This window comes from Sulfurimonas sp., assembly GCF_026991475.1.
Classification (GTDB): Bacteria; Campylobacterota; Campylobacteria; order Campylobacterales; family Sulfurimonadaceae; genus Sulfurimonas.
In genome coordinates, this window is record NZ_JALXBK010000077.1 from 1 (window position 1) to 55,609 (window position 55,609).

55 protein-coding genes and 2 pseudogenes are annotated in these 55,609 nt (G+C 34.0%); 38 read left to right on the plus strand and 19 right to left on the minus strand.

The window, feature by feature from the left end; translation table 11 throughout:
* Nucleotides 1–154: 154 nt before the first annotated feature.
* The 7 genes from MV589_RS06340 (at nucleotide 155) to MV589_RS06370 (ending at nucleotide 7,792) form a co-directional block, all read left to right on the plus strand.
* Nucleotides 155–1,114: an A/G-specific adenine glycosylase gene (locus tag MV589_RS06340; RefSeq protein WP_297433136.1), complete on the plus strand. Its 960-nt coding sequence runs from the start codon at nucleotides 155–157 to the stop codon at nucleotides 1,112–1,114.
* A complete protein-coding gene (locus MV589_RS06345; RefSeq protein WP_297433139.1) occupies nucleotides 1,104–3,224 on the plus strand; it encodes a methyl-accepting chemotaxis protein in 2,121 nt (706 codons plus the stop codon). Before MV589_RS06340 ends, MV589_RS06345 begins: the two co-directional genes overlap by 11 nt.
* A gap of 86 nt (nucleotides 3,225–3,310) precedes the next feature.
* The gene (gene gap, locus MV589_RS06350; RefSeq protein WP_297433141.1) at nucleotides 3,311–4,306 is read left to right on the plus strand and encodes a type I glyceraldehyde-3-phosphate dehydrogenase; all 996 of its coding nucleotides are present in this window, start codon (nucleotides 3,311–3,313) and stop codon (nucleotides 4,304–4,306) included.
* Nucleotides 4,307–4,333: 27 nt separating this feature from the next.
* Entirely contained in the window at nucleotides 4,334–5,284 is a 951-nt protein-coding gene (locus MV589_RS06355; protein ID WP_297433143.1) for a 6-phosphofructokinase, read from the plus strand.
* Nucleotides 5,285–5,578: 294 nt separating this feature from the next.
* On the plus strand, nucleotides 5,579–6,211 hold the full coding sequence (locus tag MV589_RS06360) for an NAD(P)H-dependent oxidoreductase (protein WP_297433145.1): 633 nt from the start codon (nucleotides 5,579–5,581) through the stop codon (nucleotides 6,209–6,211).
* A gap of 67 nt (nucleotides 6,212–6,278) precedes the next feature.
* On the plus strand, nucleotides 6,279–6,659 hold the full coding sequence (locus MV589_RS06365; protein WP_297433147.1) for a YbgC/FadM family acyl-CoA thioesterase: 381 nt from the start codon (nucleotides 6,279–6,281) through the stop codon (nucleotides 6,657–6,659).
* 2 nt (nucleotides 6,660–6,661) lie between these two features.
* Nucleotides 6,662–7,792, plus strand: coding sequence for an MFS transporter (locus MV589_RS06370; protein WP_297433149.1), 1,131 nt, complete (start codon nucleotides 6,662–6,664; stop codon nucleotides 7,790–7,792).
* On the opposite strand, the gene MV589_RS06375 is transcribed toward MV589_RS06370, so the two are convergent.
* On the minus strand, nucleotides 7,789–9,093 hold the full coding sequence (locus MV589_RS06375; protein ID WP_297433151.1) for a type 1 periplasmic-binding domain-containing protein: 1,305 nt from the start codon (nucleotides 9,091–9,093) through the stop codon (nucleotides 7,789–7,791). The two genes, MV589_RS06370 and MV589_RS06375, sit on opposite strands and share 4 nt — an antisense overlap.
* Before the next feature lie 111 nt (nucleotides 9,094–9,204).
* Between MV589_RS06375 and MV589_RS06380 the strand changes: the two genes are divergently transcribed.
* Nucleotides 9,205–10,392 carry an exonuclease SbcCD subunit D C-terminal domain-containing protein gene (locus MV589_RS06380; RefSeq protein ID WP_297433153.1) on the plus strand — a complete coding sequence of 396 codons (1,188 nt, stop codon included), beginning with the start codon at nucleotides 9,205–9,207 and terminating at the stop codon, nucleotides 10,390–10,392.
* On the plus strand, nucleotides 10,389–13,430 hold the full coding sequence (locus MV589_RS06385) for an AAA family ATPase (protein WP_297433155.1): 3,042 nt from the start codon (nucleotides 10,389–10,391) through the stop codon (nucleotides 13,428–13,430). Before MV589_RS06380 ends, MV589_RS06385 begins: the two co-directional genes overlap by 4 nt.
* Here MV589_RS06385 and MV589_RS06390 read toward each other — a convergent pair.
* Complete coding sequence (locus tag MV589_RS06390; protein ID WP_297433157.1) at nucleotides 13,427–14,095, minus strand: uracil-DNA glycosylase; 669 nt, start codon at nucleotides 14,093–14,095, stop codon at nucleotides 13,427–13,429. The two genes, MV589_RS06385 and MV589_RS06390, sit on opposite strands and share 4 nt — an antisense overlap.
* Before the next feature lie 101 nt (nucleotides 14,096–14,196).
* Between MV589_RS06390 and MV589_RS06395 the strand changes: the two genes are divergently transcribed.
* From MV589_RS06395 to MV589_RS06410, 4 genes are read left to right on the plus strand one after another with little or no spacing between them, the layout of a single operon-like run.
* On the plus strand, nucleotides 14,197–15,756 hold the full coding sequence (locus tag MV589_RS06395; protein WP_297433160.1) for an EAL domain-containing protein: 1,560 nt from the start codon (nucleotides 14,197–14,199) through the stop codon (nucleotides 15,754–15,756).
* 16 nt (nucleotides 15,757–15,772) lie between these two features.
* Nucleotides 15,773–15,922 carry a hypothetical protein gene (locus MV589_RS06400; RefSeq protein WP_297433162.1) on the plus strand — a complete coding sequence of 50 codons (150 nt, stop codon included), beginning with the start codon at nucleotides 15,773–15,775 and terminating at the stop codon, nucleotides 15,920–15,922.
* Between the two features lie 2 nt (nucleotides 15,923–15,924).
* Entirely contained in the window at nucleotides 15,925–16,965 is a 1,041-nt protein-coding gene (locus tag MV589_RS06405; RefSeq protein WP_297433164.1) for a hypothetical protein, read from the plus strand.
* The gene (locus MV589_RS06410; RefSeq protein WP_297433166.1) at nucleotides 16,965–17,471 is read left to right on the plus strand and encodes a hypothetical protein; all 507 of its coding nucleotides are present in this window, start codon (nucleotides 16,965–16,967) and stop codon (nucleotides 17,469–17,471) included. Before MV589_RS06405 ends, MV589_RS06410 begins: the two co-directional genes overlap by 1 nt.
* 351 nt (nucleotides 17,472–17,822) lie before the next feature.
* Here MV589_RS06410 and MV589_RS06415 read toward each other — a convergent pair whose 3' ends face one another.
* Together MV589_RS06415 and MV589_RS06420 are read right to left on the minus strand one after the other, a co-directional pair.
* Nucleotides 17,823–18,209: a class II SORL domain-containing protein gene (locus MV589_RS06415; RefSeq protein ID WP_297433168.1), complete on the minus strand. Its 387-nt coding sequence runs from the start codon at nucleotides 18,207–18,209 to the stop codon at nucleotides 17,823–17,825.
* A gap of 104 nt (nucleotides 18,210–18,313) precedes the next feature.
* Complete coding sequence (locus MV589_RS06420) at nucleotides 18,314–18,946, minus strand: OB-fold nucleic acid binding domain-containing protein (protein WP_297433170.1); 633 nt, start codon at nucleotides 18,944–18,946, stop codon at nucleotides 18,314–18,316.
* Between the two features lie 91 nt (nucleotides 18,947–19,037).
* Between MV589_RS06420 and glyS the strand changes: the two genes are divergently transcribed.
* Complete coding sequence (glyS, locus tag MV589_RS06425) at nucleotides 19,038–21,056, plus strand: glycine--tRNA ligase subunit beta (RefSeq protein WP_297433172.1); 2,019 nt, start codon at nucleotides 19,038–19,040, stop codon at nucleotides 21,054–21,056.
* A 9-nt stretch (nucleotides 21,057–21,065) separates the two neighbouring features.
* Nucleotides 21,066–22,199, plus strand: coding sequence for an NAD(P)/FAD-dependent oxidoreductase (locus MV589_RS06430; RefSeq protein ID WP_297433174.1), 1,134 nt, complete (start codon nucleotides 21,066–21,068; stop codon nucleotides 22,197–22,199).
* Here MV589_RS06430 and MV589_RS06435 read toward each other — a convergent pair whose 3' ends face one another.
* A complete protein-coding gene (locus MV589_RS06435; RefSeq protein ID WP_297433176.1) occupies nucleotides 22,200–22,934 on the minus strand; it encodes a hypothetical protein in 735 nt (244 codons plus the stop codon).
* A 233-nt stretch (nucleotides 22,935–23,167) separates the two neighbouring features.
* Between MV589_RS06435 and MV589_RS06440 the strand changes: the two genes are divergently transcribed.
* The 3 genes from MV589_RS06440 to MV589_RS06450 are packed head-to-tail and all read left to right on the plus strand — an operon-like array spanning nucleotide 23,168 to nucleotide 25,511.
* Nucleotides 23,168–24,160 carry a class I SAM-dependent methyltransferase gene (locus tag MV589_RS06440; RefSeq protein WP_297433178.1) on the plus strand — a complete coding sequence of 331 codons (993 nt, stop codon included), beginning with the start codon at nucleotides 23,168–23,170 and terminating at the stop codon, nucleotides 24,158–24,160.
* On the plus strand, nucleotides 24,157–24,855 hold the full coding sequence (locus MV589_RS06445) for a hypothetical protein (RefSeq protein WP_297433180.1): 699 nt from the start codon (nucleotides 24,157–24,159) through the stop codon (nucleotides 24,853–24,855). The genes MV589_RS06440 and MV589_RS06445 overlap by 4 nt, the downstream gene beginning before the upstream one ends.
* Nucleotides 24,855–25,511 (plus strand): hypothetical protein, encoded by a 657-nt coding sequence (locus MV589_RS06450; protein ID WP_297433182.1) that lies wholly within the window; start codon nucleotides 24,855–24,857, stop codon nucleotides 25,509–25,511. Before MV589_RS06445 ends, MV589_RS06450 begins: the two co-directional genes overlap by 1 nt.
* A gap of 34 nt (nucleotides 25,512–25,545) precedes the next feature.
* On the opposite strand, the pseudogene MV589_RS06455 reads toward MV589_RS06450, so the two are convergent.
* Nucleotides 25,546–26,763, minus strand: a pseudogene (locus MV589_RS06455) (IS256 family transposase).
* A 172-nt stretch (nucleotides 26,764–26,935) separates the two neighbouring features.
* On the opposite strand from MV589_RS06455, the gene MV589_RS06460 reads away from it, so the two are divergent.
* The 8 genes from MV589_RS06460 (at nucleotide 26,936) to MV589_RS06500 (ending at nucleotide 31,519) form a co-directional block, all read left to right on the plus strand.
* A complete protein-coding gene (locus MV589_RS06460) occupies nucleotides 26,936–27,400 on the plus strand; it encodes a fatty acid desaturase (RefSeq protein WP_297431138.1) in 465 nt (154 codons plus the stop codon).
* 274 nt (nucleotides 27,401–27,674) lie between these two features.
* Nucleotides 27,675–28,121, plus strand: coding sequence for a GNAT family N-acetyltransferase (locus tag MV589_RS06465; protein ID WP_297431077.1), 447 nt, complete (start codon nucleotides 27,675–27,677; stop codon nucleotides 28,119–28,121).
* Between the two features lie 365 nt (nucleotides 28,122–28,486).
* Nucleotides 28,487–28,675 carry a hypothetical protein gene (locus MV589_RS06470; RefSeq protein WP_297431079.1) on the plus strand — a complete coding sequence of 63 codons (189 nt, stop codon included), beginning with the start codon at nucleotides 28,487–28,489 and terminating at the stop codon, nucleotides 28,673–28,675.
* A 223-nt stretch (nucleotides 28,676–28,898) separates the two neighbouring features.
* Entirely contained in the window at nucleotides 28,899–29,141 is a 243-nt protein-coding gene (locus MV589_RS06480) for an AbrB/MazE/SpoVT family DNA-binding domain-containing protein (protein ID WP_297431083.1), read from the plus strand.
* Nucleotides 29,138–29,470, plus strand: coding sequence for a type II toxin-antitoxin system PemK/MazF family toxin (locus MV589_RS06485; RefSeq protein ID WP_297431086.1), 333 nt, complete (start codon nucleotides 29,138–29,140; stop codon nucleotides 29,468–29,470). The genes MV589_RS06480 and MV589_RS06485 overlap by 4 nt, the downstream gene beginning before the upstream one ends.
* A 12-nt stretch (nucleotides 29,471–29,482) precedes the next feature.
* Nucleotides 29,483–30,397 carry a 5'-nucleotidase gene (locus MV589_RS06490; RefSeq protein WP_297431088.1) on the plus strand — a complete coding sequence of 305 codons (915 nt, stop codon included), beginning with the start codon at nucleotides 29,483–29,485 and terminating at the stop codon, nucleotides 30,395–30,397.
* Nucleotides 30,397–31,170, plus strand: a complete 774-nt coding sequence (locus tag MV589_RS06495) for an alpha/beta hydrolase (RefSeq protein ID WP_297431089.1) — start codon at nucleotides 30,397–30,399, stop codon at nucleotides 31,168–31,170. Before MV589_RS06490 ends, MV589_RS06495 begins: the two co-directional genes overlap by 1 nt.
* Nucleotides 31,163–31,519 carry a VanZ family protein gene (locus MV589_RS06500; RefSeq protein WP_297431090.1) on the plus strand — a complete coding sequence of 119 codons (357 nt, stop codon included), beginning with the start codon at nucleotides 31,163–31,165 and terminating at the stop codon, nucleotides 31,517–31,519. Before MV589_RS06495 ends, MV589_RS06500 begins: the two co-directional genes overlap by 8 nt.
* Here the strand turns inward: MV589_RS06500 and MV589_RS06505 are convergent.
* The 7 genes from MV589_RS06505 to coaBC form a co-directional block, all read right to left on the minus strand.
* Nucleotides 31,500–32,309: an iron-binding protein gene (locus MV589_RS06505; protein WP_297431093.1), complete on the minus strand. Its 810-nt coding sequence runs from the start codon at nucleotides 32,307–32,309 to the stop codon at nucleotides 31,500–31,502. The genes MV589_RS06500 and MV589_RS06505 overlap by 20 nt on opposite strands.
* On the minus strand, nucleotides 32,302–32,769 hold the full coding sequence (locus MV589_RS06510) for an iron-sulfur cluster assembly scaffold protein (RefSeq protein WP_297431095.1): 468 nt from the start codon (nucleotides 32,767–32,769) through the stop codon (nucleotides 32,302–32,304). The genes MV589_RS06505 and MV589_RS06510 overlap by 8 nt, the downstream gene beginning before the upstream one ends.
* Nucleotides 32,770–32,840: 71 nt before the next feature.
* Nucleotides 32,841–33,551, minus strand: coding sequence for a tRNA pseudouridine(38-40) synthase TruA (gene truA / locus MV589_RS06515; RefSeq protein WP_297431097.1), 711 nt, complete (start codon nucleotides 33,549–33,551; stop codon nucleotides 32,841–32,843).
* Nucleotides 33,551–34,570: an LptF/LptG family permease gene (locus MV589_RS06520; protein ID WP_297431099.1), complete on the minus strand. Its 1,020-nt coding sequence runs from the start codon at nucleotides 34,568–34,570 to the stop codon at nucleotides 33,551–33,553. The genes truA and MV589_RS06520 overlap by 1 nt, the downstream gene beginning before the upstream one ends.
* A gap of 14 nt (nucleotides 34,571–34,584) precedes the next feature.
* Nucleotides 34,585–35,400, minus strand: coding sequence for a prepilin peptidase (locus MV589_RS06525; protein ID WP_297431100.1), 816 nt, complete (start codon nucleotides 35,398–35,400; stop codon nucleotides 34,585–34,587).
* Nucleotides 35,400–36,077, minus strand: a complete 678-nt coding sequence (locus MV589_RS06530; RefSeq protein ID WP_297431102.1) for a di-trans,poly-cis-decaprenylcistransferase — start codon at nucleotides 36,075–36,077, stop codon at nucleotides 35,400–35,402. The genes MV589_RS06525 and MV589_RS06530 overlap by 1 nt, the downstream gene beginning before the upstream one ends.
* A gap of 3 nt (nucleotides 36,078–36,080) precedes the next feature.
* On the minus strand, nucleotides 36,081–37,355 hold the full coding sequence (gene coaBC / locus MV589_RS06535) for a bifunctional phosphopantothenoylcysteine decarboxylase/phosphopantothenate--cysteine ligase CoaBC (protein ID WP_297431104.1): 1,275 nt from the start codon (nucleotides 37,353–37,355) through the stop codon (nucleotides 36,081–36,083).
* A 170-nt stretch (nucleotides 37,356–37,525) separates the two neighbouring features.
* Between coaBC and MV589_RS06540 the strand changes: the two genes are divergently transcribed.
* Both MV589_RS06540 and MV589_RS06545 read left to right on the plus strand, forming a co-directional pair.
* Nucleotides 37,526–38,329 carry an HDOD domain-containing protein gene (locus tag MV589_RS06540; RefSeq protein ID WP_297431107.1) on the plus strand — a complete coding sequence of 268 codons (804 nt, stop codon included), beginning with the start codon at nucleotides 37,526–37,528 and terminating at the stop codon, nucleotides 38,327–38,329.
* A gap of 3 nt (nucleotides 38,330–38,332) precedes the next feature.
* Nucleotides 38,333–38,521: a hypothetical protein gene (locus MV589_RS06545; protein ID WP_297431109.1), complete on the plus strand. Its 189-nt coding sequence runs from the start codon at nucleotides 38,333–38,335 to the stop codon at nucleotides 38,519–38,521.
* A gap of 3 nt (nucleotides 38,522–38,524) precedes the next feature.
* On the opposite strand, the gene glmU is transcribed toward MV589_RS06545, so the two are convergent.
* The 6 genes from glmU to MV589_RS06575 form a co-directional block, all read right to left on the minus strand.
* On the minus strand, nucleotides 38,525–39,829 hold the full coding sequence (gene glmU, locus MV589_RS06550) for a bifunctional UDP-N-acetylglucosamine diphosphorylase/glucosamine-1-phosphate N-acetyltransferase GlmU (RefSeq protein ID WP_297431110.1): 1,305 nt from the start codon (nucleotides 39,827–39,829) through the stop codon (nucleotides 38,525–38,527).
* A gap of 50 nt (nucleotides 39,830–39,879) precedes the next feature.
* Nucleotides 39,880–40,548, minus strand: a complete 669-nt coding sequence (locus MV589_RS06555; RefSeq protein ID WP_297431112.1) for a phosphatase PAP2 family protein — start codon at nucleotides 40,546–40,548, stop codon at nucleotides 39,880–39,882.
* The gene (locus MV589_RS06560; protein ID WP_297431114.1) at nucleotides 40,545–41,975 is read right to left on the minus strand and encodes a glycosyltransferase family 39 protein; all 1,431 of its coding nucleotides are present in this window, start codon (nucleotides 41,973–41,975) and stop codon (nucleotides 40,545–40,547) included. Before MV589_RS06560 ends, MV589_RS06555 begins: the two co-directional genes overlap by 4 nt.
* Nucleotides 41,959–43,182 carry a glycosyltransferase family 9 protein gene (locus MV589_RS06565; protein WP_297431116.1) on the minus strand — a complete coding sequence of 408 codons (1,224 nt, stop codon included), beginning with the start codon at nucleotides 43,180–43,182 and terminating at the stop codon, nucleotides 41,959–41,961. The genes MV589_RS06560 and MV589_RS06565 overlap by 17 nt, the downstream gene beginning before the upstream one ends.
* Nucleotides 43,179–44,099, minus strand: a complete 921-nt coding sequence (locus MV589_RS06570; protein ID WP_297431118.1) for a lysylphosphatidylglycerol synthase transmembrane domain-containing protein — start codon at nucleotides 44,097–44,099, stop codon at nucleotides 43,179–43,181. The genes MV589_RS06565 and MV589_RS06570 overlap by 4 nt, the downstream gene beginning before the upstream one ends.
* Nucleotides 44,100–44,372: 273 nt before the next feature.
* The gene (locus MV589_RS06575) at nucleotides 44,373–44,537 is read right to left on the minus strand and encodes a hypothetical protein (protein WP_297431120.1); all 165 of its coding nucleotides are present in this window, start codon (nucleotides 44,535–44,537) and stop codon (nucleotides 44,373–44,375) included.
* A 287-nt stretch (nucleotides 44,538–44,824) separates the two neighbouring features.
* Between MV589_RS06575 and MV589_RS06580 the strand changes: the two genes are divergently transcribed.
* The 10 genes and pseudogenes from MV589_RS06580 to MV589_RS06625 form a co-directional block, all read left to right on the plus strand.
* Nucleotides 44,825–45,589, plus strand: coding sequence for a motility protein A (locus tag MV589_RS06580; protein WP_297431122.1), 765 nt, complete (start codon nucleotides 44,825–44,827; stop codon nucleotides 45,587–45,589).
* 12 nt (nucleotides 45,590–45,601) lie between these two features.
* Nucleotides 45,602–46,381 (plus strand): flagellar motor protein MotB, encoded by a 780-nt coding sequence (locus MV589_RS06585; RefSeq protein WP_297431124.1) that lies wholly within the window; start codon nucleotides 45,602–45,604, stop codon nucleotides 46,379–46,381.
* Nucleotides 46,381–47,112 carry a flagellar type III secretion system pore protein FliP gene (gene fliP / locus MV589_RS06590; protein WP_521966158.1) on the plus strand — a complete coding sequence of 244 codons (732 nt, stop codon included), beginning with the start codon at nucleotides 46,381–46,383 and terminating at the stop codon, nucleotides 47,110–47,112. Before MV589_RS06585 ends, fliP begins: the two co-directional genes overlap by 1 nt.
* 15 nt (nucleotides 47,113–47,127) lie before the next feature.
* Nucleotides 47,128–48,237: a tRNA (uridine(54)-C5)-methyltransferase TrmA gene (gene trmA, locus MV589_RS06595; RefSeq protein WP_297431127.1), complete on the plus strand. Its 1,110-nt coding sequence runs from the start codon at nucleotides 47,128–47,130 to the stop codon at nucleotides 48,235–48,237.
* A 2-nt stretch (nucleotides 48,238–48,239) separates the two neighbouring features.
* Nucleotides 48,240–49,646 (plus strand): COG3400 family protein, encoded by a 1,407-nt coding sequence (locus MV589_RS06600; protein WP_297431129.1) that lies wholly within the window; start codon nucleotides 48,240–48,242, stop codon nucleotides 49,644–49,646.
* A gap of 59 nt (nucleotides 49,647–49,705) precedes the next feature.
* Complete coding sequence (aroB, locus tag MV589_RS06605) at nucleotides 49,706–50,755, plus strand: 3-dehydroquinate synthase (protein ID WP_297431131.1); 1,050 nt, start codon at nucleotides 49,706–49,708, stop codon at nucleotides 50,753–50,755.
* Nucleotides 50,755–52,407: a mechanosensitive ion channel family protein gene (locus MV589_RS06610; RefSeq protein ID WP_297431133.1), complete on the plus strand. Its 1,653-nt coding sequence runs from the start codon at nucleotides 50,755–50,757 to the stop codon at nucleotides 52,405–52,407. Before aroB ends, MV589_RS06610 begins: the two co-directional genes overlap by 1 nt.
* Nucleotide 52,408: 1 nt before the next feature.
* On the plus strand, nucleotides 52,409–53,659 hold the full coding sequence (gene mtaB, locus MV589_RS06615; RefSeq protein ID WP_297433186.1) for a tRNA (N(6)-L-threonylcarbamoyladenosine(37)-C(2))-methylthiotransferase MtaB: 1,251 nt from the start codon (nucleotides 52,409–52,411) through the stop codon (nucleotides 53,657–53,659).
* Nucleotides 53,646–55,301, plus strand: a complete 1,656-nt coding sequence (locus MV589_RS06620; RefSeq protein ID WP_297433187.1) for an AAA family ATPase — start codon at nucleotides 53,646–53,648, stop codon at nucleotides 55,299–55,301. Before mtaB ends, MV589_RS06620 begins: the two co-directional genes overlap by 14 nt.
* Nucleotides 55,288–55,609: pseudogene (locus MV589_RS06625) on the plus strand (pimelyl-ACP methyl ester esterase BioV); the annotation flags it as partial. The gene MV589_RS06620 and the pseudogene MV589_RS06625, both read left to right, overlap by 14 nt.

Here is a 55,609-nt window from a genome sequence, read left to right on the forward strand (position 1 = left end):
TAGCACTCTCTTTTTTCTTCTCTGATGCAAATTTGGCAATTTTAAGAGTGATAGAAAACTACAGTAGTTCTTGCCAGATTGGTAACATTATAGGTGTTACTGCAATTTCAGCTTTTAAGCTTCTTGTTCTTTTCGCTCTAAATTACTTTTTTATATGGTAAATAAATCTGCACACAATGCTCTTTTAGATTGGTACACAACAGATGGACGCCACGAACTTCCGTGGCGTAAAACAAACGACATTTATCATATTTATATCAGTGAAATTATGCTGCAACAAACTCAGGTTAATCGTGTAAGAGATGAGTATTATCCAAAATTTTTAGCGAGATTTCCTAGCATAAAAACTTTGGCAGAGGCAGAGCTTGATGAAGTTTTTGTACTCTGGAGTGGATTGGGGTACTACTCTAGGGCTAGAAATTTACATAAAACTGCGCAACTTGCACTGAATGGACTCCCTTGTGAGAAAAAAGAGCTCCTAAAACTGCCAGGAATAGGCGAATATACGGCAAGTGCAATTTGCAGCTTCGGATATAGACAAAATATTCCTGTAGTCGATACAAACATTGCAAGAGTGCTAAAACGCTACTTTGGACTCTTAGAGGTTCAAGATAAAACTCTCTGGGAATATGCTGCTAGCTTTGTAAACGCAGCTGATGCTAGAGCGCATAATCTTGCTTTAATGGATTTGGGTTCATTAGTTTGTTTGCCTAAAAACCCGCAATGTGAAATGTGTCCGTTGCGTTTAGAGTGTAAAGGGAAGGGTGAACCTGAACTCTATACACAAAAAAAGAAAAAAGAGTATGAGAGACTTGAACTTTTTTACGCACTATACATAAAAGATGGTAAAATAGCATTAAGAACGTCACAAGAGAAGCTCTATAAAGGGATGTTGGTACTTCCAAATACAGAACCTATTGAAGAGAATTTCATCGCTGCGTTTAAGCACTCTTATACGAAGTACAGACTCACTGTTAATCTTTATCATGTTGATAAGATTACAGATGAATTTGTCTGGGTAGAATTAAAAGAACTGGAAAATGCACCGATTTCATCATTAACGAAAAAAGCGGCTGTTTTTATCGAAAAAAAAGGGGAAATATATGGATTTTAAATCTATGTCAATCAGTAAAAAGGTACATATACCATTAGTGGTGTCTATTTTAATAGGCTTTTTAATAGTTTTAGTGAACTACTTATACTCTATTAAAGATTTGACCAATAATGTTTACAATAAAGAGCAAAAATCTTTGGTATTGACATATAGGGGCTTGATGCATGCCAAAGAAGATATAGGGCTTACTAATGCCATTAATATATCGGAAAATTATAGTGTTGTGCGTGCACTTCTTGAAAATAACAGAACAGTAGCGATTGAAGGGCTCAAAGACCTCTCAAAAGAGTTTAAAGAGTACACAAACTACAAAAATATTAAGGTGCATATTCATGATGCAAATATTCATAGCTTTTTAAGAGCATGGAAGCCAAATAAATATGGTGATGATTTAAGCGGTTTTAGATACACTATTGTTGCAGTTAAAAAAGAGAAGAAGCCTATAGTTGCCATTGAACTTGGACGTGCTGGTTTAGTTTTAAGAGGTATTGCTCCTGTTATTGAAAGTGGTAAATATCTTGGTTCTGTAGAGTTTATGCAGGGTCTTAATTCTATTGTTAAATCTGCAAGAAAAAACCATGATTATGATATTGTCATAGTGATGAAAAATGATTTACTCTCCATTGCTACAAAACTGAAAAATGCTCCAAAACTTCAAGACTATACTTTGGCAGTTAAACAAAAGGTTGTTAATCCTGATTTTTTTGAAGATTTAAAACATATTCAAATTAATAAAACTGAGCACTTTCAAATGACGAATAAATATTTTGTTGTCTCAGAACCTATTAAAGATTTTTCTGGAAAAGTTGTGGGATTTGCATTGGTTGGTAATAAAATAGCAAATGTAAATAGTGTCATATCACAATCTAAAGATTCTCTTTTACGACAAGTTTACATTATGTCATTTATTGATCTGTTAATTTTACTATTTTTGCTTATTATTATTAAAAAGTCAGTTACAGACCCTATACTTAATCTTGATACAGTAGCAAGTGAATTGGCTCAGGGTGATGCTGATTTGAGTAAAAGAATGCCGATCAACAGTGATGATGAATTAGGGCGAGCTAGTAAAAGTTTTAATACTTTCTTGGATAAGGTAGAACAAATTGCCCTTGATGCGCAAGAAAATGCAATAGAAGCTGAAAAAGCAGCAAAAATTGCCGAGTCTGTTGCTCAAAATAATAGACTAACACTTGCACTATCTTCTGAAATGATTGGTGGCGCGGTAAAGAATGCTGATAATTTGCGAAAAAGTATGAATGAGAGTGTTCAAAGTGTTAATCAGGCAAATGAACTTAATGAACAGACATCTAAAGTTATTCAAGAGGTTACTGAATCAACAGGTAATATTAAAAATGCCATTCATAACATTACAGAGATGGTGAGTGAATCAAGAAATTCTGCTGAGGAATTAAATACGAATGTTGAAGAGATTTACAATGTTATTTCTCTTATTAAAGATATATCTGACCAGACGAATCTCTTGGCACTAAACGCAGCAATAGAAGCTGCCCGTGCAGGTGAACATGGACGTGGATTTGCCGTAGTGGCTGATGAGGTAAGAAAACTTGCAGAGCGTACACAAAAAGCGACAAGTGAAGTGGAAGCAAATATTAGTGTATTAAAACAAAACTCTATAAGTATGAGTGAAAATAGTGAAAAAATTGAGTTGCACTCGGTAGAGTCGCAAAGTACACTTGATGAATTTGTCGATACCCTTACGCAGTTAATTGAAAATAGTAAAATCATTACAAGAGATAATGAAATGATTGGTCATGAACTTTTCGCGAATATGGCTAAACTTGACCATATGGTATATAAAAATCATGCCTATTCTTCTATGCTCGAAGGGAAATTAAATTTTGAGCTTACAGATCAAGAGAGTTGTATGTTTGGAAAATGGTATGCAAAAGAGGGAAAAACCCATTTTGGATTAAGTAGTAGCTTTAAAGCAATTCAAGCACCTCATAAAAGGGTTCATGATGATATTGCAAAGGCTATGAGCAAACTTCAAAGTAAAGAGATAGATGAAATTATTGCTCTCTTTAAAGATGCAGAAAAAGCCTCACTTGAACTCTTTATGCAGTTAGATTCAATGATGAAAGAGTGATAAATATTACAAATTAAATGATGTTTTAATATGAAAAAAAATACAATGTCATTAATAAAATAGAGTAAATTAAAAAGGATTGGAATATGGCTGTAAAAGTGGCAATAAATGGAACTGGTAGAATAGGAATGATTGTAGCAAAGATTGTTACAAGTAGAGATGACATTGAACTTGTAGCGATTAATACTACTGCAAAACCAGATATGCTTGAGTACCTTTTTAAATATGACAGTGTACATAGCGGTGTCGATGCAAAAGTTCTTGATGAAAAGACGATTATGATTAATGGTAAAACTGTTGCTATGAGTTCTACGCGTAATCCTGAAGAGCTTGAGTTTGGTAAGGCTGGTGCGGAAGTTGTAATAGAGTGTACGGGTGTGTTCTTAACGACTCAAAAGGCAAAAGCTTACCTAAAAGATGGTGTTAAAAAAGTAGTGATGAGTGCTCCTGCAAAAGATGATACTCCTACTTATGTTATAAATATCAATACTGATGATTATAAGGGTGAAGCGATTATTTCAAATGCAAGTTGTACAACAAATGGACTTGCTCCTCTTTGTAAAATTTTAGATGATGAGTTTGGAATTGAAAATGGTTTGATGACGACTATTCACTCATATACAAATGATCAAAATATTTTAGATGTAAAACATAACAAAGATATGCGTCGTGCGCGTGCAGCTGCTGTTAACCTTATTCCTACTACAACGGGAGCTGCAAAGGCTATGGCTCTTGTTATGCCTCAACTAAAAGGGAAGCTTAACGGCTACGCTATGCGTGTTCCTACTCCTGATGTCTCTGTAGTTGACTTAACTGTAAACTTGAAAAAAGATGTAACACTTGAAGATATTAACGCTGCGTTTGAGAAGGCTTCAAAAACAAATTTTGCGGGTCTTTTAGAGATTGATTATGACAAAAGAGTCTCTAGTGACTTTATTGGGTCTACATATAGTGCAACATATGTACCAGATATGACAAGTGTTGTTGATGGTAAAACAGTAAAAGTTTTAGCATGGTATGACAATGAGTGGGGATATAGCTCAAGACTTGTAGATATGTGTGTTTTTGTAGGAAATAACTAAAAACTTTATATAAAGAGGAAAGGATTTATGTCATTAGCTATTATTTGTTCAGGAGGTGATGCTCCAGGCATGAATCCTGCCATTAAAAAATTTGTTGATTATGTTTACGACAAAGATGAAAAAAGCTACTTTATTTATGATGGTCTTGAAGGTCTTATAGATAACAATATAAAAGAAGCCTCTTACAAGGATGTTGCAGGTATTGTGCATCTTGGTGGTACTATTATTCGCTCTTCGCGCTCCAAAAGATTTTATGAACACAAATATAGAAAACAGGCCTATGAAAACTTAAAAGCACTCGATATAGACGGTATAGTAGTTCTTGGTGGTGATGGTTCTTTCCGAGCGATGGAAGTTTTTAGCTCTGAGTTTGCAATAAACTTCGTAGGTATTCCCTCCACGATTGATAATGATATTTATGGCAGTGAGTATTGTCTAGGTGTCGATACCTCTTTAAATGTTATTCGTGATGCCATAGATAAAATCCGTGATACAGCATCTTCTTTTAATCGTGCGTTTATTGTTGAGGTAATGGGACGAGAATGTGGTTACCTTGCTGCTGTCTCAGGCATAGTTAGTGGTGCAGAAATTTGTGTCATTCCCGAAGTGGAATTTGATAAAGAGAGTGTGCAAAAACGACTGAAAGCTGAGATAGACAATGGTAGAAGATATGTCCTTGCAATTGTCGCAGAAGGAACAGGTAAGAGTTCAGAAATTCACGACTGGATTGAAAAAGAGCTTGGGCTTGAGACAAGAGTCAGCATACTCGGTCATATTCAAAGAGGAGGCAACCCCACTGTATATGACCGTCTTATGGCATTTGACTTTACCATAGCTGCTGTAGATTATTTGCTTGCACATAAAGATTCAAACAAAGTTGTTGTATATAACAAGGGTGAGCTTTCATTTATAGAGATAGAAGAGGTTTGTTCAAAAAAATATGTTTTATCTCAAAAGCTTATAGATTCTATTAAATAGACTTCTTTCATAACCTAGATATATTTCAGAGGGAAGAAAAAAAGATGAAATTGTGCAAAATCTTTTTTAAGGCGTAGCCGTAGCTACGGTGAGGAAAAGTTTTGTGCAAGTTCGCTTTTTTTATCCCTCCCTTTGGGCAATTTATAGAGAGCTTTACTCTGCGTTAGATAACCTCCACCGTAGCTACGGCTACGCTGAAGAACATCTGCCTTGATTAAAACTTTCTATAAACTGCTGAGATATATCTAGGTTATGAAAGAAGTCTAATATTTAGGTTAAAAGATGGAGCATAAGATGTTAGAGAATGAATGCATGAAAACGATGGACTTTAGGCATGCTTGTAAGATGTTTGATGAGAGTAAAAAGATTTCTGATGAAGATATGCTTTATATCTTAGAAGTTGCAAGAAAATCACCATCCTCTTTTGGTATGGAAGCGTGGAAGTTTTTGGTAATTACAAATGAAGAGCTAAAAGTAAAGTTACGACCCTCTTGCTGGAATCAACCGCAGATTACAAGTTGTTCTCACCTTGTAATAGTTCTAGCTGGTATTGAAAGTGTGAAAGTGGCATCTGGTGAAGTAGAAAAACGATTTGCAAGACGTCAAATGCCACAAGAGAGTCTGGATATGTATATGAATCTTTATGCAGGGCACTTAAAAGATACACTTAGCAGTGATAATAAAATTTATGCATGGACTTCAAAACAGACTTACCTTGCAGTAGCAAATATGATGAATGCTGCTGCGTTTATAGGCATAGATTCTTGTCCCATTGAGGGATTTGATAAGAAGCAGGTAGAAGAGCTTTTAGAGCTAGATACAACGAAATTTCAACTCTCTTTGGTACTTCCTTTTGGCTACCGTTTAAATGAGCAACCAGCGCAGATAAGACGTCCTTTTGAAGAAGTTGTTACGTTTATAAAATAATATTTCAATTTAATGAGTATTTTTTGTATATATTAAACTGTTAATGCAAGAAATAAGGAGCAATAGAGTGCAGATACGAGTCTATTACGAAGATACCGATGTAGGTGGTGTTGTTTACCACTCAAACTATCTCAATTTTTGCGAAAGGGCGCGCTCTGAAGCCTTTTTTAAACGCAGTAAAAATCCCATTTTAGAAAGTGGGCATTTTGTGGCTCGTAAGATCAATGCTGATTTTTTTAAGAGTGCAAAACTTGGAGATATGTTAGATATTCAAACGCAGCTCATAGAGATGAAAGCTGCTTCTTTTATGCTTAAGCAGACTATTTTTAGAGATGATGAGAAGATATTTGAGTTAGAAATATTGCTTGTGCATATTGACTTTTCGGCAAAGATACAGAGAATGAATCAAGAGACTAAAGGTATAATTTTATCTCTTTTTGAAGAGTAAATATGATGAAAAATATTGATAAAAATGTCATCTATTTAGGCTGGGTGAGTTTTTTTACAGATATGGCATCAAATATGATTACAACACTGTTGCCTATATTCATCATCTATGTTTTACATGAGGGCGTGGATAAGCTTGGTATTATCATTGCTATCTCTACCTTTATTTCCTACGCTTTTCGTATACTTTTTGGTTATTTGAGTGATAAGTATCAAATAGTAAAACCATTTGTTGTGAGTGGGTATTTTATTTCTGCTGTTTCAAAGCCACTGCTGGCATTTTCAACTACATTTACCAGTGTTGCTCTTTTGCGTGGTGTTGAGAGAATGGGAAAAGCGGTGAGAAGTGCTTCAAAAGATTCTCTTATTAGCAGTTATGTAAAGAACAACTCGCATGGCAAGACTTTTGGTTTTCATAAGATGATGGATATTTCTGGAGAGCTCAGTGGAGCACTTATTATTTTTCTTATTTTTATGTTTGTATCAAAAGATGAGCACTCTATACGCACTATATTTGAGCTGACAATTATTCCAGGGCTTATTGCCACTTTCATTGCACTCTTTTTTGTAAAAGATGCACCTAAAAAAGAGAAGAAAGATAGTAGTGTTCTAAACGCAGCCGATTATAAACTTTTACCAATCTTGATTATCTACTTTATATTTGTCTTTTTTATTATGAGTGATCAGTTCTTTATTTTAAAGGCAAAAACGGATGGCTATGCACTGAGCACTATTCCTCTATTTGTAATGTTGCTTACTGCAATTCAGAGTTTGTCAAGTTATTACAGTGGTTATTTGAGTGATAAAATAGGTGTTATTCGTACTTTGCAACTTGCATTTGTTTTTGGATTATTATCGGTTTCTTTGATGGATGTAGAGTTATGGGCTGCGTTTACATCGCTTGGACTCTTTACTATTTTTAGTCTAAACGCAGTGAGAAGTTACATATCTGCTTACGCCTCTTCAAAAGGTTTTGTGTTTGGTGTTTTTTATGGTGGTGTTGCTATCTCAACTGCTTTAGGTGCTTTAGCCATAGGCTATATTTGGCAACTATATGGTTTTGATCGTGCAATGCTTTTTAGTGAAGTAGGTATGAGTTTGATGTTTCTTATACTACTTCTAAAAAAAGCTTAATATTTAGAAAACTTGGAGAGACCTGGTCTAATAAGTTCTATATTATACTGAACTTGATTCTCTTGCATTGGAGTTTTATACTCTCTAGGCTCACCTGTGATTAATTTGTAAAAGTAGTCTATTCCGATGGTAGTAGAGTAATTTATCCAGTCATAAACAATGTCGTTATGTAGGAGTAAATTTGCTTCTATAAGGACATTGTTCTCTTGCGTAATTGAGTTTGCTATTATCATCTTTTTTCTATCTCTATATTGTGTCATCGACAAAATAAGAGGATCATAATTTATTTGTGTTGAGAGAATATTTGTTGTATTTGTGTCATAAAGTGTTAGCTGTGACATAATCATTCCTGTTTTAATGACAGGTGTATTTATAAAAAATGAGGCATCGTTTATCTTTTCATTATCTTTGAGATAGCGTTGTAAATTTGTCGTTCTTCTTGAAATTGTGTAGTTGATGACGTGTTTCCCGTCACTAAGATTTTCATCTTCTGGTAAAGCATTTTCACTTGTATCTGTTTGCATATCATAGACACTTACTTCATCTGCATAAGACATACTTTCATTTACATCTATGGTCGGATGTAAAAATTCCTCTTTTTGGTATGTAGCCAGCTCTTTTCCAGTATGTGATTTATCGGAAAAAATAACGAGAGGAGAAACAGCCTTTTTTAGAAGAAGTTTACTTTGCTGTTTGTAGTTGATACCACCAAAATAGAGATATGGTGAAGTAGAATTGACATCATTTTTGTTAATAGTTGGAAAGTAAATATTTAGATTTGGATCTATAGCAATGACATTATCAACGCCTTTCTTTGTTAGAGGTGCTATGACATAATCATAACCATCTGCTTTAATTTTTCTAAACGCAGCCTCAATATCACCAATATTTTCGCTCTCTATTTTATAGCTTTTAAGTGAAAAAGAGTTACTTTTTGTCATTAGATAGGCAAAGACTGCATTTGTGGTAGATGAAGCATACTTTCCTATTTTTTTGTATGGTAGTAGCATAGCTATATTTAAGCCGCCACGACTGTTAAAAGCTCCTAAATTAAGGACAGAAACATTCATTTTTCTAATGTCATCAAGTGCTTTATTGTCAAGTTTATGATCAGCATGTGCCATAAAAGAAAATATCATTCCTTTGTCAAGGAAATCTTGAAGACAGATGTCGTTACACTCATAAGGATCAAGATTTTCAATATAAGTTTTTGGTAGTGGTATTGGTGAAATCATAAAGCTTTGTGCAAACATAATAGAAGGAGTAAAAAAAAGTAGTAATAATTTTATAGATAATTTCATAAGTGGCATTATATCGGATTGAATTTAATAAGAGTATAAAAATTTTAACTATTGCAAGGTATTTTAAAATATAATGTTAGTATAAAGCTAAATATTTAAAAAAGGTAGTGCTTGAAAATATTACACACATCAGATTGGCATTTAGGTCAAAGTTTTATGGGAAAAAGTAGAGAAGAGGAGCATCAGGCATTTCTAACGTGGCTTCTTGAACTTATAGAGAAAGAGGACATCAGTGTGCTTATTGTCGCTGGAGATATTTTCGACACAGGTACGCCATCAAACTATGCCTTAGAACTCTACTACAATTTTCTTACAAAACTCTCTCACTCCTCATGTGAAAACATCATTATAACAGCAGGAAATCATGACTCCATAGCTACACTAAAAGCTCCAAAACAGCTTCTAAAAGCGCTTAATATTCATCTTATTACGAGTGGTGATGAAGATGAAGAGGAGATAGTCCCTATTTATAAGCAAGAGACATTAGAGGGTATTGTTTGCGCTGTTCCCTTTTTACGAGATTATGTGGTGCGTAAGTCACTTGATGCTCAAAGTATGAGTGACAAAGAGAACGCTTTAACTCAGGGAATTAAAGAGCATTATAACTGCGTTTACAAAGAGGCGTTGAGCGTAGCAGGGGCAAATGATGTGCCACTAATTGCCACAGGGCATCTTACAACGGTTGGTGCAAAAACAAGTGAATCTGAGCGTGAAATATACATAGGCGGAACGCTTGATATGGGCAGTGACTTTTTAAGTGAGAAGTTTGACTATGTGGCTTTAGGGCATCTGCATAGTAATCAAAAAGTCAGCTTTGATCATGTACGCTACTCCGGTTCACCTATTCCTCTGAGTTTTAGTGAAGCATCATCTGAAAAAAAGGTAAACATTATCACATTTAGTGGGAAAACTCCGAGTGTGCGTGAAGTGAGCATACCGCTCTATCGATCTCTTTTAGTACTTCGTGGTGATACTAAGAGTATTTTGGAAGCATTAAACGCAGTTACAGATAAAGAGAGTTGGATAGAGGTACATGTTAATGATGAAAACCCTTTTTATGCTAATCAAGTCATACGAGAAAAAGCTGAAGAGTTAGAGTTGACACTTTTAGCGGTGAAAATAGACAAAAGTGAACAGGCTCTATGTAGTGAAGATTTTCAAGTCGTGAGTTTAGATGAGCTTACGCCTCTTGATTTGTTTGAAAAGCGTCTGGAAAAAGAGGAGTTGCAAGATGAAGCATTACGCGATGAGCTTATCAAAAATTTTAAAAATATTGTTGCAGAGGTGCAAAACTCATGAAAATTCTCTCTTTGAAATCGCTAAATATTAACTCTTTAAAAGGAAAAACGGAGATTGATTTTGCACAACTTACACAAGAGAGTGCACTCTTTGCCATTACAGGTCCTACGGGTTCTGGAAAGAGTACGCTGCTTGATATTATCTCATGTGCTTTGTATGGGCGAACAGCAAGACTCAAAAATCCAAATGATTTGATGTCAAAAAACTGTGGTGAAGCCTACTGTGAAGTGGAATTTGAGATAAGGGGGAGGGTGTATCGCTCTTCATGGAAGCAAAGACGAGCGAGAAAAAAGCATGATGGGGCATTCCAAAGTGCTACTATGGAGCTTGTAGATTTAGAAGAAAATAAGATTTTGCCACTAAAAACAAGAGAAGTTCCCAAAAAGATAGAGGAGCTTTCAGGGCTTGATTTTTCTCGTTTTACGCAGTCTATGTTACTTGCACAAGGGAGTTTTGATGCTTTTTTAAAAGCAGATGAAAAAGAGAGATCTCTTTTACTTGAGAAGATAACGGGAACACAAATATATGCAGAGATCTCAAAAGCTGTTTTTGATAAGCACCGCTTTTTACAACAGGAAATGGATAGCGAGCAGAGGGTTTTGGACTCTATTGAGCTGCTAGATAAAGAGGTCATTGTACAAAAGCAAAAAGAGCTTTATGAAAATATTACTAAAAAAAGAGAGAATGACAAAGAACTTCAAAAACTAAACAAGGCACTTCATTGGTCGCATAGGCTTATGGAACTTCAAAGTGATATTAAGAAATATGAAAGTATGCTACGTGAAGTCACAAAGAAAAAAGAGGAAAATAGAGACTCTTTTGAGAGAGTGTTTTTAGCACAGAGGGCATTGAATGTTTTTGGAACTTTTTCATCTTACAAGCAACTTTATGAGAATTTGGAGACCAATAAACGTAAGAGTGTAACACTGACAGATGAACTTACTCTTTTAGAAGAAGAGTTAAAAAAGAGTAATGCAAAATATGTAACTATAAAAGAGGCGTTTGAGAAAGAAGAGCATGAGTACAGTGCCACAGTAGAGAAGATAAAAGCTGCTCGTGAGATAAGGACGAAAGAGGAGCAGAGTCATATAAGGCTTGCCAAAGAAGAGAAGTTACTTCAAAGTAAAGAAGAAGCGCTGCAAGCAGCAAAAAAGAGTTTGGAGTTACATATACAAAAGCAAGAAGATATTCAAACGCAGATAGCAATTAAAAATGAGTATTTGCAAAAACATATAAAGGATGAGAAACTATTTACCACACTTGGCATAATAGAGCAGAATATTAAAATATATAGAAAACTTCTTGGTAAAAGAGAGAGTGATATTCAAGAGAATGATAAGAGTAGGGTGCTTATAAAATCACTCAGGGAGACGCAAAAGATTTCTATAGATCATATAGAAGAGATAAAACGACACATAGAGACATTGCGTGAAAAAGTAGAGAGAGAACAACTACTGAAAAAGTATGAAGCAGATCGTGAACTGCTTGTAGATGGTGAAGCTTGTTTTCTTTGTGGTGCAACAGAACATCCATATGCTGAGGGTATGCAGAGTGTTTGTGTGAATGAAACAAAAGAGATGTTACAAAAAGAGCTCAAAGTGTTGCAAATAAAAGAGAAGGATTTGCAAGATTTAGAGCTTCTTTTGGCTCTAAAGAGCTCAGAAGTTGAAAATACAGAGTTGGAGATTGAAAATCTTGATAAAGAGATACGAGAGCAAAGAGAACTTTTTGAAAAATACTCTTTTAAAGTTAGTGATAAAGAGATAGATGAAAAGTATCAAGAACTGCTAGAGGCTAAAAATAGATATGTAGAAAATGTAGAGGCTTTGAAAAAGTTAGAAAAAGAGCTAAATGTATGTAATGTGCAAAAAGGGGAGAGTCAAACGCAGCTAAGGTTACTTACTCAAGAGATAGAGGCACTACAAAATAGTATACAAGCATTGCAGGAGAATATAAAAGCTTTTGTTTTAAAACGTGTAGCAGTTCTTAATGTGGCTGATTTGGATGCGTATGAACAAGAAGTGTCTAGACAGTATAAAGCAGCACAAAAAGAGGAACAGGAAGCTAAAGCTGCGTTCAATGTACTTAAAATTAAAAGCCAAGAGCGTCAGAGTGCCAAAAAAAGTTTAGAGTTGCAAATAGAAGAGGAGAGTGCAAAGCTTGAAGTGCTAAAAAAATCACTTGAGGAACTCTATGAGCAGAATGATTTTTTAGATGAAGAAGAGTTAAAAAGTGCAATGCTTAATACTAAAGAGAGAGAAGAACTTACAAAGTTTTGTAATGATATAGAAGATAGTTATAAAAAGGTGCATACGCTTTATAAAGAGACAACTTATCAACTTCAAGAGCATACAAAAGAAGCTTGTATACAAAGAACAGTAGAAGAGCTTGAAATATTGCTAGCACTTTTAACTCAAAAATCGGATGCTTTACAAGAGAGTATAGGAAGCAGTAAAAAAGAGTTAGAGTTAAACCAAGAAAATAGCAATAAATTTCAAAAACGCATAGCAGCATTGCAAGAGAAAAAAGAGGCTTTTGGAGTCTGGGTAAAACTCAATGAACTTGTAGGCTCTGCTGATGGAACAAAGTTCAAAAAATTTGCACAGGGTATAACGCTTGACCAGCTTATAAGTTTGGCAAATCAACATTTGGCGCTATTAAGCCCTCGCTACACTCTAGCAAGAAACCAAGAGAAACTTTTAGAACTTGAGATAGTAGATAGTTACCAAGGAAATGTAGAACGTCCCGTAAGTACACTCTCTGGTGGTGAGAGTTTTATAGTAAGTTTAGCTCTTGCACTGGGTCTCTCAGAACTGGCAAGTCAAAAAATAGCCATAGATTCTCTCTTCTTAGATGAGGGCTTTGGAACGCTTGATACTGAGAGTTTAGAGACTGCACTCAATGCACTCAACCTTTTACAAACAAGTGGTAAAATGGTGGGCGTTATCTCTCATGTAGAGGCGTTAAAAGAACGAATACCTTTGCAGATAAAAGTCATTCCTAACGGAGATGGGACAAGTAGCGTTGAGGTGGATTAAGAAAGACAACTTTTAATGGTTTTTAAATCATTCATAGTTATCTTTTTTAACTCCGGATTTCGTAGTAGATATTGCGGATGATAAATTGGTATGAGTTTGTAATTTTTGTAGTCTATGACATGTCCGCGCACATTTTCAAAATTTTCATTATCTCCTGTGAGATGGCTGTAAGCTTCTGGACCTAAAGTAACGATGACCTTTGGCTTTATAAACTCAATTTGTGAAAAAAGATAGTTTTTACATGAGTTCCATTCTGAGGGGGATGGTCTATTGGATTGGAGTGGTTTACATTTGATTGCGTGGGTAAGATAGGCATCTTTTACATCGATTTTTACCACATTTTCTATCATTTTTTTAAGTGTTTCTCCAGATCTTGCATCGTAGTAAGAATTTGTAGAATCTTGCGCTTTTGAAACAATATAATCAACAATAAATAACTCTGCATTTTCACTTCCAAAACCGCTCATACTTTGAGATCTGGACTTACTCAAATCACATAGGTGACACGATATTATGTTCTGTGATAATTGTGATAAACTACTAGGAGATTCATCATTTTGCCTTATATTCAAATCAAAATGGTCGATGTATTCAAAGCCTGTAGCTTTGAGTCTGTAGAGATTTTGCAATAAAACAAGATTTTGATAAGATTTCAAGAAAACCACCACGTTTTAAAATATATTGAGAGTATAATTAAAATGTGGTTAAAGTACACTTTATGAGAAAAATATGTTATTATACAGGTACCTAAAGGATTAGGAATTATATGCAAAAAAATATTTTAGAAATTAAAAACTTTGTTTTAAAATCTTCAGCAGAAGTCCCATCGACTGTTCGGGAAATTCAAAAGGGAAAATATGAAAAACTTTTAATCCATATTGTCTCTTATTTGCACAATACAGTTCTTGTACAAATTCTCTACAAAGATTTGATACATATTTATCCTGAAGCAAAAATAGCTTTTTTAAAACATGATGATAAAATTACGACATCAGTGAATCTTTTTTCTATAAAAATCGAAGATATTGATGATATTAGTGATGAAGTATTAAAAGAATTATATCTTGATAATTCAGAAAAAATTGACTGTATTGATGATTATCGCTCTGAATTATTTAAAAAATATTTCACTGATCATTTAACACAGCTTCCAAATTTGTATCAATTACGAAAAGATTTGGAACAACTTGAAAGTCCAGGATTGATTTTACTTAAAATTGATAATTTTCAAAAAATAAATACTTTTTATGGATTTGTAGTAGGTGATTATGTCTTAGAAGCTGTAGCAAAACACTTAAAAGAGGTATTAGTAGATAATAAAGTATATAGACTCTCGGGTGCTGAATATGCTATTACATTGAATCATAATTTAGGGTTTTATGCTCTGAAAAAATATATTGAAGAAGTGTATGAAAAAATTTCTAAAATAGATGTTATATATAGAGAAGCACGAATATATATAGATTTTACGCTAGGCTCAACATCTATGAGGAATAACTGCAATATTTTTTCAAAAGTTTCAATGGCATTGATGTATGCAAGACAAAAGGGAGTGCGTTACTGGATATATGAAGACAGAATGCATTTTGAAGATGAATATAGTCGTAATTTAAATTTTTCTCACATTATAAGAGAAGCTGTTCAAAACAATAGAATTGTGCCATATTATCAAGCTATTTTGGACAATAAAAGTGGCAAAGTCGTCAAGTATGAATGTTTGGCAAGGATGATAGATTCAAATGAAAAAATTATATCACCTGCTGTTTTTATACCTATTGCAAAAAATATCAAGGTCTACAATGAAGTAACAAAATGTATCATCAGAAAATCTTTTGATTTTTTTGAAAACAGTCACTATGAATTTAGTATTAATCTCTCAATTGAAGATATTATGAGTAGTGAGATGTTTCATTTTATTATGCAAACACTGCACGATTCAAAAGCATCTTCTCGTGTTACATTTGAGATACTTGAGAGTGAAGCAATACAAGACTTTAAAAGAGTAGATAGATTTATTTCTGAAGTGAGACGCTATGGTGCGCAGATTGCCATAGATGATTTTGGAAGTGGATATTCAAATTTTTCATATCTTGTGAAAATTGAAGCAGATTATATTAAATTAGATGGTTCACTTATTGAAAATATTGATGTTAATGAATCGTCTACAATTGTAGTAGAAACCATTGTGAATTTTGCCAAAAAACTTGGAATGAAAACTATTGCAGAGTATGTACATTCAAGCGTAGTTATGGATAAAGTTATCTCTTTAGGCATAGATTATTCACAAGGCTTTTATATTGATGAGCCTTCATTAGATATTAAATAATTTTTAGGAGTCTGTTATGAAAAGAATCGAAGAAGTTATTGATGAACTTTTTAAAAACTTCATTGAAGAAGCGATACAAAATATTGGAATTGGTCCATTTATTACATCAAGAGAAGCTATAGAAAGCGTTTTAGATACTCAACTGCAAAAAAATAAAAAAGGCTAGACATGGAAAAAGTTAAATTAAAATTTTACACGATAGATAGATGTGCATATCGTAAATATGGTGAAGATGCTGAATACCTTACTAATATTTCGGATACACTAGATGATTTAAAAGAGTGGATTGAAGATTTAACTTTGCAACAAACACGCACAACAAATATACTCTCAGCAATATCTGAACAATCACACACCTACTGTATTGATGTACGAAAAAGTACGAATAACAACTACTTGCTTGTAACCTGGAACAGAAGCGAATCAACAAACGGTGCTATATCTAGCATACACAAAGATGAACCAGTAAGCAGTGCTTCAACAAATGTTGAAAGTACAGACCTACCTGATGATCACATTCCTGGATATGCTACATATTTTTGGTTTATCCCAGAAGATAACATCTTAGCTACTATTAAATTCAATCATTTAAGTAACGGTCATGTTGGAATGAACAACTACTTAAAAGGTTTTTTGACTCGTTATTCTAAATATACTATCGTGGCAGAAGATGAAGAAAATAGAGGAAATTATGAAATTGTTGGGTATGGCGAATCTAATGAAGATTATGATGAGGACTTACATCCATATTTTAGCTCTAGCTTAAAACGACTGGCAGGTAAAATAGACTATATCCGAAATAGACGAAGAGATATTAAAAAAGTCATAAGAAAAACAGTTATCACTCAAGAGGTCACTAATGATGCAAATCTCTTTGAAAAACTAATGTATCGTATGGGCTCAACAGAACCTCATGCTTTAAATGATAATATAGAATTAAAGTATGAAATGAAAACTAATTTAAATGAGAGAGAATTAAATGATATAATTACATCATGGAGACAAGACCATGGACAGGCATGGGATGATGTTGGTTTTATGATTCCTGGAAATCCTAATCCACTGTGGCTTAGCTCAGAGGTTCCGTCAAAAGAAGTAGATATAAATGTTATTAGAAATAATGATGAGTTTGTAAACTTTGATAGTTTATTAACAGAGTTAGATAATAAAATTGAAGATTTTAGAAGAGTCTATAATGGAGAAGATTAGTGCGAAATACAATACTTAGTATATTTGTTATTGCTTTAGCTATAGTATGGTCTTTACCTGAAGTTGCTTTTTCAAAGCAATCCATCTTATTAGATTCATTAAAACAAATTTCTTCTATTGTCTTAGCAATAACTGGTGCATGGGCTGCTATTGTGTATCCAGAATCATTAAAAAATATCATAAGTAAAAAAGGCACATATGATGTAGATATGGATTCGATTGAAAATTTGTTTCGTCCTATGATTAGTTCTATTATAATATTAGGATGTATCATTACCATAGAGCTTATGGCTTTTATTTTAAAGTTAATTGACCTACCATCATATGCAATTCCATATTTACGAGATGTTTCATTTTTTACTATTGTTTATTTGTACATATTACAATTATGGACATTAGTAATAACAATTATTCCACTCAATAACTCTTATAGAGAAGCTAAACTCGAACATAAGAAAAATAAACATTTTGATAGTGCTACAAAAAATGTGAAAAAAATAAGATAAGTAAATTATTTGCTTTTAAAATGTTAGTAATTTCCGTATAGTTAGGTTTATTTGCAAAAGTTTATTTTCTTTACTTGCACAATTTTACAACAACTTCCTAACGCAAATAAAGCACGATAACACCACATTTCTCCACATATCTTACAATTTGACTTATTGTAAAAACTGCTGCGAGTCTTTCTAAAACATTAAATGTAAAAACAATTATTGAGTATATTGAAAATAAAGAGATCGAGTTAAAATTACAAGAAGAGGTAGATGATTTTTATGGACAGGGATACCTTTATGCAGTAGCAATGCCTCTAGAAAAAGTTAAAAAAACTTTTTCTTAAAGAGTGTAGAAGAAATTAACTATTCAGTAACTTCTACAAGTTCTGGAGTTGATTCCCAAATACCGTGTTTAGTACAGTAAGCGTGTGCTACGAGGTTAAGTTTTTTCTTCATTGGACGAATATTGAATGTTACTTCAGCATGAGATTTCTCATTTCCTAAAGTTCCTGCTACAAATGAAGCCATTGCTAATTTAGTTTCACCATCAAAAAGAGTGATGCTTTCAATGTAGTGATCAAAATCATCTGGATGAGTATATTCATTACCTAAAGTTACTTTTACTGCAAGCATTTCGCCTTTTTTTGCTACACCATCAACTGTGATAAATGGTGAGTGACGATCTATTAAATCTTTTTTTGCTTCTCTTTCTACTGTGTCAATGTCAACATATTTGTTAATCTTTGGCATATTAAATCCTTGTGTTATATTTATTTGGTGTTATTGTAGTATAAAAACTTTTAGTATAATCATAAACAAGAGTATATTTCTCTTATTTAAGATTACTTTAAAATTTACTTACGAAAAGTAGCCTCTTGAATAATAAGTGGGTAAAAATATCCATATCCAAAATCTTTGTCTTTTACTACTTTTCCTGTTGCATAAACTACATCTCCAACTTTTGGCGGTGTTTGTGTCGATGTAAAAACAAGATCGTCCATATTCATAAATCTGCTGCCATCTTCAAGGTGTACCCAGTTAAGTTTCATAATCTGTGTTAAGGCTTTTGTAACTTTTGCGTGAACGGTAACCGTTTTTCCTATATATTTGTCACGATTTTTAAAAAGTTCTGCAATAGTGAGTGTGTCTTTTGTTTTGTACTTTGATGTCATGATATTTGGCTTTATGCTCTGAACTTTTTGTGCCTGCGTTTTGGAGTTGACCTCGCCTGCAAAAAGAATCTTCTCAAACGTACGGTTAAGTGTTTTTGAGTGGAAGTTTTTCATCCATCCCTGCTCATTAAATTTAATGGTGTCTCCTACTTTTACATTGTGTTGTGTCATAGCAATCCAGTAAACATTGCTACCATCTTTGACTTTCATATATGTATAGCCACCACTGTTAAGAGCTTTTTCTACCTTTGCCTGATGGATACCAGCAGCATAGAGACTAGCGCCTAGTATAACTGCGAGTGCGATTTTTTTCATCTGTGTTCCTTTTTTGATTTAATAATTTTAACAAGATTTTAACCAACAAATAGATACAATCGCGACAATTTATAAAATAAAGAGTCCAAATATGTTAAAACCATTACTAATTGAAATCGGTGTTGAAGAGCTTCCTGCAGTTCCTCTCTTAAAAGAGATGAAAAATATTGAGAAAAAATATGCTGCTGTATTAGAAAAATATTCACTTCTTGGAGAGTTTGAATTTTATTACACTCCTCGTCGTTTGGTTATGTGGCATAGAGAGTTTAAACTTAAACAAGATGACAGTGTAGAGGAGTTCTTTGGAGCACCTTTGGCTGTGGCATACAAAGATGGCAAGCCAACTCCTGCAGCAAACGGTTTTGCTAAAAAATGCGGTGTTTCTCTTGAAGAACTCAGCACAGCTGAGAAAAATGGCAAAGAGGTACTTTACTATAAAAAAGATGTTAAAGGACAAGAGTCTCGTGAACTGCTTGGCGATATCATCCATGAGTGGCTCAAGTCACTTGACTTTGGAAAGTCTATGCGTTGGGGAAGTTTGGATGAGAGCTTCATTCGTCCTATTCGCTGGATAAATGTACTTTTAGATGACGAGCTTGTACCTATGAAACTCTATGGTGTGGAGTCTGCAAAAACAACAAAAGTACACCGTATTGCCAACTTTAACGCAGTCGCGATTGATGGCGCAAAAGAGTATTTTGAAACACTTAAAAAAGGTGGGGTGACACTCTTTCCACAAGAGCGCTCAGATAAAATTCTCGCTGACATTAAAAACATAGAGTCTGAAAATGGTCTCAATGTTGAAATAGATGAAGAACTTTTTGCTGAAGTTGTGGCAATTACAGAAAACCCAACAGCACTTTTAGGCTCGTTCGATGAGGAGTTCCTACGTTTGCCTCCTGAGGTTATCATTACCTCTATGAAAGAGCATCAAAGATATTTTCCTGTATTTAAAGATGGAAAACTTATAAATAAATTTGTTGTAGTTTCAAACGCATTGACAGATGATTTTTCAGAAGTCGTAAGTGGAAATGAGCGTGTTCTTCGTCCTCGTCTTGCTGATGGACTCTTCTTTTGGGAGAATGACCTTAAAAATGGTCTGAGTACAAAAGGGCTTGAAAAAGTTGCATTTTTCAAAGGGCTTGGAAGCGTTGCAGATAAGATAGAGAGGGAAGCAAAAGTAGCAAACAAACTTTACGAACTCTACAAGCCAAACGCAGAGATTGAAGATTTAAACAGAGCCATAGAACTTGCAAAAGCTGACTTGATGAGTGAGATGGTCTATGAATTTACTGAGCTTCAGGGTATCATGGGTTACTACTATGCACTTGAAGCGGGTGAGAGTGAAGCAGTGGCTATCGCCATAAAAGAGCAGTATCTTCCAGAGGGTGAAGACAGTGAGCTTCCATCTACTGAACTGAGTGCCATAGTTGCTATGAGCATTAAGCTCGACACACTTCTTGGACTCTTCTCTGTCAATGAAATTCCAACAGGTTCACGTGACCCATTTGCGCTCCGTCGTGCGGTCAATGGTATCATCCGTATAGTAAATGAGTATGGCTTTGAGTTTGACATTGTAAAAACGATGAAAGAGCTTGCAGCAAACTATGATGCTATTGATTTGGAAAAATTGGAGAACTTTATTTTAGAGCGTATTAGAAGATACTATAAGGTAAATCCTTCTATCATCGAAGCTGTTTTAGCATCTGATGAGCGAGAACTTTTGGCACTTGGACAAAAGATAGAAGCGCTTAATACTCTTGTAAACTCTGAAGGTTTCGATGACATTTTCTCAACATTCAAGCGTGTAGCGAACATCACAAAAGACATTGACCTCAGTGCTGACTTGAGTGTTGATGAGGCTCTCTTTGAAGAGGAAGCTGAAAAAGCACTTTATAACAGATACAAAGAGGTCACTGCGAAATCATATGAGAGTTATGAAGAGGAGCTCGATGCACTCTTTGGTCTTAAACCTGAGCTTGATACTTTCTTTGATAGTGTCATGGTAAACGCAGAAGATGAAAAAATCAAGAACAACAGAAAAGCGCTTGTAGCTTCCATCTACAAAAGTATCCTAAATATTGCTGACATTAAAGAGGTAAGTGTTTAGGAGCATTTGATGTATGACATTGCCATTGTCGGAGCAGGCATAAACGGCTGTAGTGTTGCCTATGAGTTCATACAAGAGGGCAAAAGTGTTATTCTATTTGATAAAGAGGGCGTAGCCGCTGGTGGTAGTGGTGCTGCAGGTGCTTTTATATCTCCAAAGTTCTCAAAATCTGGAGAACTTCGAGAGATGTTGGATGCTGCGTTTAGCTACTCTCTAAACTACTATAAAACAAACTTTCCCCGCTCTTTTCAAGCCTCACAACTCCTGCACATTGCAAAAGATGATAAAGATGATGCGATGCTTGGTGAATATAAGAAAAATCCTGCGTTTGGGCTTGAAGAGGCATCGCAAGAGGTGCTTGATTCTCTTACTGAAACAGCAAAAAAGAGAGAACATATCTCTCTAAACGCAGCGATTGTTAATGCACAGAGTGTTTGTCAGGAGATGAGTAAGAGTGCGAAATTTGTGCGTGAAAAAGTGGAAAATCTACGCTATGATGATGGTTTTTGGCTTATAAATGAGACCTATGCTGCAAAAGAGGTCGTTTTGGCAACTGGGGCGTATGAAAAGGTCATCAAAGAGCCATACATTGATGTTCGGGGGATTTGGGGACACCGTGTAGATGTAGAGACAAGCTCACAAAATCCCTACTCATTGCATCAGTTCGTCTCCATCTCCAAAAGCTCTGAAAAAAATGGTAAAAATCTCCTCGCCATCGGTGCAACACACAACATCCACTACCATCCAGATAAAAACCAAGAATCTTATGACATAGAAAAGGGAAGAGCAGAGCTTTTGGAAAAAGCGGCGCAGACGATTAACTTAAAAGATGTAAAAATCATTAAAGATTACACAGGACTGCGTTCAGGTTCGGTTGACTATATGCCACTACTTGGTTCTTTGATACTCTCAGACGAGACCATAAAAGCGTGTGGCAACAGACTGCAAGACAAACGCATTAGCTATGATGAGTTTAGTTACTATCCAAACTTGTATATCATCAATGGCAGTGGCGGATATGGCTTTGTACTTGCACCTTACTTGGCAAAGATACTAAAAGAGTACATTTTAAGTGGAAAGAAAATAGATAAAAGCATCGCCCCTGCAAGATATTTTGCAAGATGGGCGAGAAGAAGAAAATAGTTAGATCTTTACTATTTGTGGAGGCATAGGCTTAAATATTGCCTTGACTGCGTTTGCACGGACTTCGCGTGCTTTTCCTCCTGCATACGGAGAAGGATAGTAAGCACGCTCGATGCACTCATCTGGGTCGTAGTTATTGTCGTACATAAATACGACATTTTTGTCGAGTTTGTTTACATGTGCTGAAAGTGCTCTTGCATAAGCAATAATGGCTTTGTGGTGACGGTCGTATTTATGTCCTATACCAAAAAAGACAAATTTCCCAGTCAAGCGAATCTTTGGAATATCAATATAGTTAAGATTTCTGTCATAACGCGTAAATTGTGTTGAAGTAAGTTTGTCAAGATCTGCATCAAACTCTTCTATAATAGGTGTCGGCTCAATATTTTCACGGTTGTAGTTAAAAAGATAGCGAATCTCTACAAGTTTACCTTTGTAGTGCTCCTTAAACCCTGCGTTTAGAATGTAGTCTTTTGGAGATTCATTAAGAGGTACAAACTCATTATACTTATCAAATCCATCTTCTTGTAAAAAATGGCTCATTTTATAACCCACAGGAGAGCGTTCAGGATTGTAAAGAAATACCGTTCCCGCCACATGTTTACGCTTCTTTTTAAGCATATTTTCCAAATCATCTACCGTGATTTTCTCATCTTCACTCTCGTTGATGTACATATACTGCTCAACAAGGTAGTCCATATCAAAATTTGTCGAAAACTTTCCAAATACCTGCATACTCATAACCCTTTTAATTTTGCGAATTATATCCTAAAATTGCTTGGGATTACACATAATGTTTAAGGAACGAAATGTGTTTTTAAGCATAATAGACATTCACCTGAAATTTTTGTAAAATAGACTAAAAAACTTCAATAAACTAACATTTTAAGTGTTCATTTATTGTTTAGTATCCACTGTTATTGTGCTATAATGTTCGTTGAATAAATAGTTATATTAAAGGATTATCAATGTTAGAAAAAAATAGTAACTTTAAAAGTGTTTCAAAAAATCACATAATCGATGATGATTATATTAAGAAATATATTGAAACAACGAAGGCATTTATTTTAGATTGCTTTTCAAAATGGATTAATGAAACAAAAAAAGCAAATATACAACTTCCTCAACATATTGAAAAATTAGAAAAGATGTTATCTTCTGTAAAATATATTACTCCAAAAGAAGATATTGTTAATAAATATTTAGTCAACGAAAATGCTACAATGCTTAGATTGGCAAAACATGTATACAGTCAATCTAATAATCTTATAACCAATCCAAAACGAGTTATTTTTTCTTTTCCTGAACACAAGATGATATATTCAAAAGACATGGGTGCAACTTATCTGTTTAACAATAAACTACTTAGTAGTATTGTTGATATAATCAGTAACGATATATCAAAAAAAATTTCAATCTGTGAAGTTGGTGCAGGTACAGGGGGCTTGACTAAATATTTTTTACCTGTAATATATGATCAGGCTTTAATATATACAATAACAGACACATCGAAATTTTTTACAAAAACTTTAAAAAAAGAATTACTCTCCTTTAACAATAAGACAGAATATGAAATATGGAATATTATGGAACCCAAAGAAAAAACGATAGTCTCCAATTATGATTTAATTGTTGCTAGTAATGTTATACATGCTGCATTAAATATTGAAGTTGCTATTTCAAATATTTTTCATGCTTTAACTGATCATGGTTATTTTCTTTTGCATGAAACGACACATGGATATGCATCAAGTTCTGCTATTTGGGGTTTTATGGAGGATCTATGGAAATTCACAGATAACAAGAAAAGGTCAGATGGTGCATTCTTATCTATCGATAATTGGTGTACAACAATTTTATCTTTTGGATTTGAACTTATTCAAATAAATGATGACGAGTGTTTGCAGACAATGTTTCTTTTTAAAAAGTCTACAAATATATTTAAAGGAAGTGTGAAATGAAATTGAATAATAATTTATTTAAGAGTTATGAAATTTCAAAATCAAAACCAAAAATAATTATTTACATAGCCAATGGAATAATGATTGACCCTGTTGAGTCAATAAAAGAACACAATTTTCCAGAGAATAGTAATGTATATTTAATCTATTATCATCTAGCACCTTCACTGAAAATATTAGTACATGAATGGCTGAAACATATCGAAAATATTACTCAAGAATCAACTAAAATAATATTAGTTGGTTTTAGTGCTGGAGCTTTAGTAATTCATAGGATGGTATCAATTCTATCAGAACTTAATATTGAGGTTAATATTAGAACTATTAGTATTTCCCCTGCTCATTTAAAAAATTTTAATATGCTCAAGGAATTTACAGTAGATTTTTTAGAAAATCTACCAGATAAGATTGGAAAAAGAATGCTTAAGCGTTTACCTTGGAGCGGTAATTATCCTTTATTAAGCTACGATGAGATTATAGAACAATTAAAATTGTTTCGTTCAGATAAAATATATGAAAACACTTTAGGTGTTGTAGATATAATTGTCATACCTTACAATGACAAACTATGCTGTGATGTAAATTTTGCAAAGAAGCATGCTAACGATATTAGACAAATTAATGGTAAGCATGATATTCAAACATTACCACTAGTATCAATTATAAATAATCAGCTAACCACAGGAGAAAATTAATGAGTAACACTATAGATAAAATATATATAAATAAACATGAGTTTGAAAGAGATGTAGATGATATAAGAAAAAAAATTCAAAACCCAACTTGGAAGGATTTTAAACATTTAAAAAAAATAGAAACATGGGGAAGAATTGCAACTTTTTTAGGATTTATATTAATGTTATTGTTAAGCTATTTTGAGTTTATTCACTCCAATATTAATGGCATAGTATTTTGGAGTATAGGAATATTATCTGCTGTTTTGATAGCTGGTGGAAGTGGTTCGAGGTGGGCAAATATAGCACATTCTATATTACATGGTGCATATGATAAAATACCAGGTATTCCCATAAAGTATACAAAAGCTGGTTTTGGAAAAGGTTCTCGACGTTTTCTTGATTGGCTAGATTGGTTTAAACCACAGTCTTGGATATATGAACATAATGTACTACATCATTATCACTTAGGTGAAAAAAGTGATCCTGATAATGTTGAAAATAATTTGCAATGGCTAATAAATTCGAATATTCCTATGGGTATTAGATACTTAATCATCTTTATATTAGCTTGTACTTGGAAGTTTACATATTATGTACCATTGACCATAAAAATTTTAAAAGAAAAAGAACAAGACAGAGCCTGTAAAATAAACTGTGTAAATCAGAGCCTGTAAAATAAACTGTGTAAACCACCTCCAGCCCATTTAATTATCTTGTATATTTTTCCATAATTTCGCTGAAAAATATACAAAGTTGAGGGTAAATTTCACTCCAATTGCGTAAACCGTTACGATTCCACTTTTACTGTACCTCCTGTGTAGATAAATAAAGCACCTTAAAAGCAGCATCAATTGTGGGAAATGAACCTTTTGATTTTGTGCGTCTTTTAATACTCGAATTTAGCGATTCAATAGGATTTGTGGTATAAATTAGCTTTCTGATTGGCTTAGGATATTTAAAAAAAGTTGCCAGTTCATTCCAATGATTTGTCCAAGACTGTGTGATATGAGGATACTTATTGCCCCAAATATCATTAAATTCCAAAAGTGCCTCTTGTGCATCTTCTTCAGTAGTTGCTGTATAGATCATTTTTAAATCAGCTGCTACTGCCTTTCTATCCTTCCAAGAGACATAACGAAGTGAACTTCTAATCTGATGGACAATACAACGCTGTATCTCTGCTTTTGAGTAAACAGCTTCAATAGCTTCATTGAAACCGTTCAGTCCATCTATGGCAAAAATAAGTACATCATCTACACCACGGTTCTTGAGTTCATTCAGAAGTGAAAGCCAATATTTACTTGTTTCATTTTCACCGATCCAAATACCTAATATCTCTTTTTTTCCTTCAAGCGTGACTCCTAGCATAATATATGCAGCTATGTTTTTTACGACTCTATCCACTCTTATTTTTAGGACGGTAGCATCCATAAAGATTATTGGATAGATTGGTTCAAGCGGTCGGTTCTGCCACTCTTTTGCTTTCTCTATGATTGTATCGGTGATATTTGAGATTGTTTGTTCAGAAAGTTGATAACCATAGAGATCATCAAGGTGATGCTGTATATCTCTTACGCTCATCCCTTTGGTATAAAGTGAAAGTATAAGATCCTCACTGCCGTTTAGAAGTGTTTCCCGTTTCTTTACAAGCTGTGGTTCAAACGAGCCCTCTCTGTCTCTTGGTATGGCGACATCTACATCACCATATTTCGATTTTAGAGTCTTTTTGTTTGTACCGTTACGATAGTTGGAGTTATCTGACTTCTGGTGCTTCTCGTAACCTAAATGCTCATCAAGTTCCACTTCAGTAGCTGTTTGAATCGTTTCTCGAAGAAGAGCTTTGAAATCATCCAATATCCCATCGAGTGAAATATCTTTGCCTTCTTTTATTTGTCTGCGTAGTTCTTCTTTATTTAAAATATCCATCTGTAAATCCTTCAAATAAATCTATCAATAATAGCAATTTTTAAGCCTATCTGATAAATTAGTTTTTTGGATTTACACAGTTGTTTTTACACCCTCACAAGACACTCCCAAAAATTTAGAAAATCATTACAACCCATTTACGAAATATGGAAAAATATTTTGGTTTCAATATATATTACCTTATTTTACTATTCGCTTTATAGTAACACCTCTTATCTTTTTACCATTTGGAGTAAATGCTGCGATGAATAGCCTGCTTATTTTAATACTTGCCGAATGTTTTGCAAATATTAATTCATTTATAGTAATCTTACCGAATCATGCAGCAGCTGATATTTATAGATTTAATGGTGCTTATAAATCAAAAGGTGATTTTTATCTAAGGCAAATTATAGATACGGTTAATTATAAAACAGGATTTGAACTTTTGGATTTTTTACATGGGTGGTTAAATTATCAGATTGAACACCATCTTTTCCCTAATCTAACACTTAGTCAACATAAAGTAGTTCAACCTTATGTAAAAGAATTATGTAAAAAATATAATTTAGAATATAGGGAAGAAAATATTTTTAAAAGATCTATTCTGACTTTATCAGTTCTTGTTGGTAAAACAAAACCAAATATAATTGATTAAGATATATAGATTTTAAAAATTACATTTGATGGATAAATCTCCACTTTTAAGGTGTAAAGAGGCAAAGATATAACAAATACGAGGAGGCTAATAATTGACCCTAGCGGCTTAATTATAGCTCACGACAACCGTTATATCAAGTAGTCAAATCCTTTCTTGCAAAAAAAGAGAGGGGCATCTTGCCAACAATTTAATAGAACTTCTCTTATGCTAGTTCCCTCAGCACCTTTTTAAAAAAAGGTGACCAAAAACTAAAGAAATAAAAGAGTAAATATTGATACAAATTAAAAATATTCCTGTTGAAAAAACATACACAGTAAGACTTAATGTACTAAGACCACATCAAAGTATTAGTGATTGTCAATATGATGGAGATACAGATGAACTTACAAAACATTTTGGTGCATATTTAGATAATAAACTTATTGGAATAGTCTCAATTTATAAATCTAAAATCAAACATATTGATGATAAAAATTGCTGGCAAATTCGAGCGATGGCGATAATTAAAAATATTCGTAAAAAAGGATATGCTAGTAGCCTACTTAAAGTTGCGGAAACATATGCTTTAAAAAACGGAGCAAATTATATCTGGTGTAATGCTCGTATCTCCGCTATAGGGTTTTATGAAAAACATAACTATAAACTCTATGGTGATGAATTTAATGTTAAAGATATTGGACCACATTACATAATGATAAAAGATTGTTTTGTTGATTGAAATGTTCGATATAACAAGTACTTGCACAAAAATATGTTTCCCTCACGGGCAAATATTTTGAAGCGAAAAAATGTGCTATTATGATAGATATTACAATGATTGTGAACAGAAACATATTTTTGAAGACAGTCGTTGTAAGTTCCCGCAAAGCGGAAACTTACAACGGCGAAGCTGAGCTCTAAACGAGCCACCAACCTTTTGTCGTATTCCGCTATGCTACATACAACAAAAGGCAGGAGTCTCACATCAAAGTGTTTTCCAGAAAATCGCAAGTGAATTTTCCGAAATACACATTAATGAAGCTCAGCTTCGCCGTTATACTGAAAAATCAAATATGCTATAATACAAACAAAAAAGGAGAGTCCATGGTAGCCATAAAACAAGAAGCACAAAAGATGATACAAAATCTTCCTGATAGCTGTACTTATGAAGACATTCAATATCACCTTTATGTTGTAGAAAAAATTAAAAATGGTATTAGTCGTGCTGAAAATGGCGAAGTCTCATCACATCAAGATGAAAAACAAAGAATGTCTAAATGGCTTTCACACTAAAGTGGTCTGAAGAGGCTCTTGAAGATATTGAGTCTATCGCCACTTACATAGAAAAAGATTCCCCAACTTATGCGAATAAGTAGCCGTTAAAATAAATGTCCCATCTCTGTGAGTAAATCTCCACTTTTAACTTGCAAAGATAAAAATATGGAAAAGTTATAGTACGTTGACACTCAAAAAAATAAATGATATACTTTGGATATACAGATATGAGGAGAATGTTATGACAGCAACTATTTCAAGTTGGGGTAATTCTCAGGGTGTCAGATTTCCAAAAAATGTTATGAAAGAACTTCATTTATCAATTGGGGACAAGGTAAAAGTTTTAGTTGAAAATCAAAAAATCGTATTAGAACCAGTAGATAAATCACGGGAAAAATACGATATTAATGAATTGGTTAAGCAATTGCCAGCTGATTATACAACTTATGAAGAGTTTGATAATAAAATGGGAAGAGAAGAGTGATAAAATATATTCCTGAGCAGGGAGATATAGTGGCTCTAAGTTTTGATCCACAAAGTAGTCATGAACAAAAGGGTAGAAGAGCTGCTATTATCATTAGCAATAAAGTATTTAACCAATACCTAGGGCTTGCGTTTGCATGTCCGATAACAAATACTAAGAGAGGTTTTCCATTTCATATTAAAGTTGAGAGTGAAAATATCACTGGTTTTATTATGGCTGAACAATTGAAGTCAATAGATTATAATTCAAGAAATATAAAATTTATTGAAAAAGCAGATCAGAAAACAGTAAATAAAATACTGGGCATTATTGATAGTATCATTGAGTAACAAAGAGGGTGTATGGCATATAATTTAAAAGATAAACTTGTAGTAGCGGTGAGTTCACGCGCGCTTTTTGACCTTGAAGATGAGAACAGGGTATTTGAAGAGCGTGGGCTTGATGAGTACTACAAGTATCAGCTTGAAAAAGAGAATGAACCCCTCAAAAAAGGGACTGGATATAGACTCATAGAAAATCTTCTAAAAATAAATGAGCATTTTGCAGAAGATGAAAAACAGGTAGAGGTTATAATTCTCTCTAAAAACAATGCAGGAACAAGTTTGCGCATTACAAATGCCATAGCGAGCTACAAGCTTGACATACAAAGAAGTGGCTGGACAAGTGGACGCAATACGTCTAACTATCTCACAGCCTTTAAAGTCGATCTTTTTTTAAGTGCAGATGATAATGATGTTATCAATGCCATCGAAAATGGTGTTGCAGCGGCAAAGATACTTCCCTCAAACAAAGATATTCATACTTCACTTGGAGATCAAGTACGCATTGCGTTTGATGGAGATGCTGTACTCTTTTCTGAAGAGTCAGAGCTTATCTATAAAGAGCAGGGGCTTGAGGCTTTCATAGCGCATGAAAAGGCAAATCGTGATAACCCTATGAAAAAAGGTCCTTTTGCAAAACTCTTGCTCACCATCGCCAATATTCAGAAAAAATTTAAAGACAAAGAATCACCTATTCGTACAGCACTTGTCACCGCACGAAGTGCTCCGACACACGAGCGGGTAATAAAAACACTTAATGTCTGGGGTGTTCGCATAGATGAGGCATTCTTCTTAGGCGGCAGTGAGAAGTACGAGGTACTTGAAGCCTTTGGTGCTGACATCTTTTTTGATGATCAAGATGTACATTTGGAACTCTCATCAGATGTTGTGCCTTCGGCAAAAGTGATGCATAAAACTATTTTAGAATGTGAATAATGATATATGTAGTTTTTTTTCTATTTACATTCTTGATTCTCATTGGGGTGTTTTATCAGTGGCAGTATTTTATGATATTTTCTCCCACCTACATAAAAGAGCGACGACTTTGTGATAAATGTGAACTTTTAAGTATAAAAACTGATGATGGCATAGAACTTGAGGGCGCTGTCTATGAGCCTGTAAACGCAGTGACAACACTACTTGTTTTTGTTGGACGCTCTCATGATGCTGTAGCATTAATGGGACGACTCAGTGAAGTTTATAAAAATGTACGTGTCATTGCGTTTAATTACCGTGGCTATGGAAAAAGTGGCGGTGTTGCAAATGAGAAAAATATTTTAAGTGACAGCTTGAAAATTGCGCAGCTTGTGCAGAAGCATTATGGTGATTTTTATCTTTTAGGTTTTTCACTTGGCTCGAATGTTGCTGCGTTTGTGGCAAAGCAACATAGTGTAAAAGCACTCTTTTTGGTCGGGGCATTTGACTCTGTTACAGCACTCTCAAAAGAGAAGTACCCAAAACTCTGTTGCATTGAAAAACTACTGCGTTACAAGTTTCCTACTGATGTGTATGTACGGGATGTCACTGCAAAGACATATCTTTTTGTAAGTAGAGATGATGAGACCATTCCACTTAAAAATGCTCAAAAACTTAAAGAGTCGGTGAAAAATCTTGTTCTTTACAGTGAGATTGAGGGACTAAGTCATAAAGAACTTTTGTGGGATACAACAGTAACAAATCAAATAAATAAGGTAATGGAAAATGAGTAAAAAATTTCAAATAATGTTCTACATCTGTTTAGTGAGTATTGAATATCTTGCAACAACAACACGAGAGATAAAAGTGATTGAGCATATTTGGGACAAGGCAAATCATTTTATTGCATTTATGACACTTTATATTTTGCTTTCGCTTGCATACAGACATTTGAGTGTTTTGATGAAAATTGCATTATTACTTGCTTTTGGTATGCAAATAGAGATAGTGCAGTATTTTATCCCAGGACGAGATTTTTCACTCTTTGATGTAGTGGCAGATAGTGTAGGGATTGCAATAGGAATAGTTGTTTATTATTTGTACGAAAAGTACAGAAGAAGCGCTATAAAAGCTTCTTCATAAGTTCGATGTGATAATTTTCTTGGTAGTTAATAAAGTCGAAGAATTTTGAGAGTTCTTCATCTTTTATAGCATCACTAAGCTCTTTACACATTACTTTTGCAGCCTCTTCTTCTGCAATGCCATCTACAAGAAATTTATCTAAATCTTTTACAACATAGGTCATTTCATGAAGTTCACGAGGAAGTGCTAAAATGCCAAGCTTTGCCATCATATTTCCAAACGATTTAAGGTGAAAGTGTGATTCATCTACTAAATCTTGAAAGACATTAAAGCGAAGAATATTTTTTGTGCGTGCCTGCATATAAGCATAAATAAGAATAAGCTCATACTCTTTGTAGGATTCATCAAATAAAAAAAGTGTAAGTGCATCTATTTGAGCCTGTTCAAGGTCTCTATCTTCCCATTTTCGTTTCATGTTAAACGCAGTGATTTTCCCGTTATTCTCTTCTTTTGCAAGCACTTCACTAAGATACTCTAAAAGGTAAATATCATCAGTTTTTATACGTTCGCCTAAAACATTGTTTGGATAAAATGAATGAAATGCTTTTATCTCATCTTGGAGGGCTTCAATGATTTCAAAAACAGTGTTGCGTTTAAGAAGTACCATATTTCTGTCATAATTATAATTTTCACCATTTTCAAGAGTTTGCTCACCAAGCCATTTCATATGACGAAAAGCAATTTGAGAAAAATCATAAAGGCGTGATTTTATCGTTTCATCATTAATGGCAAATGATGCAAACAAAATTGAGAGCCAAAGTTCATGTTTTTTTTGGTATGTTTTATTCACCTGTTTCTTCCTTTTGTGTTGATTCACAGCTATCTTTCATTTTAAGAACATGCATCTCTTCCTCTTCACCCTTTTCTTTATTCTCAATATTTTGTAAAGAGGCAATGTATGCAGTAAAGACTATATCTGCACATACTTGTTGTTGTGGTGAAAGATCACCTAGTTTCTCATGCATTTTAGTTATGGCTTTTTGTGCATACTCTAAGTCATTGCCAATAATCATATCGGTAAACATAGAACCAATAACAACGGTATCTTGACAGCCATTTGTCGCAAATTTTGCATTTTCAATACCCTCTGCGTTTAAGTCTGTGTAAAAAACAACATACTCATTTGTTTTTTCATCAAGTGCTACCCCAACACCATCTGCATCTTCAATTTTTCCATAATTTTTCGGATTTATTAAGTGTTCTAAAGTTTCAGCATTAAGCCCCTCTGGCATTTTTACATTTTCAAACATAATTTTTCTCTTTTTTTTAATTTATGTAAGTGTAACGAAAAAGTATAAATATATTCTTGACCAATACCAGATTAATATCTTATTTTTGCAAGGTAAAGACCATTTGGTGGAGCAGGTCTGATTTTATGCTCTTTTTTTAAAGAGAGTTGCTCTTGTATCTCTTGTTTTTTGAGTTGTAAAAGTGCCCCAACCATCAATCTAATTTGACTTCTTAAAAATCCATTGGCTTCAAAGTAGAGAATGTGACAATCTTTATATCTATAATAAAAAGCTCTGTATATAACTCTTTGTGTAGAGTTAATATCACTACCTGTTTTCATAAAACCGCTAAAATCATATTCGCCTTCAAAAAGTTTTATGTTTTGTTTTATCTCTGCAAGTGCTGCGTTTGGAAGAAATGTTACAAAATCACTCTCAAAAGGATTACTCTCTTCTGTTTTTATGATGTATCTATATACTCTTTTTTTTGCACTGTATCTTGCATGAAAGGAATCATCTACTGTTACAATTTTTTTGATTATGATGGAAGAGGGAAGCATCTGATTTACAACGCGTTTAAGCTTTGCTAAATCTCTCCAATACTTAGGCAGAGAGATATGGCATACCTGTCCCGTTGCATGGACTCCTTTATCCGTACGCCCACTTGCTATAACCTTGTCATTAATGCCAAGTTGATTGAGAACCTGTGTTACATTGCCAAGTATGGTGTTGCTTGTCTCTTGCTGCGTTTGAGAACCAAGAAAATGGGTACCGTTGTAGGCAAGAGTAAATGCAACTTTCATTAGAATTTATTGACTATGGTCTTACGGTAAATAAAGTAGGTTACTGCAAGCCAAGTGAGTGAGAGTGCTGGGATTGTATAAAAATGTAAGATGCTTTGCAACCCAACTGTAACACCATAATAGAGTGCAATAGAGATAAACAGGTACAAATAGACACGAGATTTTTGATGTCGTACCTGTACAACACCTATGGCTATAACAATGAAAAGAGAAATGATAGGAAAAAGACTTAGTAGTGTATCTGTTATAAACATTTTAACCTTATTTTTATGTCTATATTTTGAAAGCCAATATTCAAGAGGTTCTTCATAGGGATCAAGATGTGTTTTTAATGTATCATTAATCATCATTGTTTTAAAATTAACTTGAGAGAGTTTTTTGGTTGAATAACTGTATCCCTCTCCATTTGTAAGTTTTAATCTAAGTATTCCTGAATCATTTATAATTTCTGCTTTTTTCGCAGAAATAAGTATCTCTTCTTTTCCTTTTTTATTGAATAAAAAGACCTTATAGTATGTTCCATCATCTTTCTTCCCTCCAAGATAGAGTAGCCAATCTCCAAAACTATTTCCAAATTCACTTGCTGCAAGATTAAATTTTGCTTCACTTTTTTTATATGAAACAAAATTTCTTGATAATACAGTAGAGTGCGGAAAGAGAACGAAAAAATCAAATGCTAAAATTATACTAAGTAAAAAAGCAGGTTTAAAGAGTGTTTTTATAAGGAACTTGGGTTCGATTCCAAGGGCAAACAGAACAATAATTTCATTGTCGTTTGAGAGTTTAAAGAGTGAAAGCGTTGCTGCTATAAAAAATGTTATGGGCAGGGTATAGAAAAGAATTTGAGGTAGTACAAAAAGATAGAGTTTGGTCATTTCCCAAATAGTCAGTTGAATTATTGCAGTATAAGCTGCTAGTTTTATCAAAAATATGACAGAAGCTATGGCAAAAAGAGGTAAAAATATAGATAAAAACAGCGTTGAAAGGTTTCTAAGTATATATTTTTGAAGTCTATCCATTTGTAAAAACTCTTTTAATAATTAGCATTGATATAGGCTGCAATAGGAGTGTCTAGCATATATACTATAAAAGTAGCCATTGCTAAAAAAGGTACAAAAGGAACACGCTGTTGCTCTTTTGAACCTTTCACTGTATAGAGCATAACTGGCATTGCCAAGAGTGCTGAGAGAAATATGGCAACGAGCCCTAGTTTTACACCAAGCAAGGCACCCATAGTAGCTGCGACCATAATGTCACCTTCGCCCATTGCTTCTATAAATGGAGATCTGTCGAAGTGTTTATTCCAAGAGGTTTTTGTCTTTATCCCTGCTCTGTACACTGAAGATGTCAGGTAGTAAGAGAGTGAGAAACGCAGGAGAGTAAAGCCACCTGCAAAGAGGAGGGCATTTTGAAAATTGTTAAAAAGTCCTGTTATGCTCCATGCTCCAAAAATAGCAAAAAAGATTGCTAAAAGATTAAGTGAATCAGGAATCATTTTGTATTTTAAATCTATTACAGAGAGTGCTAAAAGCATTAAAAAACTCATTCCTATAAAGAAAAGAGGTAGGCTAAGAGAGTACTTGTAAACAAGTGCGGTGAAAATAACTCCTGAGAGGAGTTCGATAAGTGGATATTGTATAGAAATTTTATTGGCGCAATAGGCACATTTTCCTTGTAAAAATATCCATGAGAGTAGGGGAATGTTATGCCATGGTTTAAGTTTATGACCACATGATGTACAGTGTGAAGCACCAAAAACGACACTCTCATCTTTTGGAATGCGAAGAATAACTACATTTAAAAATGAACCAAAAACTATGCCTAAAATAAATCCTATAAAAAGTTCCATTATTTTAAACCTCCAAATCTACGCTCAATTTGTGTAAATTGCTTAACAATTTTTTGTAAATCTTTAGTTGTAAAATCTGGCCAGAGTTTATCGATGAAAAAGAGTTCTGCGTAAGCCGCCTGCCACAAAAGAAAGTTTGAAAGTCTCGTATCTCCACCTGTTCTGATGAGAATATCGACATCAGATTTACAATCAAGTGCATTACTAAGCATCTCACTTGTAATCTCTTTTGAAGATTTTTTAAGTGAATTTACTGCACGGAGTATCTCGTCTTGTGCTCCATAATTAAGTGCTAAACTCTGTACAAGTCCATCGCAGTGAGCTGTTTTTTCTTCTACCATTTTTATGGTTTTTTGCAGGGATTTTGAAAAGGCTCTTATATCGCCTATTGGCTCAAATTTTACATTGTTCTCAAGGTAAGAGGGAAGTTCATCTTTAAGATATTTATCGAGTAATCGCATTAAAAATTCAACTTCTAAACGTGGTCTTTTCCAGTTTTCTGTAGAAAAAGCATAGAGAGTGAGTCGCTCTATCTCTTCACTGTTAGAGCAGTAAGTTGTGATTTCTTTGACGACTTTTGCACCTGCTTCATGACCTTTGACACGTTTTTTTCCTTGCATCTCTGCCCATCTGCCATTGCCATCCATAATGATTGCTATATGTTTTGCTTTATTCATTTTTTACTCAGATAATTTTTTTGAGTGTGAGATAATTCTGAATGAAAGGGTTAGTTTGTCACTTTGAAGGAGTAAAATATTTTTATCATTTGTGATAAACTCTATCTCATTTACATCAGTTCCAAAACTTGAAGAGTCTTTGAGTAGATTAAGACAAACTGCATCAAGATTTTTATTTTCAAGCATATTGACTGCGTTTGACTTTGCCTTCTGCTCATCCATCTCAGCTTTAAAACCTATCACAGTGATGCCCTCTTTATCAATTGTATTTAAAATATCAATATTTTTTTTCAAAGGAAGCTCCCAGCTCTCGCCCAAAGACTCTTTTTTGAGTTTTCCATCTTGTGGAAACTCTGCAATATAATCACTTACAGCCGCCGCCATAAAAAGAAAAGGTCTTTTTTGAATAATATGTATATGCTCATCTCTTACAAGTGTTGCTTTTGAGAGTTTGCCTTTTTTTGCAATACGTACTGAATCGGTGAGGTACTCGAGCATCTCTGCTGTGCTTGCAACATCAATTTTGTGCATATTTTCAGGTAAATTTTCATCAAACCTTGTAGCAATAAGGTTTACATCTGCACCTTTTAAGTAGAGTGCCGTAGCTAGAGCAGAGGCCATTTTTCCACTTGAAAAGTTTGAAATGTAGCGCACTTCATCTATTTTTTCTACCGTTCCTCCACCGGTAATGATAACCCGTCTATCTGTCCAGTACTCTTCTTTTAGAAGTTCTCTACTTGTTTGGTAGAAAATATTTAGAGGCTCTGCCATCGCTCCATCACCTATAGTTTTACATGCGAGTTCTTTTGTCTGTGTCTCTAGTATTGTGTAATTTGCTATGCCAAGCATTTTAAGATTTGCCTGTGTAATAGGGTTTTGAAGCATATTTGTATTTGCCGATGGTGCTAATATTTTCATACCGTTAAAGGCAAGGGCTGATTGGAGTAGAATGTTGTCTGCTATTGCATTTGCAAGTTTTGCAATGGTATTTGCAGATGCTGGAGCAATGACCATAATATCTGCCCATTCGCTGATTTTAATGTGGTTATGTTCATTTGCCCAAGACTCATTGGTATCATCAAGCACTCTGTTTGATGAGAGTGTCTCAAATGTAAGAGGGGTTATGAATTTTTTTGCAGCAGGAGTCATTACAACTTTTACTTCTGCACCTGCTTTTACGAAATATCGTAAAAGTTCAAGAGATTTGTAAATGGCAATGGAACCTGTCACGCCAAGGAGAATCTTTTTGTTTTTAATCAAATCTACTGGTATATTCATAATAGCTCCCTCGTTTATCTGTCTGTATTTTATCAAAAAATTCTTAGTCTTTACAAAAATTGTTACGAGAGTAAACATATTTGTAAGGTTGTTCCAATAATTGGGACTATAAATATTAAATTTTATATCTATGCACTAAAATTAATGCAATATAAACAAAGGTAATAAATATGACAAAAACCCTCTTAGAAAATATTGACAATATTCCACCGCTTCCAGAATCAGTACAGGAAGTTGAGCGTGTTTATAATAATTCAGATTCTACACTTGATGATATGCAAAAAGCGATAGAAAAAGATCCAATACTTACAGCAAATATACTGCGTTTAGTGAACTCTCCTGCATATGGTTTGAAACATCAAATCACTGATCTTAAGCAAGCTGTCTCTCTTCTTGGAAAAGATACTATTAGAACATTTGCATTAGGAAGTGTTTCCAATGATTTTGAGATAGATCTCTCACCATATGGTATGACAAAAGAGCAGTTTGCAACAGCGTGTGACAAACAGCTCTCTTTAGTTGTTAATTGGCTTCGTAGAACTGAAGGGCAAAACCTTTCTCTTTTAGCTCCTGCTGCGTTTTTGGTAGATTTAGGACGTGTAATAATTTCTAAAACACTACTTGAAGATAATAAAGCTGACATTATAGAAAAAGCACTTTTAGCAGGTGAAGATATTTCAAATGCTGAAAAAACTGCCTGTGGTGCGCAAACGACTGATGTTACAGCAACACTTTTTCACAGATGGAATCTTGACCCTGAAATAGTACATATCATTCGCTATAGTGATGATCCAGAAGGTGCAACACCAGATGAGCAGAGAATGGCAGCAGAGTTAAAAGCTGTTCGTGAAACTGTTATGCCAAACGGTGAGATAACCGATGAATCGATTGCCACTGCAAAGAATACTATAGAAGAATTTGGACTTGATATGGCAAGTTATGAAAAAGCTCTTGAAAAATTGATGGACGCGTAGTCTTTGATATTTGATCCACAAAAAAACGAGATGTTTGGAGCAAAAACAGTCTCGATTTTTATTGTTGTTATGTTAATTATTTACTATGTAGTATGGAGATTTTTTTTACAAGAGGGTGGTCATCCCTCTGTGCAACAAGAGATCTCTTCTTCTAAAGAAGTGCAGCATGCGCACATTTTAAAGGGAAAGTGAAATCTACTTTTTACCAAAAAATTTGTAGTAGAAGTTTTTAATGGTTTTGAGTTTTGTTCGGCTAAGAGCCAGTGAGCCTTTCTCAACTGTGCCACTTGTTACTGTAGTACCTGCTGCTATCATGACATCATCTTCAATGGTGAGAGGTGCTACGAGTTGTGAATCAGAACCTATGAAGACATTTTTACCAATGATGGTTTTGTACTTGTTAATGCCGTCATAGTTACAAGTGATGGTTCCTGCACCTATATTTGTTCCCTCATCTATCTCTGCATCACCCAAATAACTTAAATGTCCTGCTTTTACCCCTTTAAGTGTCGCTTTTTTCACCTCTACAAAGTTACCAATGTGTGTATTTTCTATGTTTGAGAGAGGACGAAGATGTGCCATTGGACCACAATCTGAATTTTTCATAATGCTATCTTCTACAACACTACCTGCTTTTATATGAGAATTGATGATGTGAGAGTTGCCTGTAATTCGGCATCCATTTTCAACAATACACTCTCCCTCAAACGCAACACCCTCTTCGATATAGATAGTCTCTGGAAGTTGCATTGTTACACCTGCTTGCATCCATCTATTTCTGATGCGTCTTTGCATAATAACTTCTGAATCAGCTAAATCTTTTTTAGAATTTACACCCTTAAAATGCTCTTCATCAACAAGAATTGGCACAACAGTTCCCTCTTCCTCTTTTACCATAGCTACAACATCTGTGAGGTAGTACTCTTTTTGGGCATTGTCATTGCTTAGTTCTGGAATGTATCTCTCTAAAATTACTTTTGAAAAAGCATATATACCTGCGTTCACAGTTGTTGTATTGAGCTCTGCTTCATCGGCATCTTTTTGCTCAACTATATACTCCACACGGTCATTTCTGATAATAACCCTGCCGTATCCGTCTGGATTTTCAAGATCAAATATACTCATAATTACATCAGCTTGTATCTCTAAAAATCCGTGGAGTGCTTCAGCCGTGATGAGCGGCATATCGCCATTGAGGACTAAAACTTTGTCATTTTTTGGCTCTACATTCATCATAGCACCGCCAGTTCCTGGAAACTTATTGGCATCTTGTGTGACAAAGTTAATGTTGTCGAAGTAGCTGCTTATCTCTTTAATGACAGCCTCTTTTTGATGTGCTACTACAACAGTAATATCATCAGAAATTTTCAATGACTCTTTGATGATATGATAAAGCATAGGCTTGCCACTTATAGAGTGAAGGACTTTTGCCTTGTTTGATTTCATACGACTGCCTTTTCCAGCAGCTAAAATTACTATACTTATATTCTCTTTCATCATTTATTTATTCCTCTGTTTATTCATAGTTTATTTTTGTGACATTATAACATTTATTTTTTTAATCTATTACGCATTTTATCGTAAATAAAAAGTGTTGCAAGTATGCCGACAACAGTTCCTGCGATGATATCGCTGATAAAATGGTCATCTGCCAAAATTCTTCCGCTTGCAAATGTGATTCCTAAAATTATCCAAAGGTAAAGATAGCGAGGAAAGAGCAGATACATAACTGTAAATGTGGTAGCGATGGTAACAGTATGTCCTGATGGAAATGAAGCATACGTGGTATGATGATGAAACATCGTAATATAATGATATTTTAGTTGTGCAAAAAAGCCCTTGTCATAGTTTTGAAAGAGTAAAAATCCATACTCCTCAGGAGAATGATGTAATCCTACTGGACGAACTCTTGAAAATATCCATTTTAGTAGTATACTCACAAGACCTGAAAAAATATTTGCATAAAAAAGAAAGAGAAATCTATTTTTGTAAAGCTCAGTATCTTTAATATATTTAAAAAATAAAAATCCTAAAAGACCAGCTCCAATATACCATTGAGATTCTCCTGTAAGACTTAAAAGTTCTCCAAAATGATGGAATGTTTCTCGATGTATATAAAAATATCTAGCGACAGGCTTATCAAAAAAATTGTAACTAATAATTATAAGAGGAATTGCAATAATAAATGCCGTAAAAAACAGTTTTTTAGTTAATTTCATTTAAGTCCTTGAAAGTTTTTACACATTACTAGATTGATAGTATTAATTTTATGATTTGAAATATTGATGTCAAAGCTCTCTATTGGATAAACTTTGTCACATTTCATAGTAGAAGCTATATTTTTATGGAAAAAATGCGTGTTAATGATTATCATATCTTTTCCTTTCTTGTGCTTATCCTCCCAAAAGTCAAACTGATCTTTTTTATTGTCAAGTAGATAGACTTTTGAAGAGTATTTGCGGTCATAAAACATAGCTCGAGAAGCAAGTGTCCAATTTGTAACAGCTAGTGCCTCTTTTTTATCATTAGTTATCACTGCGTTTGCACGCTTCATAATTGTATTCCAACCATAAATATCTCTATGAATTGATTGATAATTTGGCTGTGGAATGAATTTGAACACAAGCTCTGCATAGGCAAGTATACTAATAAAAAGTCCAAAAATGATGGCATATTTAACATATTTTTTAGAAATATCTAGCATATAGTAAGTACCTAATGGAATAAAAAGTAGATAAAAGAGTGCCGACCAGTGAGGGAGGGCAGTTTTATAGAGTGAAGCATAAGTGAAAAATGATATAAGTGTTAAACCAAAGAGTCCAGAAAGAAAAATGGTATCATTTTTGCTAAAAAATGATTTGTATAGTCCATAAAAAGCTAAAGGAACAAGCAGAGGATTATATGCTCCAAACTGTGTTGCTATTGATTTAAAAAAGCCACCCCAATGAATATGTTTACTTCCCACAACATGAGAACTTTGGTAACTAAAACTAATCCAGTTATGTTGGATATTCCAATAAAGAACTGGAGAGATAAGGAGAAGTGCAATGAGTATAGTGAGTAAAAGTTTGGGTGAGTAAAAGAGTTTAAATTCTTTTTTTATTAAAAAATAGAGAATGATAGGAATGATAAAGAGTACTGCTGTATATTTACTTAGTCCCGCAACTCCTAGCAAAATACCTAGAATAATCCAATTTTTTGTAGAGGGTTTTTTTTCAAGGTTAATCACTACAAAAATGATGGGAATAATTAGTAAAAAGAGCAGGGTATCTGGCATAAGCATTAAAAAGAGTGCATTAAAAATAAAAGAGGCATAGAGTGCTAAAACCGCTATGAAAGTTTTTGTAGCATTTTTATTTATATTATAGATAAGTTTATATAAAAATAGGGATGTAAAAAATCCAATAACTACTGCACTAACACGAGCGCCAAATTCATTGAGTCCAAAGATAGAAGTAAAAATATACTGTGTCCACCCAACAAGCGGAGGGTGGTCAAAGTAGCTCCAATCAAGATGAATACCATAAAGGACATAGTGTGCTTCATCGACACCAAGACCAACATGAGGTGCTATAAGTAGTCTAAGAATAGCTACAACTGTAATGAAAAGAAGAAAACTTCTATGTTCTTTATTTAGAAAGTTCATCAAGTTTAAATTTCAGTGTGTTAAACACCAAATCAGGTGTAATAATTTTGATACATTGGTTATCACTACAAGGTGTTTTTCTATGGTTAGAAGCACTTACACAAGGACTACAAGCCATTCCTGCAAATATTGGTGTGCTTGGCCCTAATGAGCCATATAGTGCTGGTGTTTCAGGTCCAAAAATTACAAAAGTATGCATGTTTGTAATTGAAGCAAAGTGTGCAGGACCAGAGTCGTTTGTAAGCATAAATGCACTTACACTGTAAAGTGCAGGAAGTTGTAAAAATTTCACACCTCCTGCGAAGTTGATACAGCGTTTGTCTCCTATATAGTCAGCAAGAAGTTGTGCTCCATCTTTTTCAGATGGGGCACCGGTCAGTAGGACAATGGCGTCTTTATTGTAAGCTAAAATCTTTTTGATGACCTCACCATAATTTTCCCTGTCCCATCTTCTTTGTGGCAGTAGGTCTGAAGCATTTGAGTTTACTAAAATTACAGGATTTTTCTCTCTGTCAAACCCTTCGTACATATCTGTAATTATGGCAATAACAGACTCTTTCTCTTCATCACTAATAACTGCTTTTGCAATTTGAATCTCTTCATCAGGGATGATGCGCTTTGTAAAGGGAAGTTCCTGCTTTTCACTAAGAAGTGCATCCACTAAAGCGATGAAGTTTTTAGCAATATGTTGATGTGGATTGTACGCTACTTTATGTGTTAAAAAATCACCACGGTAAAGTCCTTCATTATGAAAAGCGTGAAAACCAACACGGTTTGATGCACCGCTGGCAGCTGTTAAAAGGGCTGTAAAACGGGAGAAAAGCTCTAAATCGATCACGGAGTCTATCTCTTTTTCTCTACACCATTTTAAAAACTCTAAGGAAGTTTGTGCAATTTCAACTATGCCGCTCTCATCAATAGTAAATATATTTTTTTCAGGTACAGTTTCAAGAAGTTGCAATGAGACTTTGTTCTTTGAAAAGATTACAAAAAAGAGTTCTCCTTCAATATTTGCTTTGAGTTTACGCATGGCTGGATCAACTAAAATAGCACTTCCCATCTCTGAGAGCTCTATAAGTAGTACATTTCTAGGTTTTTTTTGTTTTGGTTCTACAAAAAAATCATATGTTTTTTTTATAAGAGTACCAGTAAATGCAAGTGGAATCCCTGCATAATGGTCAATGTTTCTCATAGTATTTACATTCATTTTTTTTCCTCCTGTGTTATTTTTTTATTTTTTATCCAGAAGTAAGAGCCTGGTAGTGCACCGATAATAAGTAGTAAACCATATAAAATACTCATAGCTAAAACTTTAGTCGAATCTGCACCTACAAGCATAAAAATTCCAACCATTGCACCTTCACGAATTCCCCAGCCCGCTAATGAAACAGGGACTATAGTGAGTAAAAATACGGGTGGCACGGCAATAAGAAGCATTTGAAAACTTAAATGTGCATTGATACTTAAAGCAATTCCATATATTGTTAAGACAGATAAAAAATGCACAGCAACTGAAATAGAGATATGTTTTACAAGTACAGTTTTTGAACTGTAGAGTTGATTGAGCCTTACTGAAAGCCTATGAAGTAGATTTAAAAATTTATATTTCGCTAAAAAGTTGATTTTTTCAAAAAGAAAAAGTGAGAAAAATCCTGCAATACCTGCGACTGAAATAAGGATGATAAGTCGTGAAAAATCTGAGGGAAACGTACCATAAAATATAATAGAAGCTATGAAGTTTAGTACAAGCAGTCCGACAAGACCAACAACTCTATCTACAAAAACACCATAAAATGCCTCTTTTTTATCATATCCTTTTCGTGTAAGGTCTATAATTCTTACTGCATCACCACCAATACTACTAGGTAGTACTTGATTGAAAAATGTTCCTTTGAAATAACTTTGTACATAAAAAGAGAGACGCTCTTTAAAAACAAGTAATTTTGAAATTTTAAACCATCTGTATGCGGCAAGATAAGTACTTCCAAGTTGCATAATAAGAGCGAGTAGAATCCATCCACCATGACTTTTTGCTAAAATAGCCCAAAGCGTTTGGAAATCTATTTTCTGAAAAAGAAAGTAGAAAATTGCGATAGTTATAAGTAGTTTAATTATATTTTTCATCGAGTACCATATTGTAAAGTAAAAGTATTTTATCAAAAAGTTGATTAATCTTTAGTAAATTACTTTTTTATAAGAGCAGATACTCTATAGAGATAAAAAACTCTACAATTAGGGACAACTACATTTGTATCCATAAGTTTAACATGTTTGTACAATACTAAGTCATTTTTTTAAAAATATTACTTGTAGAATGATGAAGTTGACATGCAAAATCAATATAGGGATAGACTATAACTAATACGATTAGTATTTCTGTGTAGAATTTAATATTAGTTAATATATCCATCTTTTTAATAAGTTATGAGAAGTAAAAATAGTAGTGACTAGAACTGCATTGAGTGCTGTTTTTTCATTACTAAGTTCTTTTGTAAATGAAAATACATTTACAAGTCGAATACCCCACTCACTTTGTGATATATGATTTGTTAGCCAAATCATTAGAGTAATCATAGGTGGATGGTAATAGTAACCAGCTTGGAGATGATGACTCTATATACAGTAGTAAGCTTCATCCCTATGAAGAGGTATAAAAGCGTTGTAAATAGTAGAAAAGATTGCCATTAAAATGATAAGGGTGTAAGCAGATTTTTTTGTTGAACGGTAAAGCATTTCAAGCATAATTGTATTTAATTCTCAATAATTGTGATGACATTATACAACAAAAGATATTTTTTTGATTTCTTGTGGTATTATAATGAAATTATAAATTTCTATAAGGTTTTTGAATGGATTTAGGTACGGTCATTGGTATTGTTTTAATTATGGCGCTTTTACTTGGCTCTATGGTTATGGGTGTTGGTATTGGTGCGTACATTGATATACCTTCTGTCCTTATTGTTGTTGGTGGTAGTATCGGTGCTTTGATGATTTCGTTTAAACCAGCTCAAATGAAGCAGTTTGTTAAAGTCTTTATGAAAGCAATTAAGCCAGGTGAAGAGGATGTTGGTGAACTTATAAAAAAACTTGTGGAGTTTGCGACAAAAGCTAGAAAAGATGGAATTCTTGCGTTAGAGGGTGATGTTAATGATGAGGAGAATGCATTTTTAAAAAAAGGGCTCTCTATGGCCATTGATGGCAGTGAGCCTGATACTATTCGAGAACTTCTTGAAATTGAGATGGAGCAGACAAGTACTCGACATAAAATCCATGGTTCTATTTTTAACCAGTGGGCTGGGCTTGCAGGGGCAATGGGAATGATTGGTACACTAATTGGTCTAGTTGCAATGCTTTTAAATATGGCAGATCCTTCTGCTATTGGTCCTTCAATGGCGGTTGCTCTTCTTACGACGATGTATGGTGCTATGATTGGTAATATTTTTGGAACTCCTATATATAATATTTTAACCATTCGAAATGATGAAGAGACAACAGTGAAATCGATGATAGTTGAAGGTATTATGTCTATTCAAGCAGGTGATGCACCGAGAGTTTTAGAAGCGAAACTACTTGCTTATTTAGCTCCGGCTGATCGTGTCAGTCAATTTGACTAATGAGTATTTGTAATGGCTAAGAAAAAATGTCCAGAGTGCGAAGAGTGTCTACCTGCTTGGCTAGCTGCGTTTGGGGATTTAATGTCTCTTCTTCTATGCTTTTTCGTTTTACTTCTCTCTATGTCAAGTATGGATGCAAAAAAGGTAAGTGAAGCTATTGGCTCCCTCTCTGGTGCTATGAGTGTCTTAGAAGGTGGAACACAAACTGAAATTTCAACAAAAAGAATGCTTGAAGCTACTCCTATTGATTCTCAAGATGAGACAAGTGATACTGTAAATAGAATTAAGCAAGCTGCCGGTGATGCTAATGAGATGATGGAACAGGCACAGACACCAACAATTACAGTGCGAGAAGCACAAGATGGATTTGTTATAAAAATGCCTGCTGCGCTTCTTTTTAAACCAGGGAGTGCAACTATTGAAAATCAAGATGCACTACTGTTTTTAAAAAGAGTAGCGCTTATTATTGAAGCTTTGCCACAAGATATGCGAGTGGATGCACAAGGGTATACAGATAATGTAAAACCTGGTGCAGACAGTCCATTTAAAGATAACTGGGAACTCTCCGCTGCAAGGGCTATTGCTGTTGTACATGAACTTATTTTAGATGGTGTTGCTCCAAAAAGATTAAGTGCAACTGGATTTTCTCAATATCATCCTATTGCAACAAATGCAACAAAAATAGGTCGAGAAAAAAATCGTCGTGTTGAGTTACATTTTTATGGAAAGAAAAATGAAGAGCAGTCTAAAGTTGGTAAATCTATTTTAGATAAAACAGCAGGAACAAAATGATAAGAGTTTTTTTTGTTTTATTTGTGTTAAGTGCAGCTCTCTTTGGTGCAGATGCTGTCATTCCTACCTTAAATATGAATCTTTCTGCTCCAAAGACTCCTGAGCAGTTGGTTTCATCACTAAATGTTTTAGTAATTCTAACACTACTTGTACTTGCACCATCTATGGTTCTTGTGATGACAACTTTTACAAGGTTCATAATTGTCCTTGGATTTTTACGTCAAGCACTTGGAACACAACAAGTACCACCAACACAAATTCTTGTAATGCTGGCGATGATACTTACTTTTTTCGTGATGGAGCCTATTGGTACGAAGGCATATCATCAAGGTATTCAACCATATGTTGAAAAAAAGATAGGCTATGAAGAAGCATTTACGAAAACGGTATTGCCTTTTAAAAATTTTATGATTAGAAATACTAGAGAGAAAGATTTAGCACTCTTTTTGCGCATTAGAAAGATGAAAAATCCTAAAACTGTTGCTGATGTTCCTCTCTCAATTGTTATTCCCTCTTTTTTAATTAGTGAATTAAAGACTGCGTTTGAGATAGGTTTTTTACTCTTTTTGCCATTTTTAGTTATAGATATGGTTGTTGCTTCTATCTTGATGTCTATGGGTATGATGATGCTCCCGCCAGTAATGATTTCTCTGCCCTTTAAGATACTTGTTTTTGTACTTATAGATGGGTGGAACCTCATTATAGGCAATTTGATTGCTTCAGTTAAATAAGGAATGTAAATAAATATGGATTGTAAATATTTTGGTGAGTGTGGTGCTTGTAGAGTTTATGAAGGTGGTTATGAGGCACAATTAAGTAAAAAATTAGAGATTAATGAAGAGCGTTTTGCACCATTTTTTTCTGGCGATATTACTGTTTTTAAGTCACCAGATGAGCATTACAGAGCAAGAAGCGAGTTTAAGATTTGGCATGATGGTGATGTTATTCGCTATGCTATGAACCATAAAGAGCATAAGGGTGTTGTTTTTATTGATGAATGTCCACAGGTAAATCATTTTATTAGTAAGCTTATGCCAAAGCTTCTTGAGGGTATAGAAAGAAAAGAGATGGGTTATAAACTTTTTGGTGCTGATTTTTTAAGTTCTAGTAGTGGTGAGATTGTAGTCTCTCTTCTTTATCATAGACAGCTAGACAATGAGTGGCAAAAACTTGCACAGGAGTTAGCTGGGGAGCTTGGAATTTATCTTATAGGTCGCGCTAGAAAACAGAAGCTTGTCATAGGGCAGGATTATATTACTGAGACGCTAAATATTCAAAACCGAGCCTATAAATTTAACTATATTGAAAATAGTTTTACACAGCCAAATCCTCGCGTAAATGAGCAGATGGTTTCGTGGGCAATGGAAAATTTTGCAGATGCACAAGGAGATCTACTTGAACTCTATTGTGGTGCAGGAAATTTCACTATTCCTTTTGCAACGATTTTTGATAAAGTGCTTGCAACTGAAATCTCTAAATCTTCCATAAACGCAGCCAAAGAAAATATGCTTTTAAACAGTGTAGAAAATATAGAGTTTGTTCGTATGAGTGTTGAGGAGTTTGTTGGAGCACTCGATGGTGTTCGCGAATTTCGTCGAATGAAAGATATAGATATAAAAGCTTACAATATTAACTCCATTTTTGTGGATCCTCCTCGAAGTGGCATGGATGAGGCATCTTGTAATTTTAGTGCAAGATATGAGCATATACTCTATATATCTTGCAACCCTGAAACTTTAGTAAGAGATTTAGAAATTTTATCTAAAACGCATGATGTTGTAGCTATGGCACTTTTTGATCAATTTCCATATACACATCATGTTGAAATGGGTGTGAAACTCATTAAGCGAAAGTAATTATGAAAAAAATATTAATCATTAGTAGTGGAACAGTTGGTGAACATTTTATTAACAGAGTTATTCAGGCACACACTAGTGAAAATATTTATTATATAGTACAAACAAAAGCCAAAGAGTTTGAGAATGCTTCACCAGCAAGATTTAAATTTTACGAGTTTGATCCTACTAGTCTATATAAACTTTCTAATCTGCTTAAGATGGAGTTTATACAGGTAATTATTGCGATGGATTCGCAGATAGATGTTGAAAATAGCATTAAAAATATCCGCGCTGTAAAAAAACAGTTGCGTATTGTTGTACTAAATTTTTGGAATATGAAGAGTGAAGCTTCTAATGTTGTTTTAGTAAATACAAATGAGATATTGGCTTCACGTCTGTTGGATTACCTTCCAAATGTTCCTGTAATCGCTCAAAATGTAGGTGTGGGCGAGGGTGAAATAATGGAAGTTCTTGTCCCTTTTGGTAGTTCTTTTGTCTACAGGCATATTGGTGCGATTGAGCAGAAAAACTGGCGTATTGTTGCTATTTATAGAGATAGAAAACTTGTGATGCCCTCACGAAGAAGAATGATACAGCCAAACGATACACTTTTACTCGTTGGTGAACCTGCCGTTTTAAAGTCCGTTTACCGGGCAATTAAGCGTGAACTTGGACAATTTCCAGAGCCATTTGGAACTAATTTAATGCTCTATATTGATATGAATATTATAAACCATGAAACAATTACTGAACTTGTTGATCAAGCTGTATATGTTCATGAAAAGTTTAATCATGATTTGATTATTAAGGTTGTAAATCCGGGTAATATTGAAATTTTAGAGTACATTAAAAGTTTAAGAACTTTTAATATTATTGTAAATATTAAGTATGACAATCTAAATATTCGTAGTACATTTTTGAATGATGTGAGTAGGTATCATGTCGGTCTTGTCATTGTGTCATGTGAAATGTTTGCTGATTATTATGTAAGAAATTCTTTATATGAAGTACATCTGCCAGTGCTTAAGCTTTCTAAAAAATCGCTCTCAGGAGTAAAAGATGTCTCTTTAATTCTTTCAGATAACAGAGACTTGGAAAAAATTTCTGCTACAATTTTTGATATTTCAGAGCAGTTAAACCTTAATATAGAACTTTATAACTATATGAATGAACATCAGGAAAATAGAGAACAGGTGATTGAACATTTTAACAATCTTTCAACAATTTTTTCAAAATCAATTAAAATTTATAATGAAAGTGACAATCCTATTAGGCGCTTAAAGAGAAAAGAAAATTTTATACAAATTTTACCTTTTACAAATAAATTGACCCAAAGACATATTTTTTCTCTTTTTTCAACTGATAGTGAAAAACTCTACCATAAACTCGATGAGTATACTCAAATATTTATTCCTGTACAGATATAATTTAGCCATTTTTTAGTAAAAATTAAGTATTATCTAATATATTAAATTTTGGATAGATAATGCAAGTAAATATTCCCCTAAAACAGATAGTAGATAACTCTTATGATATAACAATTGATGCAATGCCAAAGATGCATTTTCATAAAAAAGTTGCGATTGTAACAAATCCGAAAGTTGCTGGTTTGCATTTAGCATATCTTTTATCAAAAATTAGTGCTAAAGAGCTCTATATCATTACAGTTCCTGATGGAGAAGAGTATAAGAATCAGGCTTCAATTGACACTATTTTAGAATCACTTTTTAATCACCGTTTTAACCGTAGTTCTCTACTCATTGCGTTTGGAGGTGGTGTTATAGGTGATATGACTGGATACGCTGCAAGTATTTATGAAAGAGGAATTGATTTTATTCAGATTCCTACAACATTACTCTCTCAGGTTGATGCAAGTGTTGGTGGTAAAACTGGCATGAACAATAGATATGGAAAAAATCTTATAGGTGCATTTCATCAACCCCAAGCCGTATATATTGACCCCATTTTTTTAGAAACATTACCAAAAAGAGAGTTTGCAGCAGGCGTTGCTGAAATAGTAAAAATGGCAGTTACTTTTAACAAAGATTTTTTTGAATTTTTAGAGCATGCTGATTTAAATGATAAAATTGTTCTACAAGAGGCTATTAAGCAGGCAGTAGAGACAAAAGCTGGCGTTGTTGCAAAAGATGAAAAAGAGAGAGGTTTACGAGCAGCACTTAATTATGGACATACTTTTGGTCATGTTATTGAGAGTCAAACGCAGTATAAGCGATATTTGCATGGTGAAGCTGTAGCTATTGGAATGGTAATGGCAAACAAAACGGCAGTAGCTATGGGTCTGATGGATGAAGATGAAGCACAGAGGGTTGAAAAGCTTTTACAAAAATATAGCTTGCCGACAGATTATGTTATTGAAGATGTAGAAGCTTTTTATGAAACATTTTATCTTGATAAAAAAAGTTTAGATGCAAGTGTGACCTTTATTATTCCACATCATCTTGGCGGTGTGAAAATAACTGATGCAGTGGATAAACATCTAATTTTGGATGTACTCAAAACTTTTAAGGCTTCTTAATGCAGTTGAAATTTTTTATTTTAATTCTTCTTTTTTTACAAACTTTATATGCGAATGTTGAGACTAATAGTAGTGTAGATAGTAATCTTACAAATGAAGAAGTTTTACTAATAAAGGCAAAACAAGAGTCTCAAAAATATGCAAAAATAAAAAAAGACAGAGATACTCTTAAAACTTTAAAAATGCAGATTTCAGATGAAAATATGTGGATAAAAAGTTATGCTTCTTATTTGACTGCAGTTGATGTAAAAAATAATCTTGATAAAATCAAGAAGAGAATAAAATATCTTTCTAAACATGCAAAAAATGTAAGTGATAAGTCAGAACTCAATGCACTTATTGATAAGCAAAAGATTTTAGCCACACAGGTGGATAATTTAAAGGGAGATTTTGCACTTGCTCCATTTTCAGAGCTTATAACACCTCCAAATATAGAAAAAATTCCTGAAATCAGTAATCCTTTTGATATTTTAGGAGGTTATTCTCTTATTAAAACTTTTGATGCGAATTTTGAAGAGTATAAAAAGAAAAAAGAGGCACTCCAAAATCTTATTAAAACATTGCAAACGCAGCTTAGAATATATAACCACTTAGCAATAATAGATACAGCTCATGATTACAAAAAAGATATAAAAAGACAAAAATTACAGTTAGAGATGTTTAGAAGAGCTCTAGATACTATGAATGTAACTATGAATGTTTATCAAAAAAGATTAGATGTTGCCGAGGTAAATATCCATAAAAGTATTAAAAGACAAATATATGGTCTCATCAAAATTACTATTATTATCTTTTTCATCTTTTTAATCTTCTTTCTTCTCAAATTGATAGTAAAGAAATATATTACTGATAATGAACGCTTTTATATGGCAAATAAAATTATTACTTTTGCCAACTTTACAATTATTATATTGGTGCTTTTTTTCAACTATATTGAGAATGTAAGTTACATTGTAACTATTTTAGGATTTGCTTCAGCAGGTATCGCCATTGCCATGAAAGATTGGTTTATGAGTTTGCTTGGTTGGCTTGTAATTGTTTTTGGTGGTAGTATTCATGTTGGAGACAGAATCCGTGTGGACCTAAATGGTATGAAATATGTAGGAGATGTATTAGATATTTCACTGCTGCGCATAACAATACTCGAAGATATTACGCTTACTTCAATTATGCAAAATCGTCGTGCTGGTAGAATTATTTTTATTCCTAATAATTATATTTTTACAAAAATGATAGCAAACTATACACATAACTCTTTAAAAACAGTCTGGGATGGAATTAAAATTACCATCACCTTTGACTCAAATCATAAAAAAGCAATGCATTTGGTCAAAGAGATTACCAAAAAATACTCTAAAGGGTATACTGATATTACAAGAAAACAGTTAAATAAATTACGACAAAATTATAGTCTAAAAAATACAAATGTTGAGCCAAGAATTTACTCATTTATTGCGCCAAATGGTCTTGATATTGAGGCTTGGTATTTAACAAATGCGTATGGTACTTTAACATTGAGAAGTGTTATATCGGCTGATATTGTTGATGCTTTTAATGCAGAAGATGATATTACCATAGCTTACCCTACACAAAAACTAAATGTCTCTATGCATAATGAAGATGCAATAGAACATAATCACGAGTTGGTATAAAATGAAGAAAAAAGTTTACTTTAAAACATTTGGTTGTCGTACAAATCTTTATGATTCACAAGTTATGATGAGTTCGCTCAAAGAGTATGACATAACAGAAAATGAAGATGAAGCAGATGTGATTGTTATAAATTCATGTACCGTTACAAACGGTGCAGATACGCATGTGCGTTCTTACATTTCACAGGTTGAAAAACATAATGGTGATGCGAAGCTCTTTTTAACAGGATGTGGTGCGCATACTAAAGGAGAGTCACTTTTAAAAGAGAATCGAATTCATGGTGTTTTTGGACAGAGTGAAAAGCAGAAAATCGATACATTACTTAAAAAAGAGCAGCCTTTTTACGAGCCAGGTGACTTAAATCATGTAGATGATATGGTGGTAGATGAGTTCATTGGAAAGAGCAGGGCATTTATAAAAATTCAAGAGGGATGCAATTTTCGCTGTTCTTACTGCATTATTCCTTATGTTCGTGGAGATGCAAGAAGTATGGATGAGTCACGAATTTTGGAACAGATAACTAGACTTGCAAGCAATGGATTTGGAGAGTTTATACTTACTGGTACAAATGTAGGAAGCTACGGACAAGACAGAAGAACTTCGCTTGCAAAACTTATGAAAAGAATGTCTCAAATCAGAGGTGTGCGAAGAATTCGTCTTGGAAGCGTTGAACCTATTCAAATAGGTGATGAATTTAAAGAGATTTTGGATGAGCCGTGGATGGAGAAGCATATGCATATTGCTCTGCAGCATACTTCGCCAAAAATGCTCAAACTTATGAACAGACGCAATATTTATAAATATGACAGAGAGCTTTTTGAGTTTTTAGCAGATAAAGGCTATGCCATAGGGACTGATTTTATTACTGGGCATCCAGGAGAGAGTGAAGAGCTTTGGAGAGAAGCTATGCTAAACGCAGGGGAGTTACCTTTGACGCATATTCATGCTTTTACCTATTCAAAACGTGATGGCACACCATCAGCTGTGATGAAACCAGAGATAAATGGAAAAGTTGCAAAAGCAAGACTTCATGAATTACAAGATTTGATTTATGCAAAAAATCTTGCGTTTAGAGAGGCATATAATGGTAGCTTAGATGTATTGATAGAGTCATATAAAGAGGGGCTCTATCATGGGCTTGACCAACACTTTAACAAAATAGTTGTAGAATCTAAAGAGGATTTAGTCGGCAATTGGCTAAATATTGAAAATTATGAGGTGAAAAAGGATTTTAATTATGCTAGAGTCTAAAACAAATCGTATAGCACTTTATGTTTCTGCGCTTATTATCATTGCGCTTGTGCTTTTTGCAATTTTTAGAGATAATTCTCAGCCAATATCACTCTCTCAAGCAAATCAACTCTTACAAGATAAAAGTGTCAAAAAGATAGTGGTAACAAAACAGTATGTATTTTTAAAAACAGATACGGGGTACTATAGAATTCCTTCATCTCAAGTAACTCCTAAAATGTTTGTTGATTATAAAGTGACAGTAGGCACAGAAGCAAATATATTAATCTATATACTCTTGTTTGTGGTTTTTTTAGGGCTTGGCTCTTTACTTTTTCGTTATTTTCAAAAAAGAAATTTTCAGTTTGGTGGTGAAGTCCAATCGCAAAATAGTGCTACATCATCAGCGTTAACGTCCGAAAACTCCTCCGTAATCGAAGCCATAAAAAGTGATGTGAGCTTTGCAGATATTGGTGGTATTAGTGATGTTAAAATTGAGCTTGAAGAGATTATTGACTTTATGAAAAATCCGAAGCGCTACAAAAGTTTTGGGGCACGTATGCCAAAGGGTGTTCTTCTAGTAGGTCCTCCTGGTGTTGGTAAAACGATGATAGCTAAAGCAGTAGCACATGAAGCAGAGGTTCCATTTTACTACCAAAGTGGTGCTTCATTTGTTCAAATTTATGTTGGAATGGGTGCAAAACGGGTACATGAACTTTTTTTAGCTGCGAAAAAAAATGCACCCTCTATCATCTTTATTGATGAAATTGACGCTGTTGGTAAAAAACGCGATGGCAATAGAAATGATGAGCGAGAAGCCACTCTTAATCAGCTACTAACTGAGATGGATGGATTTGAAGGCTCAACAGGTGTTATTGTCGTAGCAGCTACAAATAAAATAGATGTTTTAGATTCTGCACTATTGCGTGCGGGACGATTTGATAGGCGTATTTTTGTGGAGTTACCGACAAAAAAAGAGCGTGAGTCAATTTTACTAAAATATTTAGATAAAGTTCCTCATGAGTTAGATGTTCAGGTTGTTGCAAATATGACAGTTGGTTTTAACGGGGCAGCATTAGCGGCACTTGTCAATGAAGCAGCACTTTTAGCATTGCGTCAAAATGATTTTCATGTTACTTTAGAGCATTTTTATCAGGTAAAAGACAAAGTGATGTTTGGAAAGAAAAAGCTTCAGATGTTAAGTGAGCAGCAAAAGGCTTTTCGTGTTACTTATCAGGCAGGAAAAGTTTTAGTGGCAACTTACTATGATTTACCATTTGAAAAGCTGATGTTATCTAATGAAAATTTGACACCACAGACGGATGAACCTTTTATTAAGCAAGAACTTGAGTCTCGTGTACGTATGTTTTTATCGGGTATGGCATCGTGTGATATAAAATATTCTGAGCATTCAAATAATGCAAGAGAGGATCTGCTTCAAGCAAAAGATATAGTAGTGAAAATGTGTAATGAGTATGGAATGGCATCTACTTTATTACCACCTGAGGGAGAGCAGGAGTTGATTTTAGAACGTCTCTATAAGGAGACAAAAGATTTACTTCTCTCTATGCAGGGCTTAGTGGCAAAAGTAGAAGAAGTTTTATATGAGCGTGAAAGTATCAGTAAAAATGAGGTAAAGAAGTATTTAGATGAAATTTTTTAGCGGATTTTCTCTACAAGATGATGCCATTTTTTTTAATGACTTTATGAGCAAGAGTGACTTTAGTGTCAGTGGTTTTTCTTATGGTGCTATTAAAGCATTTGAGTATGTGCAAGACGCTTTAAAAGATGGTAAAAGAGTTGATAGATTACAACTTTTTTCTCCTGCTTTTTTTCAAAGCAGAGATATTAAATTTAAAAGATTACAGACACTCTCTTTTAAACGCAGTAGTGATACTTATATAAGAGAGTTTATTGAGTCATGTTTTCTTCCGTATGAAGTGCAAGAAGTGGAGCTAATTGAGGGTAGTT

What these genes read in the sequence shown, in the direction of transcription:
- mtaB (WP_297433186.1), top strand. Translation starts at nt 52,409, where the DNA reads ATGAAGAAAAAAGTTTACTTTAAAACATTTGGTTGTCGTACAAATCTT.
- MV589_RS06405 (WP_297433164.1), top strand. Translation starts at nt 15,925, where the DNA reads ATGGAAAAAGTTAAATTAAAATTTTACACGATAGATAGATGTGCATAT.
- MV589_RS06470 (WP_297431079.1), top strand. Translation starts at nt 28,487, where the DNA reads ATGGTAGCCATAAAACAAGAAGCACAAAAGATGATACAAAATCTTCCT.
- MV589_RS06530 (WP_297431102.1), bottom strand. Translation starts at nt 36,077, where the DNA reads ATGAATAAAGCAAAACATATAGCAATCATTATGGATGGCAATGGCAGA.
- MV589_RS06375 (WP_297433151.1), bottom strand. Translation starts at nt 9,093, where the DNA reads ATGAAATTATCTATAAAATTATTACTACTTTTTTTTACTCCTTCTATT.
- MV589_RS06480 (WP_297431083.1), top strand. Translation starts at nt 28,899, where the DNA reads ATGACAGCAACTATTTCAAGTTGGGGTAATTCTCAGGGTGTCAGATTT.
- MV589_RS06610 (WP_297431133.1), top strand. Translation starts at nt 50,755, where the DNA reads ATGCAGTTGAAATTTTTTATTTTAATTCTTCTTTTTTTACAAACTTTA.
- MV589_RS06620 (WP_297433187.1), top strand. Translation starts at nt 53,646, where the DNA reads ATGCTAGAGTCTAAAACAAATCGTATAGCACTTTATGTTTCTGCGCTT.
- MV589_RS06400 (WP_297433162.1), top strand. Translation starts at nt 15,773, where the DNA reads ATGAAAAGAATCGAAGAAGTTATTGATGAACTTTTTAAAAACTTCATT.
- MV589_RS06450 (WP_297433182.1), top strand. Translation starts at nt 24,855, where the DNA reads ATGAGTAACACTATAGATAAAATATATATAAATAAACATGAGTTTGAA.
- MV589_RS06585 (WP_297431124.1), top strand. Translation starts at nt 45,602, where the DNA reads ATGGCTAAGAAAAAATGTCCAGAGTGCGAAGAGTGTCTACCTGCTTGG.
- MV589_RS06565 (WP_297431116.1), bottom strand. Translation starts at nt 43,182, where the DNA reads ATGAATGTAAATACTATGAGAAACATTGACCATTATGCAGGGATTCCA.
- MV589_RS06355 (WP_297433143.1), top strand. Translation starts at nt 4,334, where the DNA reads ATGTCATTAGCTATTATTTGTTCAGGAGGTGATGCTCCAGGCATGAAT.
- MV589_RS06490 (WP_297431088.1), top strand. Translation starts at nt 29,483, where the DNA reads ATGGCATATAATTTAAAAGATAAACTTGTAGTAGCGGTGAGTTCACGC.
- MV589_RS06360 (WP_297433145.1), top strand. Translation starts at nt 5,579, where the DNA reads ATGTTAGAGAATGAATGCATGAAAACGATGGACTTTAGGCATGCTTGT.
- MV589_RS06555 (WP_297431112.1), bottom strand. Translation starts at nt 40,548, where the DNA reads ATGAAATTAACTAAAAAACTGTTTTTTACGGCATTTATTATTGCAATT.
- MV589_RS06520 (WP_297431099.1), bottom strand. Translation starts at nt 34,570, where the DNA reads ATGGATAGACTTCAAAAATATATACTTAGAAACCTTTCAACGCTGTTT.
- MV589_RS06500 (WP_297431090.1), top strand. Translation starts at nt 31,163, where the DNA reads ATGAGTAAAAAATTTCAAATAATGTTCTACATCTGTTTAGTGAGTATT.
- coaBC (WP_297431104.1), bottom strand. Translation starts at nt 37,355, where the DNA reads ATGAATATACCAGTAGATTTGATTAAAAACAAAAAGATTCTCCTTGGC.
- gap (WP_297433141.1), top strand. Translation starts at nt 3,311, where the DNA reads ATGGCTGTAAAAGTGGCAATAAATGGAACTGGTAGAATAGGAATGATT.
- MV589_RS06370 (WP_297433149.1), top strand. Translation starts at nt 6,662, where the DNA reads ATGATGAAAAATATTGATAAAAATGTCATCTATTTAGGCTGGGTGAGT.
- truA (WP_297431097.1), bottom strand. Translation starts at nt 33,551, where the DNA reads ATGAAAGTTGCATTTACTCTTGCCTACAACGGTACCCATTTTCTTGGT.
- MV589_RS06415 (WP_297433168.1), bottom strand. Translation starts at nt 18,209, where the DNA reads ATGCCAAAGATTAACAAATATGTTGACATTGACACAGTAGAAAGAGAA.
- MV589_RS06340 (WP_297433136.1), top strand. Translation starts at nt 155, where the DNA reads ATGGTAAATAAATCTGCACACAATGCTCTTTTAGATTGGTACACAACA.
- MV589_RS06575 (WP_297431120.1), bottom strand. Translation starts at nt 44,537, where the DNA reads ATGATTTGGCTAACAAATCATATATCACAAAGTGAGTGGGGTATTCGA.
- MV589_RS06510 (WP_297431095.1), bottom strand. Translation starts at nt 32,769, where the DNA reads ATGTTTGAAAATGTAAAAATGCCAGAGGGGCTTAATGCTGAAACTTTA.
- MV589_RS06525 (WP_297431100.1), bottom strand. Translation starts at nt 35,400, where the DNA reads ATGGAACTTTTTATAGGATTTATTTTAGGCATAGTTTTTGGTTCATTT.
- MV589_RS06445 (WP_297433180.1), top strand. Translation starts at nt 24,157, where the DNA reads ATGAAATTGAATAATAATTTATTTAAGAGTTATGAAATTTCAAAATCA.
- MV589_RS06580 (WP_297431122.1), top strand. Translation starts at nt 44,825, where the DNA reads ATGGATTTAGGTACGGTCATTGGTATTGTTTTAATTATGGCGCTTTTA.
- glmU (WP_297431110.1), bottom strand. Translation starts at nt 39,829, where the DNA reads ATGATGAAAGAGAATATAAGTATAGTAATTTTAGCTGCTGGAAAAGGC.
- MV589_RS06420 (WP_297433170.1), bottom strand. Translation starts at nt 18,946, where the DNA reads ATGAAAAAAATCGCACTCGCAGTTATACTAGGCGCTAGTCTCTATGCT.
- MV589_RS06600 (WP_297431129.1), top strand. Translation starts at nt 48,240, where the DNA reads ATGAAAAAAATATTAATCATTAGTAGTGGAACAGTTGGTGAACATTTT.
- MV589_RS06540 (WP_297431107.1), top strand. Translation starts at nt 37,526, where the DNA reads ATGACAAAAACCCTCTTAGAAAATATTGACAATATTCCACCGCTTCCA.
- MV589_RS06345 (WP_297433139.1), top strand. Translation starts at nt 1,104, where the DNA reads ATGGATTTTAAATCTATGTCAATCAGTAAAAAGGTACATATACCATTA.
- MV589_RS06560 (WP_297431114.1), bottom strand. Translation starts at nt 41,975, where the DNA reads ATGAACTTTCTAAATAAAGAACATAGAAGTTTTCTTCTTTTCATTACA.
- MV589_RS06495 (WP_297431089.1), top strand. Translation starts at nt 30,397, where the DNA reads ATGATATATGTAGTTTTTTTTCTATTTACATTCTTGATTCTCATTGGG.
- trmA (WP_297431127.1), top strand. Translation starts at nt 47,128, where the DNA reads ATGGATTGTAAATATTTTGGTGAGTGTGGTGCTTGTAGAGTTTATGAA.
- MV589_RS06435 (WP_297433176.1), bottom strand. Translation starts at nt 22,934, where the DNA reads ATGCAGGTATTTGGAAAGTTTTCGACAAATTTTGATATGGACTACCTT.
- MV589_RS06395 (WP_297433160.1), top strand. Translation starts at nt 14,197, where the DNA reads ATGCAAAAAAATATTTTAGAAATTAAAAACTTTGTTTTAAAATCTTCA.
- aroB (WP_297431131.1), top strand. Translation starts at nt 49,706, where the DNA reads ATGCAAGTAAATATTCCCCTAAAACAGATAGTAGATAACTCTTATGAT.
- MV589_RS06385 (WP_297433155.1), top strand. Translation starts at nt 10,389, where the DNA reads ATGAAAATTCTCTCTTTGAAATCGCTAAATATTAACTCTTTAAAAGGA.
- MV589_RS06440 (WP_297433178.1), top strand. Translation starts at nt 23,168, where the DNA reads ATGTTAGAAAAAAATAGTAACTTTAAAAGTGTTTCAAAAAATCACATA.
- MV589_RS06570 (WP_297431118.1), bottom strand. Translation starts at nt 44,099, where the DNA reads ATGAAAAATATAATTAAACTACTTATAACTATCGCAATTTTCTACTTT.
- MV589_RS06430 (WP_297433174.1), top strand. Translation starts at nt 21,066, where the DNA reads ATGTATGACATTGCCATTGTCGGAGCAGGCATAAACGGCTGTAGTGTT.
- glyS (WP_297433172.1), top strand. Translation starts at nt 19,038, where the DNA reads ATGTTAAAACCATTACTAATTGAAATCGGTGTTGAAGAGCTTCCTGCA.